The organism is Hymenobacter translucens (assembly GCF_020685205.1).
Classification (GTDB): domain Bacteria; phylum Bacteroidota; class Bacteroidia; order Cytophagales; family Hymenobacteraceae; genus Hymenobacter; species Hymenobacter translucens.
The window spans coordinates 57135-111083 of record NZ_JAJERB010000009.1 but is presented as its reverse complement, the minus strand read 5'-3'; the positions used below and the strand labels follow the sequence as shown (position 1 = coordinate 111083).

The following is a 53949-nucleotide window of genomic DNA, read 5'->3' as shown; positions in this document are numbered from 1 at the left end:
AGGACGCCATCATGCGCACCGTCGACACCCTGGAGGAGCTGACCAGCCCGTTTGCCGAGCGCGTCATGAACATCTCCATCAAGCAGGCCATGCAGGGCAAGCGGATCGAGTAACCTACGCTCCGGCTGACTGTACGGCCAGCTGTCCAACCGCCTTCCCAGACTGCAATTTCCCTGATCATACCCGCGTCCACCGTGAATTCCAGCCTCACCCGCCTCTTCAGCATTGCGCAGAAGCCCGCCCGGCGGATTGTGGGGCTGATGTCGGGGACGTCGCTCGACGGCCTGGATGTGGCTTTGTGCCGGCTCGAAGGCCACGGGGCCGCCACGCGGGTGCAGATCGAGCAGTTCGCCACCTTCCCCTATTCCGACGAGCAGCGCCAGCAGATCCGCCGGGTGTTTGCCCGGGAGCAGGTGGAGCTGCAGCACCTGACCCTGCTCCACGCCTGGCTGGGCACCCTGCACGGCACGATGGTGCTCGACTGCCTGGACCGGTGGCAGGTGAAGCCGGCGGAAGTAGATGCCATTGCCAGCCACGGGCAGACGGTTTTTCACGCGCCCCGCCACCAGCACAACCTGCCCGACTGGCCGAACGCCACCCTACAGCTTGGCGACGCCGACCACCTGGCCGTGAAGACCGGCATCATCACGCTCAGTGACTTCCGGCAGAAGCACGTGGCTGCCGGCGGTGAAGGAGCCCCGCTGGCTGTGTATGGCGACTTTCTGATTTTCTCGGAGCCCGGCCAGGACCGCGTGCTGCTGAACCTGGGCGGCATTGCCAACTTCACCTTTCTGCCCGGCTCCCTCGACCCTGCTGCTGTCTTCAGCACCGACGCCGGCCCGGCCAATACCCTGCTCGATGCCTGCGTACGGGCGCATTACCCCGGCCGGAGCTACGATGAGGGCGGCCTGCTCGCCAGTCAGGGCCGGGTTTCGGATGCTCTGCTCACGGAGCTGCTGCGGCATCCGTTTTTCGCGGCACCGCTGCCGAAGACCACCGGCCCCGAGCTGTTCAGCCCGGAGTACCTGCAGCGGGCGCAGCAGCAAAGCAACACGACCGGCCTTTCAGCCCCCGACCTGCTGGCTACCCTGACCCGGCTCAGTGCCCGGGGCGTGGCCGATGCTTTAAAGCAGCACGCCGGTCCGCAGCCGTACCTGGCCGTGTATGTAAGCGGGGGCGGCCTGCACAACGCGCTGCTGATGCGGGAGCTCCAGGCGGAGCTGCCCGGCTGTCGGTTCGGTACCACGGATGATTTGGGCATCCTGCCCGACGCTAAAGAAGCCCTGCTGTTTGCGGTGCTGGCTAATGAGACGCTGGCGGGCACCCCCTTCGCCATCGGCCGGGGCCGGCAGGCGGTGCCGGCGGTGGCGCTGGGCAAGATTTCCTTCCCGCAGTAGCGTCGGGGCGCCTATTTCCGGGGCTTGCTTTGCGGGGCGGGTATCATCCCAAAGCTCAGGATGCGGGTAGCCACGGAGTCGCGGAAGCTGACGTCAAGCTGAACCTGGGGCTTGCTTTTGAGCGTGTCGGCCCGGAAGGTAAACGAGTAGAAATAGCGGGGCCGGCCGCTGCCGTTGCTGCGCAGTCCCAGCTTATAGAGGGCAATGGTGCTACCGAACCGTTGACCCTGGGCGTGAAGCGGGCGGGCCGAGGCCTGAAACCGGGTCAGGGGCACGTTGGCGCTGAATTCCGGGGCCATCAGGGCGTAGGCGTGGCGGTACTCGGCGCGCAGGATGTAAAGCAGAAACTGCCGGGCCAATTGGGCCTGGGTGAGGGTGGGCGAAGCCGGTACCGGGGTGAGTGGCGCCAGCACCATCAGCGCCAGCAGCAGCGCCCGCAGCGCTAGGACCGGTAAGCGCCTCACTCGGCTTCCTGCTGGGGCACCAGGATGAACACGTCCTCGCTCGGACGCTTCATGATGTACTTCTCCCGGGCAAACTTCTCCAGCAGCTCCGGGGAGCTGAGCAACTCGGCCCGGTCCTTCTTCACCTTGTCGATTTCGCCCAGATAGTGTTCTTTGTCGCCTTCCAGTTCCCGCCACTGGTCGTACATCTCGTACTGCTTCACGAAGTCGTTGGCGTCGAACACGAACATCCAGATCAGAAAGCCCAGGCCGGCCAGAAAGTAGAAGCTGCGCAGAAAGCGGGGCACGTAGGCGAAAAGGTCGGATGGGCGCATCATCGGGTTATGGGTTGTTCGTTGTTAGTTGTCCGTTGTTAGGCGTCAGTCACTAGGGTAGCTCTGACAACTAACAACTGATAACGGACAACTTATAAGGCTCGAGCTCGAAACTGGCTGCCTTGCCGCAGCCTCTGACAAATATCAGCATTTCAGGCCAACCGGCCACCAACGAAAAACGGTACCGCCGCCCGAAGGCAACGGTACCGTTAGCGTATCGGAAATGCCGCCGGCTACATTTTGCGGCCGGGGAAGTAGGCAATTTCGCCCAGCTCCTCCTCGATGCGCAGCAGCTGGTTGTACTTGGCCATCCGGTCGGAGCGCGAAGCCGAGCCGGTCTTGATCTGGCCGGTGTTCAGGGCCACGGCCAGGTCGGCAATGGTGTTGTCCTCCGTTTCGCCCGAGCGGTGGCTCATGATGCTCTTGTAGCCGTTGCGGCGGCCCAGGTTGATGGCGTCGATGGTTTCGGTAAGCGTGCCGATCTGGTTTACCTTGATCAGGATGGAGTTGGCAATCTTCTCGTCGATGCCGCGCTGCAGACGGTTCACGTTGGTCACGAACAGGTCGTCGCCTACCAGCTGGGTGGTGCTGCCCAGGCTTTCGGTGAGCTGCTTCCAACCGGCCCAGTCGTCCTCATCCATGCCGTCCTCAATGCTGATGATGGGGTACTTCTTGGCCCAATCAGCCCAGAAGCTTACCATCTCCGACGAGGTGAGCTTGTCACCGGTGCTTTTCTTGAAGTGGTACTGCCCGTTCTCGTAGAACTCCGACGTAGCGGCGTCCATGGCAATCAACACGTCTTCGCCCGGGCGGTAGCCGGCCGTCTCAATAGCCTGCAGCACTACCTTGATAGCCTCCTCGTTCGACTTGATGTTGGGGGCAAAGCCGCCTTCGTCGCCGACGTTGGTGCTCAGGCCCTGCTTTTTCAGCACATTCTTGAGGTGGTGGAAAATCTCGGTACCCCAGCGCAGGGCTTCCGAGAAGGAAGCGGCGCCCACCGGCATGATCATGAACTCCTGGAAGTCGATGGAGTTGTCGGCGTGGGAGCCGCCGTTCAGGATGTTCATCATCGGCACGGGCAGGGTAGTAGCACCCACGCCGCCCACATAGCGGTACAGCGGCATGCCGGCTTCCTGGGCCGCGGCCCGGGCCACGGCAAGCGAAACGCCCAGGATGGCGTTGGCACCCAGGTTCGCCTTGTTGGGCGTGCCATCCAGCTCCAGCATGATCTTGTCGAGCAGGCCCTGTTCGTACACCGAGAAGCCGATCAGCTCTTCGGCGATGGTGCTGTTCACGTTTTCCACGGCCTTCAGCACGCCCTTACCCATGTACATGGACTTGTCGTCGTCGCGCAGCTCCACGGCTTCGTGCTTGCCGGTGCTGGCGCCCGAGGGCACCGCCGCGCGGCCTACGACGCCGGTATCGGTCGTCACGTCGACTTCTACGGTCGGGTTACCCCGGGAATCAAAAATCTGGCGGGCGTGAATGGAGGCAATGATGCTCATAGTGGAAAGAATGAGGTTGGTTGAAAAGGGAAGTGTTGAGAAGCTCCGGCCGGGGCGCGAAGGCGGCGCAAGGTAAAAAAATTAGCTCCGACCTCACCCCTTTAAGTAAACTCCCCCGGATAGGCCTTGCGAAGGCAAAAAAAAAGGGAGGCACCTTGCGGTACCTCCCTTTTCTATAAAAGCAGAGCTTCGAATTACGAAGCAGCTTCTTCGCTCTTGGCTTCGTCGCGGCTTTCGCCCTCGGCTACCGTGGTAGTCGGGGTGTCTTCCGGAGCCGAAGCTTCTACTACGGCAGCAGGAGCTACAGCCTCGCCACCAACGGCGGGAGCAGCTTTCTTCTTGCCGCGCGAACGACGGGTCGTAGCCTTGGCTTCGCCGGCGGCTTTCGTCTCGAGCAGGGTTTCGTTGTAATCCACCAGCTCAATGATGCACAGCTCGGCGTTGTCGCCCAGACGATTCTCGCTCAGCTTCAGGATGCGGGTGTAGCCACCGGGACGGTTGGCAATGCGGCCTGCCACTTCACCGAACAGCTCCTTGATTGACTCCTTGTCCTGCAGGGTCGAGAAGACCATACGGCGGGAGTGGGTCGTGTCGCTCTTGGCTTTGGTGAGCAGGGGCTCAACGAACTTGCGCAGGGCCTTGGCCTTGGCTACCGTCGTCGAGATGCGCTTGTGCATGATCAGCGACGAAGCCATATTGGACAGCATCGCGTTGCGGTGGGCGGCGGTACGGCCCAGGTGGTTGATTTTTTTACCGTGTCTCATCGGACAAAGAAGTTAAAGTGATGTGCTTGCGGACGGGAACCACGGCGGGCAAAAGCCTCATTTGAACCCCCGCCCCGAGGGCGCATCTGTGAAAAAATGTAAAAAAGAAATGTGCTGACCCGAACGCGTGCGGCTTGCACATCATTCCGGTCAGCACATTAAAAAAGCTAATCTTCTTCGAGGCGGTACTTGCCGAGGTCCATGCCAAAGGTCAGGCCCTTCTCCTCTACCAGGTTCTCCAGCTCGGTCAGCGACTTCTTACCGAAGTTGCGGAACTTCATCATGTCGCTCATGTCCAGCTGCACCAGGTCACCGAGGGTTTTGATATCGGCTGCCTTGAGGCAGTTGTAGGCGCGCACACTCAGGTCCATGTCGGCCAGCGGGGTCTTGAGGACCTTGCGCATGTGCAGGGTCTCCTCGTCCACGGTCTCCTCTTCCTCAGCCTTGGCCGTCTCGAAGGTCATCGTGTTGTCGGAGAACAGCATGAAGTGCTGAATCAGAATGTTGGCGGCACCCTTCAGCGCGTCCTCGGGGTGAATCGAGCCGTCGGTCTGAATTTCGATGAGCAGCTTCTCGTAGTCGGTCTTCTGCTCGACGCGGGTGTTCTCGATGCTGTACTTCACGTTCTTGATGGGCGTGAAGATGGCGTCGATGGCAATCTGACCAAATACCTGGTCGGCGGGCTTGTTTTCCTCGGCCGGTACGTAGCCACGGCCTTTCTGCACGGTAAACTCGAACTCCAGCTCAACGCTGGGGTCCACGTTGCAGATCACCAGATCCGAATTCAGAACCTGGAAGCCGTTGGTGAATTTGTTGATGTCGCCGGCCGTGAAGGTCTCCTGGCCTTTGATGCGGACGGTGATCTTGTCCTCAATGGCGTCGCTGATCTTCTTGAAGCGCACCATCTTCAGGTTCAGGATGATTTCGGACATGTCCTCGATCACACCCTCGATGGTGGTGAACTCGTGCAGCACGCTGGGCGTGCGGACCGACGTGATGGCATAGCCCTCCAGCGACGACAGCAGGATACGGCGCAATGCGTTGCCGATCGTGACGCCGTAGCCTTTCTCCAGCGGTTTAAATTCAAATGTTCCGTAGAAGTCATCGGATTTCTCCATCACAACCTTCTCCGGCATTTGAAAAGCTAAGATTGACATAAGTGGGGCGTTAGAAACAAACAAAAAAAGAAATTCGAAGAAACGTCCCGGCCAGAAAGCCGGGACGCCAATTACTTCGAGTAAAGCTCGACGATGAGCTGCTCCGTGATTTTCTCCGGAATCAGGTCACGCGAGGGGGCGTTCAGGAACTTGCCCACCAATTCTTTGCTGTCCCACTCCAGCCAGGCGAAAGCGCGGGCATTGCGGGCGCTCAGGCTAGTGGTAATAGCTTCCAGCGACTTGGACTTCTCGCGAACCCCAACCACGTCGCCAGCGCGAAGCTTGTAGGAAGCGATGTTTACTACTTCGCCGTTCACGGTGATGTGCTTGTGCAGAACGAGCTGACGAGCAGCACGGCGGGTCGGGGCTACCCCCAGACGGTACACCGTGTTGTCGAGACGCGACTCGAGCAGGGCCAGCAGGTTGTCGCCGGTGATGCCGGGCAGGGCAGCAGCCTTGTGGAAAAGGTTTTCGAATTGCTTTTCCAGGATGCCGTACATGTACTTCACCTTCTGCTTCTCCATCAGCTGCACAGCGTATTCCGACTGCTTTTTGCGGCGGCCGCGACCGTGCTGGCCGGGAGGATAATTCTTTTTGTTGAGCGCCTTGCTCGGACCGAAGATCGGCTCAGCAAAACGACGAGCAATCTTGGTTTTAGGACCGGTATAACGTGCCATTTCGGGGATGTTGAGTTTTGCAGGGGTTGAACCACGCGTGTCGGGCCTCTCGGATGGACCTTGCCAGGGGCAAGAGCCGCATCAGAAACCCGACACCAGGGGCAGGCAACAAGGCCCACCAGTTCAGTATATCAGACGCGACGACGCTTAGGTGGGCGGCAGCCGTTGTGCGGCAGCGGCGTTACGTCGCGGATGGTTGTTACCTCAATACCCACGTTTTGGAGGGTACGGATGGCTGACTCACGGCCAGCGCCCGGTCCTTTCACGAATACTTCGGCTTTGCGCATACCCAGGTCGTGGGCAACTTTGGCGCAGTCCGTAGCAGCCATCTGGGCTGCGTAAGGCGTGTTTTTCTTTGAACCCTTGAAGCCCATCTTACCAGCCGAAGCCCAGGAGATTACCTGGCCGTTCATGTTGGTGACGGAGATGATGATATTGTTGAAGGAGGCGCGGATGTGAACCTGCCCAACCTGCTCAACAACGACAATGCGCTTCTTGGCTTTGTCTTTTCTTTTTTGTGCCATCTGGTTATCGCAAAAAATGCGGAAGGTGTTGACACCCGCCCGGAGCTTCCGGCAGGGTGTCGATTTCCGCTACTGTTTATTTAGTAGCCTTCTTCTTGTTGGCTACCGTCTTCCGCTTGCCCTTGCGGGTACGGGAGTTGTTCTTGGTGCGCTGACCGCGAACCGGCAGACCTTTGCGGTGACGCAGACCACGGTACGAACCAATGTCCATCAGACGCTTGATGTTTAGCTGAACCTCGGAGCGCAGAACGCCTTCGGTCTTATGCTGCGCCGCGATGATGGCACGGATTTCACCGGCTTCTGCTTCCGTCCAGTCCTTCACCTTCTTGCTCAGGTCGATGCCGGCCTGGAGAAGGATCTTCTGGGCCGAAGAGCGGCCGATACCAAAAATGTACGTCAGGGCGATTTCGCCGCGCTTGTTGTCCGGGATATCTACCCCTGCAATACGAGCCATGTGTTTAGAAAAAAGTCTGATTAACCCTGACGCTGCTTGTAGCGGGGGTTCTTCTTGTTGATGACGTACAGCTTGCCGTTGCGGCGAACCAGCTTACAGTCAACGCTGCGCTTTTTGACCGATGTTTTGACTTTCATGTCGTCGGGTTATTTGTAACGGTAAACAATTCTGCCCTTTGACAAGTCGTAGGGCGACATTTCCAGCTTCACCTTATCCCCAGGCAGAATCTTGATGTAGTGCATGCGCATCTTTCCGGAGATGTGCGCAATAACCTGGTGTCCGTTTTCCAGCTCCACGCGAAACATGGCGTTGGACAGGGCTTCCAGAATCGTTCCATCCTGCTCAATCGAGGACTGTTTGGCCATAAGGCTACTGTAAGGCTTTTTCTATGTATTCAAACGAGGTCAGAATTTCTGCCTTGTCTTTTCTGATCACCACGGTGTGCTCGAAGTGCGCCGACGGCTTGAGGTCCTTGGTTCGGATAGTCCAGCCATCCTTCTCCTGAACCACATGCTTGGTACCCAGGTTCACCATCGGCTCGATGGCGAGCACCAGACCCGTCTGCAGCTTTAGCCCCGCCCCACGCTTACCGTAGTTCGGAACCTCCGGCCGCTCGTGGAGGCTTTTACCGATGCCGTGTCCCACCAATTCCCGGACGACGCCATACCCCTGCTTTTCAACCGAGGTCTGGATGGCATAGCCAATGTCGCCCATCCGGTTGCCGGCTACTGCCTGCTCGATGCCCAGGTAAAGGGACCGTTTGGTGAAGTCCAGCAAGCTGAGCACTTCGGGAGCCACCTCCCCGACCGGGTAAGTGTAGGCACTGTCACTGTGGTACCCGTTCAGCTTTACCCCGCAGTCTACTGAGATGATATCGCCGCTTTTCAGCGTGTAGTCACTCGGAAAACCGTGCACCACGACCGAGTTGGGCGAGATGCAGAGGCTGAACGGAAAATCGTTATACCCTTTGAAGGAAGGCTGCCCGCCATGATCCTTGATGAACTCCTCGGCGCGGCGGTCCAGCTCACGCGTTGTAACTCCTTCTTTGATCAGGCCCGCAACTTCTCCGTGGGCTTGAGCCAGCACTTTCGCGCTGGCCCGGATGAGCTCTATTTCTTCTTCGGTCTTGTACAGAATCATGGCTAAGAGGCCATGGCAATGTTTTGCGTCCGACCTTTTACTTTGCCCGACTTCATCATGCCGTCGTAGTGACGCATCAGCAGGTAGCTTTCCACCTGGTTGAGCGTATCCAGCACGACCCCTACCATGATGATGAGGGAGGTGCCGCCGTAGAAAGCCGAGAAGGGACGCGTAACGCCGGCCAGCAAAGCAAGTGCGGGGAAGATGGCAATCAGCGCCAGGGCAACCGCCCCGGGCAGGGTAATGCGCGTCAGCACCTCATCCATGTGCTCGGAGGTGTCGCGGCCCGGCTTTACGCCCGGCACGAAGCCCCCACTGCGCTTCAGGTCGTCCGCAATCTGGTTGGGGTTGACGCTGATGGCCGTGTAGAAGTACGTGAAGATGATGATGAGCAGCGCGAATACCAGGTTGTACTGCCACGAAGTGTAGTCCGAGAACTTCACCCCGATGTAGCTGGCCGTGTCGCTTTCGTTCTGCCACATGGAAGCCACAATAGCGGGCAGGAACATCAGCGACTGCGCGAAGATGATGGGCATTACCCCGGCAGCATTCACTTTCAGCGGGATAAACTGGCGCTGGGCGTTGAGCTGAGCCGTACCGCCCACCTGCTTAGCGTACTGAACCGGAATCCGGCGTACAGCCTGCGTGAGCACGATAACGGCCATTACAACCAGGAACAGCACCACCAGCTCGATCAGGAAGATCAGGGAGCCCCGCATGCCTTTGGCTGCGGCTTCCCCGATGATGGCACCGGGCAGGCGTGATACAATCCCGATCATGATGATCATGGAAATACCGTTACCAATACCTTTATCCGTGATTTTCTCACCCAGCCACATGCAGAAGAGCGTACCGGCCGTGATGATGATCATCGTAGTTACCGTGAAGAAGGTACCCGGATCGATGATTGCCTCGGCGTTGATGGTAGCGATGAAGCCAACCGACTGCGCCAGAACAATAGGAATCGTGAGGATTCGCGTGTACTGGTTGATTTTCTTCCGGCCCGACTCACCTTCCTTCTGCAGCTTCTGGAAGTACGGCACTGCGATGGTCAGCAGCTGCAGCACGATAGAAGCGGAGATGTAAGGCATGATGCCCAGCGCGAAGATGGAGGCGTTGCTGAACGCCCCGCCAAGCAGGGTATCCAGAATGCCAAACACCCCTCCGGCCGCACCTTTCAGGCGGGTAGCATCTACGCCGGGCAGCACCACGAAAGAACCCAGCCGGTAGATGGCAATGAAGAAAAGCGTATTGAGAATCCGCGTACGCAGATCCTCAATCGCAAAAATGTTCTTTATCGTGGTGATGAACTTGTTCATTGCCAGTATGGCTTACAGCGTCACAGCCTTACCACCTGCTTTCTCGATGGCTTCAACAGCCGACTTCGAGAATGCATGGGCATGTACTTCCAGCGCCTGGGTGATTTCACCGCGGCCCAGAACTTTGATCTTTGCGTTTTTCGAAACGAGACCGTTGCCTACGAAGTAAGCAATGTCCATCACGGTCGCGCTGTTCTTCTCGGAGAGGTCCTGCAGAACATCAATGTTGATGCCTTTGTACTCTACCCGATTGATGTTCGTGAAGCCGAACTTCGGAACGCGGCGCTGCAGGGGCATCTGGCCACCTTCGAAGCCCGATTTTTTGGAATAACCCGAGCGGGACTTGGCACCTTTGTGACCGCGGGTAGACGTGCCGCCACGGCCGGAACCCGTACCACGGCCAATACGCTTTTCATTGCGTACGGCACCATCGGCGGGCTTTAGATTGCTGAGATTCATGTCGAGATAATCCTCTAGAGTTCGGTTACTTCTACCAGGTGCTTAACTGCAGCCACCATGCCGGCAATCTGGGGATTGTTTTCCTTCTCCGAGATGCTGCCGATTTTACCCAGGCCCAGGGCCTGAATCGTGCGCTTTTGCCGCTCCGGGCGGTCAATCACGCTTTTTACCAGTTTGATTTGAATCTGTGCCATTACTGCTTAGCCGTTAAATACGCGGGAAAGGGTAATGCCACGAGCCTGAGCAATCTGCATGGGGTCACGCATTTTCAGGAGAGCGTCAAACGTAGCCTTTACCACGTTGTGGGGGTTGGACGAGCCTTTCGACTTTGCCAGTACATCTTTGATGCCGGCGCTTTCGAACACGGCGCGCATTGCACCACCGGCAATTACACCGGTACCGGCCGCAGCCGGCTGCACGAGCACGAAGCCACCCGAGTACTTGCCTTCCATCACGTGAGGAACAGTGTGCTTGTACAGCGGCACCTTCACCAGGTTCTTCTTGGCGTCGTCAATGCCTTTGGCAATGGCGTCGGTTACTTCGTTGGCTTTGCCGAGGCCGTAGCCAACGGTGCCGTTGCCGTCACCTACTACCACGATGGCCGAGAAGCTGAAGCGACGACCGCCCTTTACTACCTTGGCTACGCGGTTGATAGCAACTACCTTTTCTTTCAGGTCCGACTCACCGGCGCGGGGCGCCTGGTCACGGTTACCACCCCGGTCGTTGCCACCACCCCGACGGTCATTGCCGCCCCGGTCGTTGCCACCGCCACCACGGTTGTTGTTGTTGAATTCTGCCATGATGCTTTAGAAATTGAGGCCGCCTTCGCGGGCTCCTTCTGCCAATGATTTAACCCGGCCGTGGTACAGATAACCGGAACGGTCAAATACCACTTTCGAAATGCCCTTTTCCTGGGCGCGCGACGCCAGCTCTTTGCCAACGGCGGTGGCGGAGGCTACCTTGGTAGCTTCGTCGCCCACCGACACGTGCTTCGACGAAACCGATACCAGCGTCTTGCCGATGGTGTCGTCGATGATCTGGGCGTAGATGCCTTTGTTGCTGCGGAAAACCGACAGACGCGGGCGCTCGGACGTGCCAGACACCCGCGTGCGGATGATCTTCTGGATCCGGGCTCTTCTTTTTGCTTTATCGAAAGCCATGGTTTTATTTATTTCGAAGCTGTCTTACCAGCCTTACGACGAATCTGCTCACCCACGAAGCGTACACCCTTGCCTTTGTAAGGCTCGACTTTACGCAACGAACGAATTTTAGCGGCAACCTGACCCAGCAGCTGCTTGTCGATGCTGGTCAGGGTTACGATGGGGTTCTTACCCTTTTCGGTAACGGCCGTAGCAGTTACTTCTTTGGGCAGCGCCAGGAAGATGTTGTGGGAGAAACCCAGCGACAATTCCAGCGTAGTACCAGCCATAGCAGCCTTGTAGCCTACACCCACCAGCTCGAGCTGCTGCGTGAAGCCATTGCTGACGCCGTTTACCATGTTGCTGATCAGCGAGCGGTACAGACCGTGCATCGCCTTGTGGCGCTTCTGCTCGGTCGGACGCTCAACTACCAGCTGGCCGTCGGCGTTAGTCAGGATAATGTCGCGGTCAACGGGAGTCGTGAGCGTACCCTTGGGGCCCTTCACGGTGATTTCGTTTTCCTTGCTGATTTCGATCTGCACGTTAGCGGGCAGCTCGATCGGCAGTTTACCAATGCGTGACATAGTTTCTTTTCTCCTCGATTAGTAAACGTAGCACAGTACTTCGCCACCTACGTTCTCAGCTTTGGCTTCCTTCTCCGTCATCACGCCCTTCGACGTCGACAGGATGGCAATGCCAAGGCCGCTCAGTACGCGGGGCATGTTTTCTACGTGCGCATATTTGCGCAGACCAGGCGAGCTAACGCGCTCCAGCTTGGTGATGGCGGGCTGCTTCGTGGCCGGGTTGTACTTCAAGGCAATCTTGATCGTACCCTGTACCGACGTGTCGTCAAAACGGTAGCTCTGAATGTAGCCCTTGTGGTAGAGCACCTTCGTGATTTCCTTTTTGATGTTGCTGGCCGGGATTTCCACTACCCGATGGTTTGCCTTGATGGCATTCCGAACCCGGGTCAGGTAATCAGCAATTGGATCTGTATTCATTGTGTTTTAGACGACTGCCCATTTTTAGGGAGCCGCAAAGATAAGAAAATTTCGCCGCAGCAAAAACGCGACGGCGAAATTTTCGGGTTTAGACTACTTGGCTCGGCTGTCGGGGCGCGGCCAATGGTTTCTTTGGTAAGAAAAACCGGGTAGCTCTTCAAAGAAAAGTACCCGGCTTTTGATTTACCAGCTCGACTTCGTAACACCGGGGATTTTCCCGGCCAGAGCCATCTCGCGGAACGTAACACGGCTGATGCCGAACTTACGCATGTAACCACGGGGACGACCGTTGATCTTGTCGCGGTTGTGGATGCGGACCGGCGACGCGTTGCGCGGCAGCTTGTCCAGACCCTCGTAATCACCGGCGGCTTTCAGCGCAGCGCGCTTCTCAGCGTAACGGGCAACGGTAGCGATACGCTTCCGCTCTCTTGCTTTGACGGATTCCTTAGCCATTGTTCTGTTTCTTGGCGTTAGTGAACGGCATTCCGAAAGCTTTGAGGAGCTCGTAGCTCTGCTCATCGTTCTCAGCGGTCGTCACGAAGGTGATGTCCATACCGGAGATAGACTTGATCTTGTCGATCGAGATTTCCGGGAAAATGATTTGCTCTTTCACGCCCAGGGTGTAGTTACCCCGGCCGTCGAAGCCTTTGTCATTGATGCCTTTGAAGTCACGCACCCGGGGGAGCGCAATCGTCAGCAGGCGGTCCATGAACTCGTACATCCGCTCGCCGCGCAGGGTAACCTTCGCACCGATAGGCATGCCTTCGCGGAGCTTGAAATTAGATACGGAGCGCTTGGCGATGGTAGGAACTGCTTTCTGACCGGTGATGGTCGTCAGCTCTTCCACACCGTTATCAACCAGCTTCTTGTCAGCTACTGCTGCGCCGATGCCGCGGTTGATGCAGATCTTGGTGATCCGGGGTACCTGCATGATGCTCTTGAACTGGAATTTCTCCTGGAGCGCGGGTACTACCTCTTTGTTGTATTTGTCTTTGAGTCGAGCCATTGTCGTCGTACCGGATTAGGCGTTTTTCGAGTCAATCGCCTGCACGTTGCTGACGTGGATGCCGGCTTCGATCTTGGTGATTCCCCCCTGCGGGTTTTTAGCACTGGGCTTGTTGTGCTTGGTCACCAAGTTCAGGCCTTCCACGATCACGCGCTGCGTCGAACGGTTTACCGACTTGATAACGCCGGTCTTGCCACGCTCGTCTCCGGCAATCACCTTCACGGTATCGCCGGTCTTAACGTGCAGTTTCACGGGCTGTGCTTTTGTTTTCGTTGCCATGGCTTAGAGAACTTCGGGAGCTAGTGAAACAATTTTCATGAATTGACGCTCGCGCAGTTCGCGGGCCACCGGCCCGAAGATGCGCGTGCCGCGGGGCTCGTCGTTGTTGTTGAGCAACACGGCGGCGTTGTCGTCGAAGCGGATGTACGAACCGTCTTTGCGGCGTACTTCCTTCTTGGTGCGAACAACCACTGCCTTCGAGACAGTTCCCTTCTTGGCGTTGCCGGAGGGGATAGCCGACTTGATCGAAACCACGATCTTGTCGCCTACGCTGGCGTATTTCTTGCCCGTGCCACCGAGGACACGGATGCAGAGAACTTCTTTGGCGCCGCTGTTATCAGCGACGGTCAGACGGGATTCTTGCTGTATCATCTTACTTGGCGCGTTCTACGATTTCTACCAGTCTCCAGCGCTTGTTCTTGCTCAGCGGACGGGTCGACATGATGCGGACCGTATCGCCTTCGCCACACTCGTTATTCTCGTCGTGGGCCATAAACTTGGTCGACTTGGTAACGAACTTGCCGTAGATCGGGTGTTTCATTTTGCTTTCCACCATCACCGTGATCGACTTGTCCATTTTGGAGCTAGTCACCCGGCCGATGATTTCTTTGCGCAGGTTCCGCTCTTCCGTAGCGGCCGTTGCCTTCTGTTCTTCGTTGGTTGCCATCGTTATTTAGCAGTTTGGTTAGCCTGCTCGTTTTCGCGACGGGACAGCTCAGTCTTCAGACGGGCTATGTTCTTGCGGCTTTGCTTCAGGCGAATCGGGTTCTCCAGGGGCGAAATGGCGTGCGCGAAGCGCAGCGACTGGCCGCTGGTTTGTTCGGTTTGGATCTGGCTCTTCAGCTCCTCGAGCGAAAGACCCTTGAGGTCGGCTTTTTTCATCTTACTTGCTCTCTACGTAGTCGCGGCGAACAACAAATTTAGTCCGTACGGGCAGCTTCTGCGCGGCAAGACGAAGCGACTCCTGGGCTACTTCCAGCGGAACACCGTCCGACTCGAACATAATGGTACCCGGGTGCACGGTGGCTACCCAATACTCGGGCGAGCCTTTGCCTTTACCCATACGTACCTCGGCGGGCTTCTTCGTGATGGGCTTATCGGGGAAAATGCGGATCCACACTTGACCTTCACGCTTCATAGCGCGGGTCATGGCGATACGGGCTGCTTCAATTTGGCGGGCCGTAATCCAGGCGGTTTCCAGCGACTTGATGGCGAATGAACCGAAGTCAATGGAGCTGCCGCGATAGGCCAGGCCAGTCACGCGACCCTTTTGCATCTTCCGATACTTGGTCCTTTTCGGTTGTAACATGATTTATCGAAAAAAGAGATTCGAGAAGAGAAAAAGGCTAGCGACGGGGAGCTCCACCGCCACGGTTTGCGCCACCGGCACCAGGGCCGCCAGCGTTGCGACGGGGAGCGCCACCGCCGGCGTTGCCGCCACGGTCGCCACCTGCACCGCCACCACGGTTATCACCGCCACGGTCGTTGCGCGGGCCACGGGGGCCACGGTCACCGCCACGATCGTTGCGGTCGCCACGCGGGCCACGGTCGTTGCCGGCACCACGGGTATCGGTACCCTGGTTGGCAGGCTGCTGGTTGGGCGAGAGGTCGGGCTTGCCGAACACCTCACCACGCATGATCCACACCTTGATGCCGATCTTGCCATACACCGTCTGAGCTTCCGACAGGGCGTAGTCGATATCGGCGCGCAGCGTGTGCAGCGGCGTACGACCTTCCTTGTACTGCTCGGAGCGGGCAATCTCAGCACCGCCGAGGCGGCCGCCGCACTGCACCTTGATGCCTTCGGCACCTACGCGCATCGCAGCCTGGATGGCCTGCTTCATGGCGCGACGGAACGAGATACGAGCCTGCAGCTGCTGAGCAATGCTCTCACCTACCAGCTTGGCGTCGAGTTCCGGACGCTTGATTTCGAAGATGTTGATCTGAACGTCCTTGCTGGTGATCTGCTTCAGCTCGTCCTTGATCTTGTCAACCTCGGCACCGCCTTTACCGATAACCACGCCCGGACGGGCCGTGTTGATGGTGATGGTGATACGCTTGAGGGTACGCTCGATCACGATGCGGCTGATGCCACCCTTCGGGATACGAGCCATGATGTATTTGCGGATCTTTTCGTCCTCCACCAGCTTGTCGGCAAAGTCCTTGCCGCCGTACCAGTTCGAGTCCCACCCTTTGATGACGCCCAGACGGAAGCCAACCGGATTTACTTTCTGTCCCATAGTGCTTATGCGGTGGCTTCAGCCTGAGTTGTGGATTTCTTCGAAGCGCTGCGACGGGTAGCTTTTACCGGGGCCTCAGCTGCGGCCGGCAGGGTTTCGGCAGCCTGCTTTGCAGCAGCCTTGCTTCCCAGGGGCTCAACTTTGGTGTCGATCGTCAGCGTGACGTGGTTGCTGCGCTTGCGGATGCGGTGGCCACGACCCTGGGGGGCGGGGCGCAGACGCTTCAGCTGACGGCCTTCATCCACGAAGATTTCTTTGATGTAGAGGTTGGCATCCTCGATGCGCTCGTCCTCGTTCTTCTGCTGCCAGTTGGCCAGGGCCGACAGGAGCAGCTTCTCGATACGCTCAGCACCGGAGTTGGCCTCGAACTTCAGCAAGCCCAGGGCGCGCGTCACCTTCTGGCCGCGGACCAGGTTGGCCACCATGCGCATCTTGCGAGGCGAGGTGGGCACGTTACGGAGTTTAGCGGTAGCTTCCATTCTTAGCGCTTGCCTTTATCTTTCTTGGCGACGTGACCACGGAAGTTGCGGGTGGGGGCAAACTCACCGAGCTTGTGACCAACCATGTTTTCCGTGACGTACACCGGGATGAACTTATTGCCGTTGTGAACAGCGAAGGTGTGGCCTACGAAGTCCGGGGAAATCATCGAGCGGCGCGACCAGGTCTTCACCACCGACTTTTTGCCGGATTCTTCCATTGCCGTTACTTTCTTCTCGAGCCGGAAGTCAATGTACGGCCCTTTTTTTAGCGAACGTGCCATTGCTTACTTCTTGCCTTTACGGTTAACGATGAGCTGCTCAGAGTACTTGTTCTTGTTGCGGGTCTTCTGACCCTTGGCGAAGATGCCGTTACGGCTGCGCGGGTGACCACCCGACGACTTACCTTCACCACCACCCATCGGGTGATCGACAGGGTTCATAGCAACACCACGAACGCGGGGACGACGGCCCAACCAACGGTTACGACCGGCTTTGCCGAGACGCACGTTCATGTGGTCGCCATTCGAAACGGTACCAACCGTAGCCATGCAGGTAACGAGTACCATGCGCATCTCACCGGAGGGCAGTTTCAACGTTGCGTATTTGTCTTCGCGGGCTACCAGCTGGGCGTAGGTGCCAGCCGAGCGAGCCATGGCAGCACCGCCGCCGGGCATCAGCTCAATGTTGTGAACGATGGTACCGAGCGGCATTTCGCGCAGGGCCAGAGCGTTTCCAACTTCGGGAGCTACGCCGGGACCCGATACGACCACCGTGCCGACCGCCAGACCAGCGGGAGCAATGATGTAGCGCTTCTCGCCGTCGGCGTACTGCAGCAGGGCGATACGGGCCGTGCGGTTGGGATCGTATTCGATCGTCTTCACCGTGGCCGGAACACCAGCTTTGTCACGCTTGAAGTCGATCACACGATACTTCTGCTTGTGACCACCGCCGATGTAGCGGTTGGTCATCTTACCCGCGTTGTTGCGGCCACCGGATTTTTCCATGGGTGCCAACAGCGACTTCTCCGGGGTCGACGTCGTAATCTCGTCGAAGCCCGGTGCGATGCGGAAGCGCTGACCCGGTGATGTTGGTCTTAGTTTTTTAAGTGCCATTTTGCTTTAAAATGCGCGTTACGGGTTTCCCCGGTTAGATACCGTTATAGAAGTCGATTACGTCGCCTTCCTTCACGGTTACAATAGCCTTTTTCCCGTGGGGGCGACGGCCGCTAACGGATCCGCCCTTGGTGAACTTCGACTTCAGCTTGCCGTTGGTGCGGATCGTGCTAATGCCCGTTACCGTCACGCCATACAGCTGCTCGATTTCCTTTTTGATCTGAACCTTGTTGGCGGTGCGCTCAACTTCGAAAGCGTACTGACCTTTCTCGTTCAGGGCCGTGGCCTTCTCGGTCACGATGGGTTTCTTCAGCGTGCTCATTACTCAGCAGTGGTGTAGAGTTGTTCCAGCGACTTCAACCCGTCTTCCGACAGCAGCAGGGTGTCCGTGTTCAGCAGGTCGTGGGTGTTCAGCGCCACGGGCGTCGAAACGGTCACTTTCTGGATGTTGCGGGCCGAGAGCAGCACGTTCTTGTCGGCTTCGCCGGTCACGAGCAAGGTTTTCTTGCCGTTGTTCAGCTTCAGACCCGACAGGATCGAGAGGAAATCTTTCGTTTTAGGAGCGCTCAGGCTGATGTTCTCAACCAGGGCAACCTTGCCATCCTGGGCCAGTACCGACAGAGCGGACAGACGGGCCAGGCGCTTGGTCTTTTTGTTCAGCTTGAAGCCGTAGTCACGGGGCTGGGGACCGAATACACGGCCACCACCGATGAACACCGGCGACTTCATGCTACCGGCGCGGGCACCGCCCGTACCTTTCTGCTTCTTGAGCTTCTTCGTGGTGCCGTGCACCTCGTTGCGCTGCTTCGACTTGTGCGTGCCCTGGCGCTGGTTGGCCAGGTACTGCTTCACGTCGAGGTACATCACGTGCTCGTTGGGTTCGATGCCGAAAACAGCATCCGACAGCGTCACCTTGCGGCCGGTGTCTTCTCCCTTGATGTTATATACTGACAGTTCCATCTTGCGTTATTTTTCCAGGACCACGTAAGAGTTCTTGGCACCGGGAATCGAGCCGCTAACCAGAATCAGGTTCTTGTCGGCTACAATGCGCATCACCTTCAGGTTCTGCACTTTTACCCGGTCACCGCCCATGCGGCCGGCCATGCGCATTCCTTTGAATACGCGCGAGGGCCAGGAGCAGGCACCGATAGAACCGGGGTGACGCAGACGGTTGTGCTGACCGTGGGTCTGCCCGCCTACACCAGCAAAGTTGTAGCGCTTTACTACGCCCTGGAAGCCTTTACCTTTCGAGGTGCCTACAACGTCAACAAACTCACCTTCTTCGAAGAGAGTAGCGTCGATGGTGGAACCTGCTGCGAACGTCGATTCCGCGTTAAGGCGGAATTCAACGAGCTTTTTCTTGGGAGTGGTACCGGCTTTAGCGAAGTGACCGACCAGCGCTTTGGTCGTGTTCTTTGCTTTTTTCTCGCCGTAGCCGATCTGAATGGCGGTGTAACCGTCATTGGCCAGCGTTTTCACCTGCGTCACTACGCACGGACCCGCCTCGATGAGCGTGCAGGGAATGTTCTTCCCGTCCGGAGTGAAGAGGCTTGTCATACCGATTTTTTTACCGATGATGCCAGGCATTCGTTTTAGATTTAATAAAAAGACACAGAAGAAAACGCCCGAATAGCGTTTTCGGAATGGGAGTGCAAAGCTAGAAAATATTTACGACGTTTCGCAACCCTGTTCTGAAATATTTTCAGGGAGTTACAGGCCGGCCCGGCAGAGCGTAGTGGTTCTCTTTCAGTGGCTTCCAACTGTACTGCCGAGCTGCCAAGTGTGGCTGCTCTTCCCCTGCTGCCGGGTTTGGCACGTCCGGACTATCCGGATGAGTTGCTATACTGCAAAACTGGCCCTCTGATTGCGGGTCTCAGGCGAGGCGACCTGCTGGCTCAGCCTCGTCATCGGCTATGAGTGCCGAAAGGGCCAGCAGCAGAAAGAAGAGTGCATACGTCAGACCAATCTGGGTTTCGAGGGTGTACTCCACTAAGAAGGACAAACTCACAATGCAGTACTGGGCTACCAGCAGCGGCGCGTGCCGGGGCCAGGCCCACCAGGCGGGATAGTAGAAGCAAAGCAGGAAGAGCAGCAGCCCCAGCCCACCGTAGGCGACTAGGTTATATAGAAACTGGTTGTGGGGCTTGATATAGTTGGTGATGCTGGGAAAGTGCTGATTGTAGCGCGTCTGCATTTCCGGCTCCATATCGGCCTTGCCCACGCCCACTATCGGATTATCCCGGATAATCATACCAGCCACCTTATAGGAGTACACCCGCCCCACCAGAGAGTAATTGTTGGCCGACTTACTGGTATCTACTTTACTCAGGTCTTCCTGGGTGTTGTGAAACTTGTTGCGAAAGGTCGGGAACAGCGCAAAGCTCAGCAGCGGCAGCACAACCATACCCAGGGCCAGCTGACCGGCCAGCTTGTAGCGGGCTTTGCGCAGCACCAGCCAGGCAATAGTCAGCCCACCCAGCGCATAGAAGGTCGCCAGTCCGCTGCGCACGGCCAGTAAGTGCTGATACAGCATCAAAAAGATAACAGCCCCTACTACCAGCCTTCGCCACCCAGCCAGGTTTCCTTCCCGGGCGAGCATAACCACCCCGGCAGCAATGGCCAGGGTTATCATTAAACTGAAGCGAATATGGTCGGGCTCCGTGGGCATCACCCGCGACTCGAGGTACAGCTGGTTGATGACGGCCGCGTGGAACAGGTAGTAGATGGTACTTCCCAGGGCAGCCAGCACGGTAAGCGCGATAAACAAAAGCCATAGTGCCCGCAGGCTCCGGGCTGGCAGCACAGGCAACAGGCAAAACGCCAGTGGGAGCAGCAGGAAGGGCGACTGCAGCACCACGTCCTGCCCGTACTCGCTCATTTTCTCGGCCGAGGTGTTCAGCCCGCTGAGCAGGTGCAGCACAAATACCCCGGTAAAGGCCGCGTACACGTGCCAGTAGCGCCGGTGCTCAATCCGCCGATGCGATACCGCGTAGCCAAGTGCCGTCAGCGTAAGCCCGATGATGCCGATGCTGGGCAGGATGCGGAAGAAGCTGGCGACAAACAGCCCGATAACTATGCACGCGGAAAAGAAGGTGGTGGCGTACTGCACCCGCTTCATCGAAAACACACTGCCGGTAAGCTGATCCATAGTAAGAAGTAAGAAGCCGGGCCAACGTCCCGTTCCGCCAAAGCAAAATCAGCCGAAAGCTAGATAAAAAAAGCACCCCACGGTACGGGACCGTGGGGTGCTTTTACAAAACGAAGGCAGGTTGAATCAAACTTTGATTTCAACGTCAACACCGCTGGGCAGCTCGAGCTTCATCAGAGCATCTACCGTCTTGGACGACGTGGAGTAGATGTCGACGAGGCGCTTGTAGGTGCACAGCTGGAACTGCTCACGCGACTTCTTGTTCACGTGGGGCGAACGAAGAACGGTGAACTTCTCCTTGTTGGTGGGCAGCGGGATAGGACCGCTGACGATGGCGCCCGTAGCTTTAACCGCTTTCACGATCTTCTCGGACGATTTGTCTACGAGGTTATGATCGTAGGACTTGAGTTTGATGCGAATTTTCTGATTCATGTCTTAAGTCTGAAAGCGAATTAGCGAACAGCGTTGCCTTTGGTCTTGGCTACAATGCCATCAGCAAGGTTTTGCGGAACCTGCTCGTAGTGCGAGAAGGTCAGCGAGGCCGAAGCACGACCCGAGGACAGCGTGCGCAGGTCAGTTACGTAGCCGAACAGCTCCGACAGGGGCACGTCAGCTTTGATAACCTGAGCACCACCGCGGGTATCCATGCCTTTCATCAGGCCACGACGACGGTTCAGGTCGCCGGTTACCGGGCCCGTGTACTCGTCGGGGCACAGAACCTCAACGGACATGATGGGCTCGAGCAGCTTCGGACCAGCCTTGCGGGCTGCTTCGCGGAAACCGCCACGGGCGGCCAGTTCGAACGACAGCGCATCCGAGTCCACGTCGTGGTACGAGCCGTGGAACAGACGCACCTTCATGCCCTCAACCGGGAAGCCGGCCAGCGGGCCATTCTTCATAGCCTCTTCGAAGCCTTTCTGGATCGGAGCAATGAATTCGCGGGGAATAACACCACCGACAATAGCGTTGTCGAACTCGAAGCCGGGCTTCTCGGGCTCGGTCTCTTTCGGGCCGAGTTCGAATACGATGTCACCGAACTTACCACGGCCACCGGTCTGCTTCTTGTAGGTTTCGCGGTGCTCAACCTTCTTGGTCAGGACTTCCTTGTAGGCCACCTGGGGAGCACCCTGGTTGATTTCTACCTTGAACTCCCGACGCATCCGGTCGATGATGATTTCCAGGTGAAGCTCGCCCATGCCGCGCAGTACGGTCTGGCCGGTTTCCTCATCCGTGTTCACCCGCAGCGTGGGGTCTTCCTCGATAAGCTTGGCAATAGCCATACCCATCTTGTCAACGTCTGCCTGCGTCTTGGGCTCGATGGCGTAGCCGATTACCGGCTCAGGGAAGCTCATGCTTTCCAGTACCACCGGGTTTTTCTCGTCCGACAGCGTATCGCCCGTCTTGATGTCCTTGAAGCCAACACCGGCAGCAATGTCGCCGGCCTGGATCTTGTCGATCGGGTTCTGCTTGTTGGAGTGCATCTGCATCAGACGCGAGATGCGCTCCTTCTTGCCCGTGCGGTTGTTGAGCACGTACGAGCCGCCCTCGAGCTGGCCCGAGTAGCAACGGAAGAAGCACAGACGGCCCACGTAGGGGTCGGTAGCAATTTTGAACGCCAGCGCGGTGAAGGGCTCCGAGTTGTCGGGATGACGCTCGATTTCCTCGCCGTTCTCGGGGTTGGTGCCGATGATGGCGGGCATGTCGAGGGGCGAAGGCAGATACGCCATTACCGCGTCGAGCATGGTCTGCACACCCTTGTTCTTGAAGGCCGAGCCGCACAGTACAGGCGAGAACTTCATGTCGATAACCGCCTTGCGGATTACCACCATCATTTCCTCACGGGTGATGCTGTCCGGATCGTCGAAGAACTTCTCCATCAGCGTGTCGTCGTACTCAGCTACGCTTTCGACGAGCTTTTCGCGCCACTCCTGTACGGTGTCTACCAGATCCTCGGGAACGGGAACCTCGTCGTACGACTTACCTTCGGTTTTGTCGTCCCATACGATAGCCTTACCCGTGAGCAGGTCTACTACGCCTTTGAACGTGTCCTCAGCGCCGATCGGGATCTGCAGGGGCACGGGGTTAGCGCCGAGCTTGTCCTTGATTTCGGCTACGGCCTTGAAGAAGTCAGCACCGGCACGGTCCATCTTGTTGACGAAGCAGATGCGGGGCACCTTGTACTTGTCAGCCTGACGCCATACGGTCTCCGACTGGGGCTCTACGCCGGATACGGCGCAGAACAGGGCCACAGCGCCGTCGAGCACGCGCAGCGAGCGTTCAACTTCTACCGTGAAGTCAACGTGGCCGGGGGTGTCGATGAGGTTGATCTTGTACTGCTTGGTTTCGCCGGTCGGGTTACCCCGCTGGTCGGTCGGGTAGTTCCAGAACGTGGTCGTGGCAGCCGAGGTAATCGTGATGCCACGCTCCTGCTCCTGCTCCATCCAGTCCATCGTGGCCGCACCATCGTGCACCTCCCCGATCTTGTGGGTTTTGCCGGTGTAGTACAGAATGCGCTCCGAGGTCGTCGTCTTACCCGCATCAATGTGGGCCATGATGCCGATGTTGCGCAGGTACTCTAGTTGTTGATTAACAGCCATGTTTTTATGAGGGGCTTAGGGTCTTAGGTTCCCGGGGCTTGGTTGTTCAACGCGCGTGCAAGAGAACAAAAACCAAGGTCCAGGACCCCAAGACCCTAATAACTGTTTAGAATCGGAAGTGCGAGAAGGCCTTGTTGGCTTCGGCCATACGGTGCGTGTCGTCCTTCTTCTTAACGGAAGCACCTTCACCTTTGGCAGCGGCAATGATTTCGCCAGCCAGCTTGTCCTTCATGGTCTTTTCACCACGGCGACGAGCATACTGAATCATCCACTTGGCACCTACCGAGATCCGGCGGTCGGGGCGAACTTCGATCGGCACCTGGAAGGTAGCACCACCTACGCGGCGGCTCTTTACTTCTACGGTCGGCATCACGTTGTTCAGGGCCTTGCGCCACATCTCCAGGCCGTTTTCCTTGGTGCGCTGCTCAACAAGCTCGCAGGCATCGTAGAAAATGGTGTAGGCCAGGTTTTTCTTTCCGTCATACATCATGTAGTTGACGAAACGGGTTACCAGCGTCTCCTTGTACTTGGGGTCGGGCAGGAGGATGCGCTTTTTCGGTTTTGACTTTCTCATGGGTTCAGATGTGAGTTATGAACGGCTGGGCGTGGGCTAAGAACCATGTGCTAGCCAACACGCGCTACCGCTTTACTCGTATCAATTACTTTTTCTTGCCGGGTGCGGGTTTGCCGCCTTTGCCGGTGGCAGCCACCTGGCCGGGCTTCGGACGCTTGGCGCCGTACTTCGAGCGGCGCTGGAGACGGCCGCTTACGCCAGCCGTATCGAGAGCACCACGGATGATGTGGTAGCGAACACCGGGAAGGTCTTTCACACGGCCGCCGCGAATCAGCACGATGGAGTGCTCCTGCAGGTTGTGGCCTTCACCCGGGATGTAGGCGTTGACTTCCTTACCGTTGGTGAGGCGCACACGGGCAACTTTACGCATAGCCGAGTTCGGCTTCTTGGGCGTAGTGGTGTACACGCGGGTGCATACGCCACGGCGCTGCGGGCACGAGTCCAGGGCCGGCGACTTCGACTTCGTCGTCAGCTTCTCGCGGCCTTTTCGTACTAACTGGTTAATAGTAGGCATTTATGGAATGGTTTGTCAAGGAGGGTTCTCTCCCAAAAAATTAGGCTTGCAAAGGTATAGAAGTTGCCGGCAAATAGCAAACAGGTTGAAATAGTTTGTTTTAGGTGCCCGAAAAAAGTTACGCCTTTCCGTCTCTTTACCCCTTAGCTCAACCGGGGCACTGCCATGTTGGGCAAAAGAAAAGGCTTCACCGGGAAGTGAAGCCTTTCTGGAAGGTCATTACAGGTGCAAGGCTCCTATGCCTCCCCCATCGTGCCCCCGAAGTTCATCGGGAAGCTGGGCATGTCGGCCTGAGGCTTGATGGGGCCGAAGCTCTGCTCAAACCGGTCGATGTTCTCGGCCAGCGCCGCGACCAGCCGCTTGGCGTGCTCGGGCGTGACCACGATGCGGGCTTTCACCTTGGCTTTGGGTACGCCGGGCATCAGCCGGATAAAGTCGATGACAAATTCGCTGCTGCTGTGCGCAATCATGGCCAGGTTGGCGTACTCGCCTTCGGCAATGGCCTCGGGCAGCTCGATGTTAATGGCGTTCGGGTCCTGGGTGGGGTCTATGGGTGCTTGCTGAGCCATGGGGCGGGAAAGTCAGAGGAAAGTAAAACAGAAGGCTAAAGCTACTAAAAAGAAAAAGCCGGCCAGATTGCTCTGACCGGCTTTGCCTTACTTGTCTAACGCAGGACTACTCCTGGTTTGAGGTTTCGCGCTTGCCAACCCGGGAAGGACGCTTCGTTTCCTCGGCCGCTTTCGGGGCCGGGACTTCCACATCGTCCACGGAGCCGACAACCTGACGCGTGTACTCGCGCAGACCGGTACCGGCCGGGATGAGGTGACCTACGATTACGTTCTCCTTCAGGCCCAGCAGCTCGTCGGCCTTGCCACGGATGGCAGCTTCCGACAGCACCTTGGTCGTCTCCTGGAAGGAAGCGGCCGAGATAAACGACTGGGTGCCCAGGGAGGCCTGGGTGATACCCTGCAGCGTGGGACGCGACACCGAAGGCTGGGCTTCGCGCACCTGCACCAGAGCAAGGTCACGACGCTTCAGGCTGGAGTTCTCGTCGCGCAGGCGGCGGGCACTCACAATCTGACCCGGCTTCAGGTTCGGGGAGTCCCCGGCGTCCGTTACCACCTTCATGTCGATGATGGTATCGTTTTCCTCCATGAAGATAATCTTGTCGATTACCTGGTTTTCGAGGAAGGTCGTGTCGCCGGCGTCAAGGATAACCACTTTCTGCATCATCTGGCGAACGACCACCTCGATGTGCTTGTCGTTAATCTTCACACCCTGCAGACGGTACACTTCCTGAATCTCATTCACGAGGTACTCCTGCACGGCGCCCGGACCCTGGATGCTCAGGATGTCGGAAGGCGTGATGGCCCCATCCGACAGCGGCATGCCGGCGCGAATGAAGTCATTGTCCTGCACGAGGATGTGCTTGGACAGCGGCACCATGTACTTCTTCTTGACCCCGTCCTTGGACTCCACGAAGATTTCGCGGTTACCACGCTTCACGGTACCGTAGGTTACCACACCGTCGATTTCCGACACAACGGCCGGGTTCGAGGGGTTACGGGCTTCGAAGAGCTCCGTAACGCGGGGCAGACCACCGGTGATGTCGCGGGTTTTGCCAATGGCACGCGGAATCTTGGCCAGGATGTGACCAGCCTTGATCCGGTCGCCGTTCTCCACGTTGAGGTGGGAGCCAACCGGGATGCTGTAGCCCTTCTGCCCTTCTGCTTCGGCCTTTTTGCTGGCCTTCACAATGATGGAGGGGTTCTGGGTCTTGTCCTTGGATTCGATAATCACCTTTTCGCGGTGACCCGTCTGCTCGTCCGACTCCTCCCGGTAGGTAATACCTTCCGTGATGGCGTCGTACTGCACGGTACCGTCGAACTCGGCCAGGATGACGGCGTTGTAGGGGTCCCAGTTGCAAAGCTCCTGGCCCTTCTCCACTACCTGTCCTTCGTCCACCATCAGGAACGAGCCGTAGGGCACGTGGTTCGAGATGAACACCTTGCCCGTGTTGGGCTCCACGATGCGGACTTCGCCCGAGCGGCCCATTACCACTTTACCTTTCACGCCTTCGGCGGTTTCGGTATCCACGGTACGAACGTCTTCGAACTCCACCGTACCGGCGAACTTGGCGCGGATGCTGGCTTCAACGGCAATGTTGGAGGCCGTACCACCTACGTGGAAGGTACGCAGCGTCAGCTGGGTACCCGGCTCACCGATGGACTGCGCGGCAATTACACCTACTGCTTCACCTTTCTGGACCATACGGCCCGACGACAGGTTACGGCCATAGCACTTGGCGCAGATACCCCGCTTCGACTCACAGGTCAGTACCGAGCGGATTTCCACCGTTTCGATAGCCGTGTTGTCAATCTGACGGGTTACTTCCTCGGTGATTTCCGAACCTGCCGATACGATAACCTGATCCGAGAGAGGATCCAGTACGTCGTGTACTGCTACCCGACCCAGGATACGCTCAGCCAGCGACTCTACGATATCCTCGTTGTCCTTCAAGGCCGAAACCTCCAGACCCCGCAGCGTACCGCAGTCCACTTCGTTTACGATTACGTCCTGCGAAACGTCTACCAGACGACGAGTCAGATAGCCGGCGTCAGCCGTCTTCAGAGCCGTGTCGGCCAGACCTTTCCGGGCGCCGTGGGTCGAGATGAAGTACTCGATAACGTCCAGGCCTTCTTTGAAGTTGGACAGGATCGGGTTTTCGATAATCTCACCAACCGAACCCTGCAGCGACTTCTGGGGCTTGGCCATCAGACCACGCATACCGCCGAGCTGACGAATCTGCTCCCGCGAGCCGCGGGCACCGGAGTGCATCATCATGTAGATCGAGTTGAAGCCCTGGTTCTCCTTTTCGAGGCGACCCATGAGGGTTTCAGTGATCTGGTTGTTGATGCGGGTCCAGATGTCGATAACCTGGTTGTAACGCTCGTTGTCGGTAATCAGACCCATCTGGTAGTTCTGAGTAACGGCCTTCACGTCGTTCTGCGCCTGCAGCACCAGGGCATCCTTCTCCTTGGGAATCTGGATGTCGCCCAGACCCATCGACAGACCACCTTTGTAAGCCGACTGGAAGCCCAGCGTCTTAATGTCGTCGAGGAACTGTGCGGTGCGGGCCATGCCAGTCCGCTTGAACACCATCGAAATGATCTGCTGGAGCTTCTTCTTGGTCAGCAGCTCGTCTACGAAACCTACTTCGGTGGGCACAAGCTGGTTGAACAGCACGCGGCCGGCTACGGTCTCGATGATCTTGGTAACCAAGTCGTCATTTTCGTCCCGAACCTGGGTGCGCACCTTGATGTAGGCGTGCTTGGAGAGCTGGCCTTCGTTGATGGCAATCACAACTTCCTCGTCGGAGTAGAAGATGCGGCCTTCGCCCTGGATCTTCTCTTCGTCGGTGCTGCGCTTGCCTTTGGTTACGTAGTACAAGCCCAGAACCATGTCCTGCGACGGTACCGCGATGGGCGCGCCGTTGGCCGGGTTCAGGATGTTGTGCGACGCCAGCATGAGCATCGAGGCTTCCAGAATAGCGGCCGGTCCCAGCGGAACGTGCACAGCCATCTGGTCACCGTCAAAGTCAGCGTTGAAGGCCGTACAAACGAGCGGGTGCAGCTGGATAGCCTTGCCCTCGATAAGGCGGGGCTGAAACGCCTGAATGCCCAGACGGTGCAGGGTTGGAGCACGGTTCAGCAGGACCGGGTGGCCCTTCAGCACGTTCTCCAGGATGTCCCACACCACGGCGTCCTTGCGGTCCACGATCTTCTTGGCCGACTTCACCGTCTTCACGATGCCGCGCTCGATGAGCTTGCGGATGATGAAGGGCTTGAACAGTTCGGCTGCCATGTTCTTGGGCAGACCGCACTCGTGCAGCTTCAGCTCCGGACCCACGACGATTACCGAACGACCGGAGTAGTCGACACGCTTACCGAGCAGGTTCTGACGGAAGCGGCCCTGCTTGCCTTTCAGCATATCGGACAGCGACTTCAGAGCACGGTTGCCTTCGGCGCGCACGGCATTCACCTTACGCGAGTTGTCGAACAGCGAGTCAACGGCTTCCTGCAGCATGCGCTTCTCGTTCCGCAGAATCACCTCCGGCGCCTTGATTTCGATCAGGCGCTTGAGGCGGTTGTTGCGGATGATAACGCGACGGTACAGGTCGTTCAGGTCAGAGGTAGCGAAACGGCCGCCGTCGAGCGGCACCAGGGGGCGCAGCTCCGGGGGAATCACGGGCACCATGCGGATAACCATCCACTCGGGCTTGTTCTCGATGCGGGTAGCCGCGTCGCGGAAGGCTTCTACTACGCGCAGACGCTTCAGGGCTTCCGCCTTCCGCTGCTGCGAGGTCTCGTGCGCGGCCGAGTCGCGGAGGCTATAGGAAAGCTCGTCGAGGTTGGTGCGCTCCAGCAGCAGTTGCAGGGCATCCGCCCCCATCCGGGCAATGAATTTGTTGGGGTCCTCATTGGGCAGCATCTGGTTCTCGCGGGGGAGCTTGTCGATGATGTCGAGGTACTCGTCTTCGGTCAGGAAGTCCAGCTGCTGTACGCCTTCTTCGGCCAGTACACCGGGCTGAACCACTACGTACCGCTCGTAGTAGATAATCTGGTCGAGCTTCTTGGTGGGCAGGCCCAGCAGGTAGCCGATTTTGTTGGGCAGGGACTTGAAGTACCAGATGTGCGCAACGGGCACCACCAGTTCGATGTGGCCCATCCGCTCCCGGCGTACTTTCTTCTCGGTCACCTCCACGCCGCAACGGTCGCAGATGATGCCTTTGTAGCGAATCCGCTTGTACTTGCCGCAGTGGCATTCCCAGTCCTTTACCGGACCGAAAATCCGCTCGCAGAACAGGCCGCCCATCTCGGGCTTGTACGTCCGGTAGTTAATGGTCTCGGGCTTCACCACTTCCCCGTTCGACCGCTCCAGGATGGATTCGGGCGAGGCCAGGGAGATCGTGACTTTCGAGAAGTCCTGTACCAGTTTCTTGTTTTTTGCAAACGCCATGTAGTAGAGCTGTTAGCTGTTGGCTTTGTGGCTGCCGTGGATGATCGTCTCTTCTTAAGAAAAGTCCGAAAAACCAGAACAGTTTGACTCTGATAAAAGTGCTCTGCCGGTCGGATAGGTACGCCAAGCAGCAGGTTCGATCAGGTCTGATGGGTACTAGCGCAGGCTTTGGCAAACCTGAGCTTGGAGCGGCTAACCAGCTCCCGCTGTTGATGCCGTTCTGACCATATCTCGGAACGACGCCGGGAGCGGCTATTCTCGGTTTCCCGAACCGCGGTACTCTTTATAGTATAAAGCCCGAAATAGGAGTTGCCGGTACCGGGGCACCAACAACTCCTAAATCAATAATCGGCTTTAGTCAAGCGTGATTTCCAGGGCCAGACCGCGCAGCTCGTGGATGAGTACGTTGAAGGACTCGGGGATATTCGGCTTGGGCAATACGTCGCCTTTTACAATGGCTTCGTAGGCCTTGGCCCGTCCGATAACGTCGTCCGACTTTACCGTCAGGATTTCCTGCAGCACGTTCGACGCACCGAAGGCTTCCAGGGCCCACACTTCCATTTCACCGAAGCGCTGACCACCGAACTGGGCCTTACCACCCAGCGGCTGCTGCGTGATGAGGGAGTACGGTCCGATGGAGCGGGCGTGCATCTTGTCGTCAACCAGGTGACCCAGCTTCAGCATGTAGATCACACCGACCGTTACCGGCTGGTCGAACTGCTGACCGGTCAGACCGTCGTGCAGGTACGAGCGGCCGAAGGTGGGCAGCCCGGCTTCCGTCAGCTCGCGCGATACTTCCTCTTCGGTAGCACCGTCGAAAATCGGGGTAGCGTAGGTGCGGCCCAGCTTGAGGCCGGCCCAGCCCAGTACGGTTTCGTAGATCTGACCGATGTTCATGCGGCTCGGTACACCCAGCGGGTTGAGCACGATGTCCATCGGGGTGCCGTCGGCCAGGAAAGGCATGTCCTCATCGCGCACGATGCGGGCTACCACACCCTTGTTACCGTGACGGCCGGCCATTTTATCACCCACCTTCAGCTTGCGCTTCTTGGCGATGTATACTTTGGCCAGCTGCACGATGCCGGCGGGCAGCTCATCCCCTACTTCCAGGGTAAACCGGTCCCGCTTGAAACGAGCGGTGATGGTGTTGCGGCGCTTGGCGTAGTTTTTCACCAGCTGCAGCACCATGCCATTCACTTTCTCGTCGGCGGTCCAGTTCTCCAGGATCAGGTCCTTGAACATGTTCACCTCTTCCGGCACGGCGTAGTTGCTCTCGTCCTTGTAAGGGTTCTTCTCGGGGAAGAGCGCATCGGCAATGTTCTTCTTGCCGAACTTCACACCCTTGGTCAGGATTTCGTCGCCAAACTTGTGCTTCACGCCCTGGGAGGTTTTGCCTTCCAGCAGCTGCACCAGCTTCTCGACCATCACGGCTTTCACCGCGCGGAGCTCCTTGGCATAGGCGTCTTTCAGCTCTTCCACTTCCTTCTTCGACTTGGCCCGGAGGTTTTTGTCTTTCTTCGGACGGGAGAACAGCTTGGTGCCGATAACCACACCCTGCAGGGAAGGCGGCGCCTTAAGGGAAGCATCCTTCACGTCGCCGGCCTTGTCGCCGAAGATGGCGCGGAGCAGCTTCTCTTCGGGGGTCGGGTCGGTTTCGCCCTTGGGCGTAATCTTACCGATCAGGATGTCGCCTTCCTTCACCTCGGCGCCGAGGCGGATGATACCGTTGTCGTCGAGGTTGCGGACGGCTTCTTCGCTTACGTTCGGAATTTCCGAGGTCAGCTCTTCTTCGCCACGCTTGGTTTCACGCACTTCCAACTCAAACTCCTCGATGTGGATCGAGGTGAAGATGTCGTCGCGAACTACGCGCTCCGAGATGACGATGGCATCCTCGAAGTTGTAGCCCTGCCACGGCATGAATGCCACCTGCATGTTGCGGCCCAGGGCCAGCTCACCGTTGTTCGTGCCGTAGCCTTCGCACAGGGGCTGTCCTTTGTACACGCGCTGACCACGCTTTACGATCGGGGTCAGGTTAATGCAGGTATCCTGGTTAGTCCGGCGGAACTTGATCAGATCATAGGAGATCTTCTCAGCGTCGAAGCTTACCAGGATGTCTTCGGCCGTCAGATCGTACTTCACTACGATCCGGTTAGCGTCGACGTAGTCAATGACACCGTCGCCCTCGGCTACCACCAGGGTGCGCGAGTCGATGGCGGTGCGGCCTTCCAGACCCGTGCCCACGATGGGAGCCTGGGGACGGAGCAGGGGCACTGCCTGACGCTGCATGTTCGAGCCCATCAGGGCGCGGTTAGCATCGTCGTGCTCCAGGAAGGGAATCAGCGAAGCAGCCACCGATACAATCTGGTTCGGGGCCACGTCCATGTAGCTGTACTCCTGGGGAGCCACTACGGGGAAGTCACCTTCGAAACGACCTTTCACGAGGTCGTTGATGAAGTTACCCTTGTCATCGATGCGGGCGTTGGCTTGGGCGATGTGGTGAGTGTCTTCCTCTTCGGCGGTCAGGTACTTCACTTCGTGGCTCACGTCCACCTTACCTTCCTTTACAGCGCGGTAAGGCGTTTCGATAAAGCCCATGCCGTTTACCCGGGCGTGCACGCACAGCGACGAGATCAGACCGATGTTCGGTCCTTCCGGCGTTTCGATGGTGCACAGGCGGCCGTAGTGGGTGTAGTGAACGTCACGTACCTCGAAACCGGCCCGCTCCCGCGACAGACCTCCTGGTCCCAGGGCCGATACGCGACGCTTGTGCGTCACCTCGGCCAGGGGGTTGGTCTGGTCCATGAACTGCGACAGCTGGTTGGTGCCGAAGAACGAGTTGATAACCGATGACAGCGTGCGGGCGTTGATCAGGTCAACGGGCTTGAAGTCTTCGTTGTCACGCACGTTCATGCGCTCCTTGATGGTCCGGGCCATACGGGCCAGGCCCACGCCGAACTGCGCGTAGAGCTGCTCACCCACGGTGCGTACCCGACGGTTCGACAGGTGGTCAATGTCGTCGACTACGGCCTTGGAGTTGATCAGGCCGATCAGGTACTTCACGATGAGCACGATGTCCTCGTTGGTCAGTACCCGGGCTTCCCAGTTCTTGTCCAGACCCAGCTTCTTATTGATCCGGTAGCGGCCCACGTCACCGAGGTCGTAGCGCTTGTCCGAGAAGAACAGCTTCTGGATGATGTCACGGGCAGTTTCCTCGTCGGGGGCTTCGGTGTTCCGCAGCTGACGGTAGATCTGCTCTACAGCTTCCTTCTCCGAGTTGGAGTTGTCTTTCTGCAGCGTGTTGTAGATGATGGCGAAGTCGGCGATGTTCACATTCTCCTTGTGCAGGATAATGGACTTGGGCGCCGCGTTCAGGATGGTATCGATGTCCTCTTCCTGGATGGTCGAGTCACGCTCCAGCAGAACCTCGTTCCGGTCGATGGATACCACTTCACCGGTATCCTCGTCCACGAAGTCCTCGGTCCAGGTGCGCAGCACCCGGGCAGCCAGCTTGCGGCCGACAGCCTTCTTCAGGGCCTTCTTGTCGGCCTTTACTTCCTCCGACAGCCCGAACAGGTCGAGAATGTCTTTGTCGGTGCCGTAGCCGATGGCGCGCAGCAGGGTGGTAACCGGGAATTTCTTCTTCCGGTCGATGTAGGCGTACATCACGTTGTTCACGTCCGTGGCGAATTCAATCCACGAGCCTTTGAACGGAATGATACGGGCCGAATACAGCTTGGTACCGTTGGTGTGCTTGCTTTGGGCAAAGAACACGCCGGGCGAGCGGTGCAGCTGTGACACAATAACCCGCTCGGCACCGTTGATGACGAACGAGCCTTTCTCGGTCATGTAGGGGATATTCCCAAGGAACACTTCCTGCTCGATAGTTTCGAAGTCCTCGTTGTCCGAGTCGTTGCAGACCAGGCGCAGCTTGGCTTTCAGCGGCACGGAGTACGTCAGGCCCCGGTCGATGCACTCGTCAACCGAGTACTTGGGCGGGTCTACGTGGTAGTCCATGAAGGTCAGCACGAAGTTTTCGCGCGAGTCGGAAATCGGGAAGTTTTCGGCAAATACCTTGAACAGGCCCTCATCCGTCCGGCTTTCGGCGGCCGTTTCCAGCTGGAAGAAATCCTGGAACGACTGCAGCTGCACGTCCAGGAAATCCGGGTACTCAATAACTTTCTTAATCTTGGCGAAATTGATTCGCTCAACGGCTTTCTGCAAAGCCTGTGCTTTCGGTGTAGCCAATGCGTTGGGGTGTTAAGAAATGGACACTGAAGCGTAATCACACGCGGCAAACCTTGCCGCCACCTCCGCCGTACCCGTAGGCACAAAAAGCCGCAATGCGGCGCGTGAGGGCAATATGGCTATGGTTATAGCCTACAAACAGGAAAAGACCTGGCTTAGTTGCCAGGCCTTATCCAATTTGGGAATGGTGAAGAGGGAGGCAGAATTACTTAACCTCTACTTCAGCACCAGCTTCTTCCAGCTGCTTCTTCAGGCCTTCGGCCTCGTCCTTAGCAACACCTTCTTTCAGGGGCTTGGGAGCACCGTCAACCAATTCTTTGGCTTCTTTCAGGCCCAGACCGGTCAGGTCTTTCACCAGCTTAACTACTGCCAGTTTGCTAGCGCCAGCCGACTTCAGGATTACGTCGAAAGCCGTCTTCTCCTCGGGAGCCTCAGCAGCAGCGCCACCGCCGCCACCGGCCATCATTACGGGAGCAGCAGCAGCGGGCTCGATGCCGTACTCGTCCTTCAGGATGGTAGCCAGTTCGTTTACTTCTTTCACCGTCAGGCTAACAAGCTGCTCAGCGAATGCTTTCAAATCTGCCATTTCTGTAGATCGTTAAAAAAAAGGGTTGTTGAATTGAAAATGGAAATGAAAAAGATGAGCAGCGGTTAGCCTGCAACCTCTTCTTTTTCGGAAAGAGTTTTGAGGATGCCAGCCAGCTTGCTGCCTCCGCTCGAAAGAGCCGAGATAACATTCTTGGCGGGCGACTGGAGCAGACCGATAACTTCACCGATAAGCTCGTTTTTGCCTTTCAGCGTGCTGAGCGTTTCAAGCTGGTTGGCTCCTACGTAGATGCTGGCATCCACATAAGCACCTTTCAGCGCGGGCTTGGGCTCTACGTTCTTGCCGTATGCCTGGGCCTTATAGAAATCCTTCAGCAGCTTGGCCGGTGCATTGCCGGACTCTTTCGAGAACAGCACACCCGACTGGCCTTTCAGCGCAGCGTCCATATCAGCCGTGTCGCCACCGAGGGTGTCGAGGGCTTTGCGGATCAGGGTGTTCTTGTACACCTTGTACTCCATTCCACGGTTGAAGCACAACCGGCGGAATTCGTTGATTTTCGCCACGGACATCGTAGAGGCGTCCGTGATGTAGAACGAGTTGTGCGATGAGAACTTCTCGCTCAGCTCGTCGACGAGGGCTTGTTTTTCTTGCCGGGTCATAATCGTCGTGAGTTAGTTAAACGGAAGTTACCGTCGTTTCTACCGGAACGGCCGGGCTCATCGTGCTCGAAAGCGTGATGCTCTTGATGTAGGTGCCTTTAGCCGACGAAGGCTTCAGACGCTGCAGAGTCTGGATTACCTCCAGGGCGTTCTCCGCCAGCTTCTGGTCGTCGAACGACACTTTGCCTACGCTGCAGTGGATGATGCCGGTCTTGTCGACTTTGAAGTCGATCTTACCAGCTTTCACTTCCTGAACGGCTTTGGCTACGTCGGTGGTAACGGTGCCCGACTTGGGGTTCGGCATCAGGCCACGGGGACCCAGTACACGGCCCAGACGGCCTACCTTGGCCATTACCGACGGCATCGTGATGATAACGTCGATGTCGGTCCAGCCTTTCTCGATCTTGGCGATATAATCGTCCAGACCTACGAAGTCGGCACCGGCGGCAGTGGCTTCGGCTTCCTTATCGGGAGTCACGAGAGCGAGTACACGAACGGTTTTACCGGTACCGTGGGGCAGCGTGGCAACGCCACGTACCATCTGGTCGGCTTTGCGGGGGTCTACGCCCAGACGCACGTCGATATCAACGGAAGAGTCAAACTTGGTATAGGTGATGTCCTTTACCACTTTGGCAGCTTCTACGAGCGAGCGAACCTGCGTCAGGTCGTGCTTGGCAAGGGCTTCCTTGCGCTTTTTGCTAACTTTTGCCATGAGTTTTTCTTGGATTAAAAGTTAGAAAGGAGCGTCACCTTTGATGGTGATACCCATGCTGCGGGCCGTACCAGCTACCAGCTTCATGGCCGACTCAATCTTGAAAGCGTTGAGGTCGGGCATTTTCACTTCAGCAATCTGGCGCACCTGATCCCAGGTAACCGAGCCTACCTTGTTCCGGTTGGGCTCTTTCGAGCCGCTCTGCAGCTTTGCAGCTTCCAAGAGCATTACCGGGGCGGGCGGGGTTTTCACCACGAAGTCAAACGACTTGTCGGTGTACATGGTGATCAGAACGGGACATACTTGGCCGGCCTTATCCTGGGTGCGAGCATTGAACTGCTTGCAGAACTCCATGATGTTAAGGCCTTTGCTACCAAGTGCAGGTCCAACCGGCGGCGAAGGGTTCGCAGCGCCTCCCTTTATCTGCAGACGCAGATAACCTCTAATTTCTTTGGCCATTAGGTTTGAAAGGCTTCGGGCAGGATGGTCGTAACACCAGCTGCCCTCAGTTTAAATAAACAGCTCCTGGTGGAAGCACCGTCGGCCCGGAGCGGACAACCGACGACGTGTATCTTGTTAGCAGCGAAAAGCTGGTGCAAAGCGTACCGTGACGCTCAACATCAGCTTCTGCCGTTACTTAGGACTCTTTTTCGACCTGGGTGTAGCTCAGCTCCATCGGCGTGCTGCGGCCGAAGATCTTGACGATTACGTTGAGCTTCTTGCGCTCTTCGAAAACCTCGCTTACCGTACCCGAGAAGCCGCTGAAGGCGCCGTCGACCACCTTTACCAGCTCGCCGGTAATGAAGGGCGTCTCGAGCGAGGCCGTTTCCTCCTCAGTCTCATCCACGATGCCGAGGATGCGGTTTACTTCGGCCAGACGCAGGGGCACGGGCTTGGTATTGGTGGTTTTGCCTTCCTTATCGCTCAGGAAGCCCAGAACCCCGGGCGTGCTGGTGATAATGTGGTCAACTTCGCCGTGCGACAGATCCGCGTGGATCAGAATGTAGCCGGGGAAGAAGTTACGCTCGCGCACCCGCTTCTTGCCGTTGCGCATCTCGTAGACCTTCTCGGCCGGAATCAGCACCTGCGGTACCAGTTCCGTGAGGCCATGGCGGCCAATCTCGGTTTCAAGGTACTGCTTGGCCTTCTTCTCCTGCCCGCTCACGGAACGGACAACGTACCACTTCAACTCTCCCATTAGATCAGCCGATTAACGGAATGAATTGTAAAATGCTTCGAGGCCGGTTTTGAAGACCAGGTCCATCAAACCAACAACGACGGCAAACACCAGGGAGCCAATCAGCACCAGGCCAGCGCTCTTCTGCAGTTCTTCGAAAGAAGGCCACGTTACCTTGTAACGCATCTCCTCAGTAGTGTCGCGGAAATACTTCGTCAGCTTGTCCATGGTGTTACTGCCTGTTGGCTGCTATAATCGTGACCGACAACCGGTCTTTTGGCACGAGTGGAGAGATTCGAACTCCCATCAAAGGTTTTGGAGACCTCTATTCTACCCTTGAACTACACTCGTAAGGAATAACCCCACTTCCGAAATTGTGGTTATGGGAGTGCAAAGGTAAAAAGAACAAATGAAAAGGGAAGTATATCACCCTAACCTTTTTAAGAAAAAGAGTGATCCTGCCGAGCAGGCCACGTAAATATTCCCCATTCCGTCGGCGCTAACCAGCTTTGTGCGGCTTGAAGTTAACTGCGTTACTTGCCAGGCAGTAGATACCCCGTTCAGAAACGTCTCAACCAGGGTTTTACTAAAAAGGTACTGCCAGGTACCGGGCCGACGTGGCCGGAGCCAGATGCGGCTTCGTCGGCAAATTCATAACGGCCACTAGGCTCAAGGCCGCAGGTGTTATCGATGCGACAAGTCGGGAGCGTTCAAGGCAACTACACTGGTGCCCAAAGGCGGCAGCTACTGATATAAGCAAAGTAATGCTCTCTATCCGTCGGCTATGGGTACTAAGCAGTTCCGTCCGGGTGGCTCCGGGTCTACTTTTAGGCAGACTGTCAGCAGCAGTGGGGCGAAGAGTACCGTCGTAGCTTTTTAGACAATCTGCGGTAATAGCTTGGCAACAGAAGCCACGAGGCCTGATATGGGCATAAAAAAAGCCTCTGATTTCTCAGAGGCTTTTTTTATTTAGCGCTTACGCGGCAAACTAGTCGAGGATTTCGGTTACCTGACCGGCACCTACCGTACGGCCACCTTCGCGGATAGCGAAGCGCAGGCCTTTCTCCATCGCCACCTTGTTGATCAGCTCAACGGTGATGGTGATGTTGTCACCAGGCATTACCATTTCAACACCTTCGGGCAGGGTGATGATACCCGTAACATCGGTGGTGCGCAGGTAGAACTGGGGACGGTAGTTGTTGAAGAAGGGCGTGTGACGGCCACCTTCCTCTTTCGAGAGAACGTAAACCTCAGCCTTGAACTTCATGTGGGGAGTTACCGAGCCGGGCTTGCAGATAACCATGCCACGACGGATAGCCTCTTTTTCAATGCCACGGAGCAGCAGACCTACGTTGTCGCCCGCTTCGCCGCGGTCGAGGATCTTGCGGAACATCTCAACACCGGTTACAGTCGACTTCAGACCTTCGGCACCCATGCCGAGGATATCAACCTGCTCACCCGAGTTGATGATACCACGCTCGATACGGCCGGTAGCAACCGTACCACGACCCGTGATCGAGAACACGTCCTCAACGGGCATCAGGAAGGGCAGGTCGGTCAGACGAGCGGGAATCGGAATGAAGGAGTCAACAGCGTCCATCAGCTCCTCGATCTTGGGAACCCAGGTAGCGTCGCCGTTCAGGCCGCCCAGAGCGGAACCCTGAATTACGGGGATGTTGTCGCCGTCGAAGTCGTAGAACGAAAGCAGCTCACGGATTTCCATCTCCACCAGCTCGAGGAGCTCGGGGTCGTCCACCATGTCAACTTTGTTCATGAATACCACCAGCTGGGGTACACCTACCTGGCGAGCCAGCAGGATGTGCTCACGGGTCTGGGGCATGGGGCCGTCGGTGGCAGCTACCACGAGGATAGCACCGTCCATCTGGGCAGCACCCGTTACCATGTTCTTCACGTAGTCAGCGTGACCGGGGCAGTCAACGTGAGCGTAGTGACGGTTTACCGTCGAGTACTCAACGTGTGCCGTGTTGATCGTGATACCACGCTCTTTTTCTTCGGGAGCGTTGTCGATCGACGAGAAGTCACGCTTAGCGGCCAGACCTTTGTTCGCCAGTACCGTGGTGATAGCAGCGGTCAGGGTCGTTTTGCCGTGGTCCACGTGCCCGATGGTACCGATGTTCACGTGCGGTTTGGAACGATCAAAATTTTCTTTAGCCATTGTAAAGAGATTAAAAGAGATGTGGGGTGATGAGGAAACGCGACTGAACTATACCGCAAGAAAGCGAAATGCAACTCCAATGAAGGCTTGTGCATGTCGCTTTTCCTGTCTGACAGATCCAAACGGTGCAGTCGCGCTGCTCCGTCGGTACTCGTATTCAGAGCCATTTATGGGATTTGAACCCATGACCTCTTCCTTACCAAGGAAGTGCTCTACCACTGAGCTAAAACGGCTTATTCTTTATTCTGATTACCGTCGGCCAGAAGCCGGTAGCAATCAAGTGAGCGGGAGACGAGGTTCGAACTCGCGACCTACAGCTTGGAAGGCTGTCGCTCTACCAACTGAGCTACTCCCGCAGGGAGTGATGAAGTGAGCTGTAAACAAGAAAGCGGTGTGCGCTGGCCACTTCGCTTGTTTACTGACTTACTGTGTGGGGGTAACAGGACTCGAACCTATGAACCCGAAGGAGGTGAGTTACAGTCACCCGCAATTGCCGCTATGCGATACCCCCAGCTTTGTTTTTTCAGGGCCGTCTGCCCCAACTTTTCCCTTCAATCATTCCCCCTTATAAGTGGGAGGGTGGCGAAAGGAGTTGCAAAATTAGCGGCTTTCTGATGCAAGTCAAGCCGAAGGGCAAAAAGCTTGTAATTATTTTTTGCACCAAAGTCTCTGTACGTTGTGCACGAGACCTTTATACTTTGCCGCCTCCCTGAAATAGTTGGTGCGCCGGCGCCGGCTACATCAGGCTGTAGAAGGTCTTGAGCCGCTCATCCTTTTCCTTATTGCGAATATCGTCGAGCACGGCTTTCAGATTGGGGCTGCTTTGCACCAGGGAGCTGAGGGCCCGGTAAGCCCCGAGCCGCACGTAGTACTGCGGATGGGTACGGGCATAGGTTTCAAGGCGCTTAACGCCCTTTTCCCGCTCAATCACGGGCATGCGCTGCATAAAGGTGCCGAAGTTCTGCAGGTAAGCGTACAGGTCTTCTTCGTTTACATCGTCAAGCCGGCGCAGGTACCACTGGTACTGGTCGATGGACCCGTTGCTGGCATAGTAGCTGGAAAGGGCCGTAAGCAGGCTGGCGCTGGGCGTTTCCTGAAGCGTGGCTATCCGGTCCCGGGCGGCTACGTTTGGCGCCTTGGCCAGCGCCTCGATAGCCGAGCCCACCACGAGGTAGGAACTGTCGTTGAGGGCAGCCAGGTAGGTGGCTCCAAAGTCTTCGTTCGGGAACGAGGAAAGCACGGCGAGGGCAGCCGCCCGCACCTGGCTTTTCGGATCGGAAGCGGCTACCCGCTGGATTTCCTTGCGTACGGCATTGCCTTCCGCACCCTTGTACTTTCGCAGCGACTCCAGCGACGCCTGCCGTACGGCCCAGAAGGGGTCGTTGAGGGCGTTGCGCAGCATGGCGCTGACCGTCAGGTCGTCCTTCTTGTTGCGCAGCTGCTCGATGGCTTCGTACTTCTGCAGGTAGTTGCGGGCGTGGTAGTACTGGTAGAGCAGCTCTTCCTGGGTGCGCTCCTCCTCAATCTGGGCCAGCAGCTGCCCTTCGGCATCAAACTTCACCAGGCTGGGGCGCTGCGAAACCGGCAGCTGGAAGGTCTGCACCATCTTGCTGACGACGATGCGGTGGTCAGTGGGCTGGTTGTTCACCCAGGTGGTAACCGTGACGGGCAGGCGGTAAATTGGCGTAAACGTGGAATCCTGCCGCTGCTCGACCTTCAGGCTGACCTGCCCGTTGTTGTAGCTGTGGGTAACCTTGAGTTCCGGGTGACCGCGCTTCATAAACCACTGGTCGAAAAACCACATCAGGTCTTCCCCGGTCACTTCTTCGAAAGCCAGGCGCAGGTCCGCAATTTCGGCAGTGCCCAGCTTGTGCTCGTTCAGGTAGCGGTTCAGGGCCAGGAAGAAGGCATCGTCGCCCACGTACTTGCGCAGCATGTGCAGCACCCGACCGCCCTTCTGGTAGCTGTGGCCGTCGAGCATATCCTCGCGGTTGGCATACTGGTACCGGATGATAGGCTCCCGCTTGCTCTGAGCTTCCTGCAGGTAGATATCGAGCTTCTGCTGCTGAATAAGGGCGGCCTGGTCGGCTCCGTACTTATACTCCGACCACAGGAACTCGGAGTAGTCGGCAAACGACTCGTTCAATGCCAGATTTGACCAGGACTCGCAGGTAACGTAGTCACCAAACCAGTGGTGAAACAGCTCGTGGGCAATGACGTCGTCGGCGTTGCGGTCCAGCAGCTCCCGGCGGGTCAGCTGGGTGTCTTCCTGACGAAACGTGACGGCGGAAGCATTTTCCATGGCTCCCGACACGAAGTCGTAAACGGCAATCTGCGCGTACTTTTCCCAGGGAAAGTCAATGCCCAGCCGCTTGGAGAAGAAGTCCATCATGGCCGGCGTATTGCCGAACACCGCCTTGGCCGTATTCTGAAACTTCGGCTGCACGTAATAGTCCACGGCCTTGCCCCGCCAGGTATCGTTCACCACGGCAAAGTCGCCCACGGCAATCATCGTCAGGTAAGGCGCAGCCGGTACGCTCTGCTTCCAGACGTCGGTACGGGTACCATCGGCGTTTTTCTTAGAGGAAATCAGCAGGCCATTCGACAGGGTTTTAAACGCGCCGTCCACCGTCAGGGAAATTTCCTGAGTCATGCGCTGGTTGGGCTTGTCGATAGTGGGAAACCAGGCCGAGTTGGCCTCCGTCTCGCCCTGGGTCCAGAGCTGCTTCGGCTTTTTCTTATCGGTGCCGAGCGGGTTGATGAAGTACAGGCCTTTGTCGGAACGGATGGCCTCACTGCCCCCGGCGGCCAGGGCATTGGGGTTAGCGATGTAGTTGATGCTGACCTGGTAGGGCTCGGTGCGGGTGTACTGCCGGTCGAGGTTGACAACGAGCTTGCGCTTGTCGTAGCTGTACGTCAGCGCTTTTTCCTTGCCGTTGGACAGCAGCCGGATATTCTTGATTTCAAAGCCCTTGGCGTCGAGCACCAGCTGTTTCTGGGGGTAGAAGTGCGGGCGCACCGTCAGCACGGCGGTGCCATAGACGTACTGTTTGGCCCAGTCGAAGCGCAGGTCGAGGCGGGTATGGAGCAGGTCGGTGACAATAGTAGCGGCCGGCTGCACCGGGTTAGCGGGCGGCAGCCAGTTGGGAACGATAATAGTGGACTCGCTGACGGGCGGCTCAGCCACGGTCAGGGTCTTCTTGCGGGTAGCGGTTTTATTCGTGGCCGGTTTCGTATTCTTACCGGACTGTGCGGAAACGGAGAGGTAGGAGGCGAGGACCAGGCAGATAGCGCCGAGGACCGAGTATTTCATGCGGGGCGGACAATAGGAAACGTGGCCTCAAGTTCCGAAATTATTTCAGATTTGGCCTATCTTTAAGCCCTTTTCCGCCCACCCGCTTTTCCCGCTCTATGCTACAGGTACGTACCGGACCCGACACCACTTGGGAAGTTGACTACCAGCCCAACGGCACCATTATCGTCAACAACGAACCCTTTGCCTGGGATCTGGTACGGCTCGGACCAAACCGCTTCCACCTTTTGCACGAAGGCCGCTCCTACACGGCCGAGCTGGTGGAGGCCGACTACCAGAGCAAAACCATTCAGCTCAAGCTCAACGGCCGACTCCTGCAGGTGCAGGCCAAGGACCGGTTTGATTTGCTGCTCGAAAAGCTGGGAATGTCGGATGCCGCTGCCAACAAGGTGAATGAGCTGAAGGCTCCGATGCCGGGCCTCATTGTGGATATCCGCGTAGAGGTAGGTCAGGCGGTCCAGAAAGGCGACCCGCTGCTCGTGCTCGAGGCCATGAAAATGGAAAACATCCTCAAAGCTCCCGCCGATGCCACCGTCAGCAGCATCAAAGTCGGCCAGCGCGACAACGTCAACAAGGGGCAGGTTCTGATTCAGTTCAGCTAGGCTCCTCCCCTGCCCTCCCGGCAGGCCCTAATACTCGCATTTCACGCTAACACCCTTTTTAACTTGAAGTACAACCGAATTCTGCTGAAGCTAAGCGGGGAAGCCCTGATGGGCCAGCAACAGTACGGCATCGACGCCAACCGGCTGATGCAGTACGCCGAAGAAATCAAAGCCGTAGCCGCTACTGGCGTGCAGGTCGCCGTTGTAATTGGCGGGGGCAACATCTTCCGCGGCGTACAGGCCGAAGCCTTCGGGCTCGACCGCGTACAGGGCGACTACATGGGCATGCTGGCGACGGTTATCAACTCGATGGCCCTGCAGAGCGCGCTGGAAAAGCTGCAGGTGAACACGCGGCTGCTCTCGGGCGTCACGATCCAGCGGGTGTGCGAGCCTTACATCCGGCGCCGGGCCCTGCGCCACCTCGAAAAAGGTCGGGTGGTCATTTTCGGAGCGGGCATCGGCTCCCCTTATTTCACGACCGACTCGGCCGCTTCGCTGCGGGCCATTGAGATTGAAGCCGACGTGGTGCTGAAGGGCACCCGCGTGGACGGCATCTACACCGCCGACCCGGAGAAAGACCCCAACGCCATCCGCTACGAGGAAATTACCTTCGACGAGGTGCTGGAGAAAAACCTCAACGTGATGGACATGACGGCTTTTACCCTGTGCAAGGAAAACAACCTGCCCATCATCGTATTCGATATCAACAAAACGGGTAACCTACAGCGTCTGCTCGCCGGCGAAAGCGTCGGCACCCGGGTCAGCATGACCAACAGCAGCAGTCAGGCCGGTCTTGCCGCTCCCCAGGCAATGGCTTCTGACGTGGAAGCTTCGGCTGGCCAGGTTTAGAGCCGGCGCAGGTCTGGCTTCCCGCTGCCTCCTATCCAACACTCCGCATTCAACCTTCAACTTTAAAAACACATGGACGAAGAAATTCAGTTTTATCTGAGCGAAGCCGAAGAATCGATGGGCAAAGCGCTGCAGCACACGGGTCTGGAGCTAAGCCGCATTCGGGCGGGCAAAGCTTCCCCGGCGATGCTTGAGAGCCTGCGCGTCGATTACTACGGCACGCCTACGCCCATCGCGCAGATTGCCAACGTGAACACTCCCGACGCCCGCACGCTGTTCATCAAGCCCTGGGAGAAAAATATGATTGCGGAGGTAGCCAAGGCTATCAAGAACAGCGACCTGGGCCTGAACCCCCAGTCCGATGCCGAAGGCGTACGCCTGAACATTCCGCCCATGACCGAGGAGCGCCGCCGCGACCTGGTAAAGCAGGCCAAGACTGAATCGGAGGCCGGCAAGGTGCGGATTCGCGCTATCCGCAAAGATGTGAACGAGTCGCTACGCAAGCTCCTCAAGGAGGGCGCGGCCGAAGACTCCATCAAGGATGCCGAAGCCAAAGTGCAGAAAGCTACCGACAGCTACATCAGCAAGATTGATGACCTGACGAGCAAGAAGGAAAGTGAAATCATGACTATCTGATTCAACCTTTCGAGGAATAAAAAAGCCCCGCCGGATAACCGGTGGGGCTTTTTCGTTTTAACTGCATCTACTTCCAGTAGCCCTGCCGGATAATCTGCTCTTCTACGGCCTCGGGCACCAGGTAGCGAATCGACTTGCCGGTACGGACGCAGTCCCGGATAAAGGTGGCGGATATGTCCAGCAGCGGCGCATCTACCACGCGTACGCCGGGATGGGCATTTACAGCTGTGGCATCCACGCCGGGCCGGGGATACACGTACACTTCGTGCTCGGCCAGAATGCGGTCGGCCTGCTTCCAACGGGGCAAGCCGGGCAGGTTGTCCTCACCCATCAGCAGCACAAAGCGGTGGTCGGGGTATTGCTGGCGCAGCTCGTCGAGCGTATCGATGGTGTAGCTGGGCTTGGGCATGCTGAACTCCACGTCGAGGGCGCGGAGCCGGTCGTTGTGGCGTATGGCGAGGTTAACCAGTTCCAAGCGCTGCTCCCCCGGCAGCAGCTCCTGCTGCTCCATCTTGAACGGGCTCTGGGGCGACACTACCAGCCACACGGCATCCAGATCGGTATGCGTGGCCATGAAGTGGGCCAGGATGAGATGCCCGGTGTGCAGGGGGTTGAAGGAGCCAAAGAGCAGCCCCACTTTGACGGCAGAAGCTGAACTCACAGAATGGCAGGCTCGGCGATAATGAAGTCCCGCACCAGCTTTTCAGCCTGGGCCGAGGCTTCATCAAGGTCGTCGTTGACGATAGTAGAGTCGAAGCGGTCTTCGAAGGTAAGCTCGAAGTTGGCTTTGTACAGGCGGGACGAGATGCTGGCGGCGGAGTCGGTAGCCCGGGTCCGCAGGCGGGCCTCGAGCACCTCAAGCGAAGGCGGCTTTACAAACAAAGCCAGGGCCCGGTCTTTGTAAAATTCCTTGATGCTGAGGCCGCCCTTTACATCGACATCCAGGATGGCGTGCTTGCCGCTTTCCCAGATGCGCTCAATCTCGGATTTCAACGTGCCATAGAAGGCTCCCTCGTACACCTCTTCCCATTCCACGAAAGCATCCTGGCGGATGTGTTCCTGAAATTCCTGCACGGACATGAAATAGTAGTCCTTGCCGTTGGCCTCGGTGCGCCCGCGACGGTCGCGGGTACAGGCCGAGATGGAGAAGCTCAGCTCTGGAATCCGATCCAGCAGCCGGTGTACGATAGTAGTCTTGCCGGCTCCGGAGGGAGCCGAAAACACGATGATTTTACCCTGCATAGGGCAAACTTAGGCCATTTCGGCCTGAACTCTCGCCAGGATGGTCTGAGAAAGGCTGGTGGGCACCCCTTTGCGGCCCACATGCTCGGTCAGGAAACCGACGAAAATGCGCTGCTTATCAATGCTATCGAAGCAGGGAGAGCAGTCGTCAGCGTGGCTGATGATATAATCCTCATCTTCCGCGCTGGGGGCAGTGCCCACAATAAGCTGATCAAGAATAGTATTCACGCGTTCACAGTCGGCGCCGTTGGCAGGGGCTTCCGATTCGTTGGTTTTGGTAGTAGAGGTAGCTTCCATAGGTGGAACCAGGTTTGGTTAGTCGTTATCTAAAGTGTCAAGGTCTTCTTCGTTGCCATACCCCATGGACTTGGCGTATTTCTCCAGCTTCTCCTTCAGGAAGTTGCGGGCCCGGTGCAAGCGGGAGCGAACCGTTCCGATCGGGATATCCAGCACTTTGGCCATTTCCTCGTAGGTGAACCCTTCCAGGTCGCAGAGGATAATGACGGTGCGAAAATCCACGGGCAGTGAGTTGAGTGCGCTGGCCACTTCGTCGCCGATGAGGTCGCGCACAGACTGCTGCCGCATATCAGAGGAGGTGCTGCCGGCGTCACCGTCGGCCTCAACATCTTCCGTGTTGTAATACCCTTCAATTTCGCTGTAGTCGACTTTGGCGGGTTGTTTACTCTTCTTGCGAAAGTCGTTAATAAACGAGTTTTTCAGGATGCGAAACAGCCACGCTTTGGCGTTTGTTCCCTGCTCGAAGTACTCAAAGAAGCGATACGCTTTTAAATAAGTTTCCTGTACTAAGTCATTTGCATCGTCTTCGTCGAGCGTAAGGCGATAGGCAAAGTTGTAAAGTGGGTCCAGCACCGGCATCAGTTCAGCCTGAAACCGGCGGTCCTTTTCTTCTTTGCTTAGTTTGGGTACCCGTTCGGGAGAGTCGCTCATGGACGGAAAAGTTACGACTGAAGGCAATTGAATACCAGCAGCCTACCGACAAATGTAAAAAATATACCTGCTTGCACTGCCAGCGTCGGGAAGGAACACCAGGTAGTACTACGCTGCCATTACGGAAAATCTATAGATAAAACCGAATACCCAGAAAGGAAGGTGGGTCTCCGGTCCGATATTTTCCGGCCTGGCCGGGGCAATACGGGGGCAGGAAATGTATCACCTACGGATTTTGCTGCTCCGCAGGTTGCACTCGCAAACCGGCAGGCCCGGGCACGGATAGCTGCACAGGGCCATCGACTGCTGACCAACCGGGTCAGCTTTTCGAGTCCGGCGGCGGTAAAACCTGCCACTCCTGAATATGAGCCAGGACCTGCAAAGACGCAATAGCCCGGATACAGGTACAGGCGGCCGGCTGCTTGCGACAGTCGCTACAGTCAGGCCGGTCGAACACCAGGTAGTGCGCATGCGCACCCAGCGGGGCCCAGCGGCCGGGGTGCATGGGCCGGATAGGCGGATATAGCCCGAGCGCATACCGGCCCAGAGCCGCCGCCAGGTGCACAGGACCCGTGCTGCCCGCCACCAGCCCGTCGGCGCCCGCAATAAAGGCCAGCAGCTGCGGCAGGGACAGGCGGCCGGTGAGGTTGCCGGCCAGTACCGGCCCGTGTTCCTGCAGCCAGGATGCCAGTTCCTCCCCCTCAGCCGCAGTGCCCGTCACGAACACGCGGTGCCCTGCCTCGTGCAGCAGCCGGGCCAGGGCACCAAAGTGCGCCAGGCCCCATTCGCGGGCACTGCCCCGGGACCGGGGGTGCAGCACTACGTTGAGCTGACCCGGCTGCCGTGCGGCCAGCAGCTGTTGCCACTCCGCAGCCAACGCCTTGCCGGCTTGCAGACGCACCAGCTCGGCTACCTCGCCAAGCGTGAGCGGAAATTTTGGGCGAGCAGCCGGGCCCGCAGGGTTCCAGTCGGCCAGATGCTCCAGAGGTTCCAGGAGCTGCAGGTTAAGCTGAGCCTCGTGCAAGGGGGAATGCCGGCGGCTAAGCGACACCAGCTGGTTACAGGTAAGCCAGTGAAACCACCGGTTGCGCGTGCCGATGCGGGTCGGAATCCCGGCCCGCCGCGCCAGGCGAGCCAGCAGCTTATTGGGGAACACGTGTATTACCACATCGGCCTCTACGTCGCGCAGCATCTGCACCTGCTCCAGGCGGCGCAGGGGCAGCAGCTCATCGTAGTTGAGAAATCCATCCACCCAGGGGCAGGCTTCGGCCACGGCCCGGGTGTAGGTGCGCCCCACCAGCACTACCCGGCAGCCCGGAAACAGCTGGCGGAGGCGGCCGCACACCGGCAGGGTCAGCACCACGTCGCCGATGGCATCGATCCGACTAACGAGAAACGTTTTCATAGGCCGGACCTCGTGCGCAGCTTGGCAAACTTCAGAAAGACGCCCCAGGCTGAAATGACGGCAATGCACAGGCCCGCAAACCCATCGAGGAGGCCCAGGCGGAAGAAGTAGCCATGCACGAACTTCCAGACCGGCTTCAGCACCAGGTGAAACAGAGTTACGCGGGTTTTGCCGCGCAGCGCCAGCTCGTCGGCGGCAATGCTGGTGAAGCGGTTTAGCTGCTGCACGTGCTGCTCCACCGAATGGTAGGAATAGTGCAGCAGGTCGCCGGGCAGCACGCCCACCGGCTGCCCGGCCCGGGGCTCGTACCGTTCGTGCAGCAGCAGGCCCTCCCAGCGCCCCAGGCGCCGGTCATAGAGCCGAAGCTTGCGGTCGGGGTACCAGCCCCCATGCCGCACCCAGCTGCCACAGTAGTTGGTAAGCCGGGCCAGCTGGTAGCCGGCACCCTGCCAGCGCTGCTTGGCTTCCCGGATGCTCTGGCGCAGCTCGTCGGTGAGCACCTCATCCGCGTCGAGCTGGAGCACATAGTCGTACCGGGCCCGGGCGGTAGCGTAGTTTTTCTGCTCCACATAGCCTTCGAAGGCGTGCTGCTCGACCCGGGCACCGTGTGACTGACAGATAGCAACCGTCTGGTCGGTGGAAAAAGAGTCCACCACCAGCACCTCGTCGGCCACGTCGCCCAGGGCCTGCAGGCAGCGGCCGATATTGCGCTCTTCGTTGTAGGTGATGATGACGACCGAGAGGAGAATGGGCATAGGCAGGCCAAATATCCGGATTTGCGGGCAGCTTGTTACTGTTGCCCGACGACAAATCCGGCGGTGCTACCAGGGCAGCCTCTCCGCCCCAAACCTGCCGCCCTAGTGCCCTAGCTCGTCAGTGCCGCCTGATTCGGCCTTTTGCTTTGCCATAAATTCTTATAATTACGCTCCACTCAGCTACTCTCCCCAATGGCTACGATGAATTTCCCCCGCATTTATCAGTATCGGTTCCAGAATACGAATACGGCCAAAAAGCAAATCGTCTGGCATGAGCTGGCTCACTGGCTGTACAAGGGGTACCTCAACCGGCCCCAGCGGATCCTCGACCCGGCCGGGGGCCTGTGCGAGTTTATCAATGCCGTGCCGGCTGCCGAGAAGTGGACCATTGACCTGGAAGAAGACTTTATCCGCAAGCACGCCAATCCCGAGGTTACCATCCGCGTCGGCAGCAACCTGGAAGTCGACCTGCCGCAAAACCACTTCGATGCAGTATTCATCTCCAACTTTCTGGAGCACCTCGAAACGCAGGAGCAGGTAGCAACCATGCTGCAGCGTATGCACGGCGCCATGCGCAAAGGCGGGCGCATCGTTATCATGGGGCCCAACTTCAAGTGCACCTACAAGGAATACTTCGACTTTGCCGACCACACCGTTATCCTGACCGAGCTGGGCGTGGCCGAACACCTCTACGGGGCCGGCTTCACCATCGTGAAGACGATTGACCGATTCTTTCCCCTTTCCTTCCGAAGCGGCGGCTACCTGCCGGTTACGCCCCTTACAGTCAAATCTTATCTGAACATGCCCCTGGCCTGGAAGGTAATGGGCAAGCAGTTTCTGGTTGTAGCGGAGAAATAGAAACCGCCTCTAAACAAAAACCCCGCTCAGGCTGCCTGAGCGGGGTTTTTGTTTGATCTGACTTTTGAGCCTAGTAGCGGTACAGGTCCGACTTGAAAGGCCCCTGGGGCTCCACGCCGATGTACTGGGCCTGCTTGGGCTTCAGCTCGTCCAGCTCCACACCGATTTTGGCGAGGTGCAGGTAGGCAACCTTCTCATCGAGGTGCTTGGGCAGGGTATACACTTTGTTCTCGTAGGCGGCCGCGTTCTGCCACAGCTCCAGCTGAGCCAGCGTCTGGTTGGTGAACGAGTTCGACATCACAAACGAGGGGTGACCGGTGGCGCAGCCCAGGTTTACCAGACGGCCTTCGGCCAGGATGATGACTTCTTTGCCGTCGATGTTGTACAGGTCAACCTGGGGCTTCACCGTGTCCTTGGTGTGGCCGTAGTTGCTGTTCAGCCAGGCCATGTCGATTTCATCGTCGAAGTGGCCGATGTTGCAGACAATGGCTTTGTCCTTGAGGGCGCGGAAGTGCTCTTCGGTGATGATGTCGCAGTTGCCGGTAGCCGTCACCACGATGTCGGCCTCCTTGATGGCATTGCTCATCTTTTTCACCGCGTAGCCGTCCATGGCCGCCTGCAGGGCGCAGATGGGGTCAATTTCGGTTACGATAACGCGGGCTCCGGCACCACGCAGCGAAGCGGCAGTGCCTTTCCCTACGTCGCCGTAGCCGGCTACCACGGCAATCTTGCCGGCCATCATCACGTCGGTAGCGCGCCGGATAGCGTCTACTGCCGACTCCTTGCAGCCGTACTTGTTGTCGAACTTCGATTTGGTAACCGAGTCATTGATGTTGAAGGCAGGCATGGGCAGGGTGCCGGCTTTCACGCGGTCCATCAGGCGCAGTACGCCGGTGGTGGTTTCCTCGGAAATGCCTTTCACACCGGCGGCCAGCTCGGGGAACTGGTTCAAGACCATGTTGGTGAGGTCACCACCGTCGTCCAGAATCATGTTCAGGGGCTGGCGGTCTTCGCCGAAGAACAGCGTCTGCTCGATGCACCAGTTGAACTCCTCTTCGTTCATGCCTTTCCAAGCATACACCGGGATGCCGGCAGCGGCAATGGCAGCGGCGGCGTGGTCCTGCGTCGAGAAGATGTTGCACGACGACCAGGTAACCTCGGCTCCCAGCGCAATCAGGGTCTCGATGAGCACCGCGGTCTGAATCGTCATGTGCAGGCAGCCGGCAATGCGGGCACCGGCCAGGGGCTTGGCGTTGCCAAACTCCTCACGCAGGGACATCAAGCCCGGCATTTCGGCTTCAGCCAGACGGATTTCCTTACGGCCCCATTCGGCCAGACTCATGTCCTTTACTTTGTACGGAACGTACGTTTTCGTCGTGGTTTCCACCATGATGGAGTTTGATTTGTGTTGCTAGTCAACTACAAAGTTACTCAATTTGTTCTCGCCGCAAACGGGAAAAGCCCGAACATAGCGTCCGGGCTTTCCTTGACCACGAGGGCGGGCCGGTTAGTTGTTTTCGATGATAACCGCTTTGGGCTGCAGGTTTACATCCACGTTGGAGATGCCACGCACCAGCACAGTGTAGATTTTGCCGGCTACGTAGTTTTTGGAGCCGGTGCCGCTGCCGGTACCGTCGCCCACGGTAAGCACCGTGATGCTGGGGTTGCCGGCGGCAATGGCCAGGTTGTAGGTACCGGCATTAATGGAGAGGTAGCTCGAAGCCGTTCCGAAAGCTATGTTGGTAATCAGGTCGGTGGAGCCGACGGCGTTTACCTGGGTTAGCTTAACGGGCGACGGCGCGCTTTGCGCCAGGTGTACCACCCGGATCTTCGCCATGTTGGCGGCCGGGGCCGTCAGGTCGTCGTTTACCAGAAGGCCGTTTACAATGCTGCCGGTGCCGGGGGCGTAGGCATACAGGGAATAGCTCTTGTCTTTTTCGATGGTGCTTGTGACGGTAGCCGTGTTCGAGCCCGAGGCAGCAACGTTTACCTTAAACACCCGGCTGCCGGTCTGCACGTTCTGATAGGCGCTGTTCTGGCCATAGGTCAGCTGGGCTTTTTCCGCGTCATCAACCAGGAATTTCAGGCCTACGTTGGCATTCGCTGCGGCGTGGACCATCATCACCCGGCCCTGGTCGGGCACTACGGGAGTGGGCTCGGGCTCATCGTCACCGCAGCTGACGAGGGCGAGGCCGAGGGGAAGAACAGCTGCCAGCCAATGCCGGCGAATGGTATTCATGGAAAGGTTCATGAGGGAAAGATTTAAGAGGAGTGGATGCAAATTGCACTTGCCACAGAACGTAACCTGACCTGCTTTTGTTGGGCCCGGAGTCTGGTGCTGCTGCCGTCCATCAAACTGGTAATCTTTTTATGAAGGATATACCTATAGCAGTATGTATCTAACCGGTCACGGTTTATCTTTGTCATCTGCTTTTCCTTATATAGCCCGACGATGCTCCTGAATTCGCACCGCCTCCTGATTATCCTGACCGCCCTGCTGATCTGTTTCGGCTTTAAGGCAACCGCTCAAACGGCTCCTGCGGCCACGACGACTATCAGCCTGAGCCCGGAAGACCAGGAGCGGGGCCTGAACGGCGTGCAGCGCAACTTCTTTTTCCGCACCAGCTCCGAGGGTGAGTACCAGAACGCCGGCTATTTCGGCCAGCGCCTGCGTCCCTACCTGGCCGGTGACGAGGACGCGCTGAACAACCTGAACAACTACCGCCGCCAGAAGTGGCTGCACCTCGGCGAGCGGGTCGTCTTTATCAGCTCGGTGCTCGTGTACAGCCAGCAGGTGCTGGCCAAGGATGAGCAGCAGTACTTCAACAGTGTGCAAAAAGTGGCCGTTGGCGTTGCCGTGACCAGTCTGCTGAGCAACGTCTTCATTACCCGGAATACCAACAACCACATGATCCGGGCCGTAGAAGCCCACAATGGCAGCCTGCCCGCTGCCCGCAGGGTTTTCCAGCGCCTGGCTCCTACCGGAGTCGGCCTGGCCGTAGCGCCCACTGGCCAGCCCCAGCTGGCGCTCCGCTGGAGCCTGCGCTAGTTTTCCTCCTTTGCAGGACTAAATGCTAGAGTTTCCGCTGCCCGAAGCAGCTCGTCAGTACGTGGCCCAGCACCTGCACGATGACCCAGCCAAGCTGGCGTTGCAGGCCCGGCGCTACCCTACCCTGCCCGTTCCCGATCTGGTCCGTCAGATTCAGGCCCGTCAGAAAGCCCGCACCAAGCTGCCGGCCTGGGCGGCCAACCCGGACCTGGTGTTTCCCTCTTCTCTTTCGGTCGAGCAGTCGTCCTCGGCCCGCACGGCCGCTTTTAAGGCTGGTCTCGTAGGCGGTCGAAGCCTGGCCGACCTTACGGGCGGCTTCGGCGTGGACACCGCGCACTTCGCCGCGCAGGTCGGCTCGGTTCATTACGTCGAGCGGGACCCCTCGCTTGTAGCCGTGGTGCAGTACAACCTGCAGCAGCTGGGCATCGGCAACGTACAGTTTCATGCCGACGAGGCCCTGGCCTTCCTGAAGGCCACCGACGAGACGTTTGACTGGATTTACCTGGACCCGGCCCGGCGCGATACCGCTGACCGCAAAATCTACCGGCTGCAGGACTGTGAGCCCGACGTGCTGCGTCTGCTGCCTTTGCTGCTGCACAAGAGCCCGCGCATCCTGCTCAAAACCTCGCCCATGCTGGACATTGACCAGGCCGTGGAGCAGCTGGCCCATGTGCGCCGGCTCTGGGTAGTGGCCGTCGATAATGAGTGCAAGGAAGTGCTGTATGAGCTGGGCGCCGAGCCGGCCGTGGACCCGGAACGGTTTACCGTGAACCTGCTGCGCGACGGTACCCAGCAGGAGTTCCGGCTGAACCGGGCCCGGGAAGCCCGGGCTATTGCCCGCTACGCTGAGCCCCTGCCCCAGGGCTACCTGTACGAGCCCAACGTGGCTGTCCTTAAGGCAAGCGGCTTCCGCAGTGTGGGCACGGCCTTCGAGCTGCTCAAGCTGCATCAGCACAGCCACCTGTACATGTCCGATATGCTGCGCCCGGACTTCCCGGGCCGGATTTTTCGGATCCGGGCCGCTGAGAAGTACGACCGGAAGGCCTTGCGAGCCCACCTTGGCCCCGAAGCCCGAGCCCACGTCACGACCCGCAACTTTCCGGACAGCGTCGCCGATTTTCGTCACCACACCGGCATCCGGGAAGGTGGCGACACCTACCTGTTTGCCACCACTGACCTGCGCGGCCGCCTGATCGTGCTGGTTTGTGAAAAGGTTAGCCTGCAGGAGCAGACAAGCTGAGCAGCCATTCGCTTTGAAAAGCAGAAAGCCCCGACCAATACCTGCGTCGGGGCTTTCTGCTTTTGCTTTTATCCGGGTGGAAACCGTCCCGACAACCTCACTACTTCATCTCGCCGGGCTCACCCAGGGGCTGCCTTTCACCCGAAACCGCCAGGGTAATGCGGCATCGGATCCTGCGTAATCGATGCCGACGCGGGGACTTGCTGTTACCAGCTCGGGCGGCAGCGTTTCGTTGCGGTCTTCCAGCCAGATCA

65 protein-coding genes and 4 tRNA genes (2 of these 69 running past the window's edge) are annotated in these 53949 nt (G+C 57.9%); 8 read left to right on the top strand and 61 right to left on the bottom strand.

What is annotated here, in order from left to right; genetic code table 11:
• Nucleotides 1-113, top strand: the end of a protein-coding gene (gene hscA / locus LJY25_RS18015; RefSeq protein WP_227609869.1) for a Fe-S protein assembly chaperone HscA. It extends 1837 nt beyond the left edge of the window; only the last 113 of its 1950 coding nucleotides appear in the window; its start codon lies off the left edge, out of view; the stop codon is at nt 111-113.
• An 81-nt stretch (nt 114-194) separates the two neighbouring features.
• Entirely contained in the window at nt 195-1397 is a 1203-nt protein-coding gene (locus LJY25_RS18010; protein ID WP_227609868.1) for an anhydro-N-acetylmuramic acid kinase, read from the top strand.
• Nucleotides 1398-1408: 11 nt separating this feature from the next.
• Here LJY25_RS18010 and LJY25_RS18005 read toward each other — a convergent pair whose 3' ends face one another.
• The 52 genes from LJY25_RS18005 to LJY25_RS17750 form a co-directional block, all read right to left on the bottom strand.
• The gene (locus LJY25_RS18005; protein WP_227609867.1) at nt 1409-1861 is read right to left on the bottom strand and encodes a hypothetical protein; all 453 of its coding nucleotides are present in this window, start codon (nt 1859-1861) and stop codon (nt 1409-1411) included.
• Complete coding sequence (locus LJY25_RS18000; RefSeq protein WP_227609866.1) at nt 1858-2178, bottom strand: FtsB family cell division protein; 321 nt, start codon at nt 2176-2178, stop codon at nt 1858-1860. The genes LJY25_RS18005 and LJY25_RS18000 overlap by 4 nt, the downstream gene beginning before the upstream one ends.
• Nucleotides 2179-2408: 230 nt before the next feature.
• Nucleotides 2409-3680 carry a phosphopyruvate hydratase gene (eno, locus tag LJY25_RS17995; RefSeq protein WP_227609865.1) on the bottom strand — a complete coding sequence of 424 codons (1272 nt, stop codon included), beginning with the start codon at nt 3678-3680 and terminating at the stop codon, nt 2409-2411.
• Nucleotides 3681-3874: 194 nt separating this feature from the next.
• Nucleotides 3875-4444, bottom strand: a complete 570-nt coding sequence (gene rplQ / locus LJY25_RS17990; RefSeq protein ID WP_227609864.1) for a 50S ribosomal protein L17 — start codon at nt 4442-4444, stop codon at nt 3875-3877.
• 167 nt (nt 4445-4611) lie between these two features.
• Nucleotides 4612-5601, bottom strand: coding sequence for a DNA-directed RNA polymerase subunit alpha (locus tag LJY25_RS17985; RefSeq protein WP_227609863.1), 990 nt, complete (start codon nt 5599-5601; stop codon nt 4612-4614).
• Nucleotides 5602-5672: 71 nt separating this feature from the next.
• Nucleotides 5673-6278 (bottom strand): 30S ribosomal protein S4, encoded by a 606-nt coding sequence (gene rpsD / locus LJY25_RS17980; RefSeq protein WP_227609862.1) that lies wholly within the window; start codon nt 6276-6278, stop codon nt 5673-5675.
• A 131-nt stretch (nt 6279-6409) separates the two neighbouring features.
• A complete protein-coding gene (gene rpsK, locus LJY25_RS17975) occupies nt 6410-6802 on the bottom strand; it encodes a 30S ribosomal protein S11 (RefSeq protein WP_227609861.1) in 393 nt (130 codons plus the stop codon).
• Nucleotides 6803-6878: 76 nt separating this feature from the next.
• Nucleotides 6879-7256, bottom strand: coding sequence for a 30S ribosomal protein S13 (rpsM, locus tag LJY25_RS17970; protein ID WP_227609860.1), 378 nt, complete (start codon nt 7254-7256; stop codon nt 6879-6881).
• A 20-nt stretch (nt 7257-7276) separates the two neighbouring features.
• Nucleotides 7277-7393 carry a 50S ribosomal protein L36 gene (gene rpmJ / locus LJY25_RS17965; protein ID WP_044016053.1) on the bottom strand — a complete coding sequence of 39 codons (117 nt, stop codon included), beginning with the start codon at nt 7391-7393 and terminating at the stop codon, nt 7277-7279.
• A 9-nt stretch (nt 7394-7402) separates the two neighbouring features.
• On the bottom strand, nt 7403-7621 hold the full coding sequence (infA, locus tag LJY25_RS17960) for a translation initiation factor IF-1 (RefSeq protein ID WP_059072189.1): 219 nt from the start codon (nt 7619-7621) through the stop codon (nt 7403-7405).
• Nucleotides 7622-7625: 4 nt separating this feature from the next.
• Nucleotides 7626-8396, bottom strand: a complete 771-nt coding sequence (gene map / locus LJY25_RS17955) for a type I methionyl aminopeptidase (RefSeq protein WP_227609859.1) — start codon at nt 8394-8396, stop codon at nt 7626-7628.
• A gap of 2 nt (nt 8397-8398) precedes the next feature.
• On the bottom strand, nt 8399-9715 hold the full coding sequence (secY, locus tag LJY25_RS17950) for a preprotein translocase subunit SecY (RefSeq protein ID WP_227609858.1): 1317 nt from the start codon (nt 9713-9715) through the stop codon (nt 8399-8401).
• 12 nt (nt 9716-9727) lie between these two features.
• Nucleotides 9728-10174 (bottom strand): 50S ribosomal protein L15, encoded by a 447-nt coding sequence (rplO, locus tag LJY25_RS17945; protein ID WP_227609857.1) that lies wholly within the window; start codon nt 10172-10174, stop codon nt 9728-9730.
• Between the two features lie 14 nt (nt 10175-10188).
• Nucleotides 10189-10368 carry a 50S ribosomal protein L30 gene (rpmD, locus tag LJY25_RS17940; protein ID WP_227609856.1) on the bottom strand — a complete coding sequence of 60 codons (180 nt, stop codon included), beginning with the start codon at nt 10366-10368 and terminating at the stop codon, nt 10189-10191.
• A 6-nt stretch (nt 10369-10374) separates the two neighbouring features.
• Nucleotides 10375-10974 (bottom strand): 30S ribosomal protein S5, encoded by a 600-nt coding sequence (gene rpsE / locus LJY25_RS17935; RefSeq protein ID WP_227609855.1) that lies wholly within the window; start codon nt 10972-10974, stop codon nt 10375-10377.
• Nucleotides 10975-10980: 6 nt separating this feature from the next.
• The gene (rplR, locus tag LJY25_RS17930; RefSeq protein ID WP_227609854.1) at nt 10981-11334 is read right to left on the bottom strand and encodes a 50S ribosomal protein L18; all 354 of its coding nucleotides are present in this window, start codon (nt 11332-11334) and stop codon (nt 10981-10983) included.
• A gap of 8 nt (nt 11335-11342) precedes the next feature.
• Nucleotides 11343-11897, bottom strand: a complete 555-nt coding sequence (gene rplF, locus LJY25_RS17925; protein WP_227609853.1) for a 50S ribosomal protein L6 — start codon at nt 11895-11897, stop codon at nt 11343-11345.
• 18 nt (nt 11898-11915) lie between these two features.
• On the bottom strand, nt 11916-12314 hold the full coding sequence (rpsH, locus tag LJY25_RS17920; RefSeq protein WP_227609852.1) for a 30S ribosomal protein S8: 399 nt from the start codon (nt 12312-12314) through the stop codon (nt 11916-11918).
• Nucleotides 12315-12497: 183 nt separating this feature from the next.
• A complete protein-coding gene (gene rpsN, locus LJY25_RS17915; protein ID WP_227609851.1) occupies nt 12498-12767 on the bottom strand; it encodes a 30S ribosomal protein S14 in 270 nt (89 codons plus the stop codon).
• Nucleotides 12760-13320 (bottom strand): 50S ribosomal protein L5, encoded by a 561-nt coding sequence (gene rplE / locus LJY25_RS17910; RefSeq protein WP_227609850.1) that lies wholly within the window; start codon nt 13318-13320, stop codon nt 12760-12762. The genes rpsN and rplE overlap by 8 nt, the downstream gene beginning before the upstream one ends.
• 15 nt (nt 13321-13335) lie before the next feature.
• A complete protein-coding gene (gene rplX / locus LJY25_RS17905; protein ID WP_227609849.1) occupies nt 13336-13572 on the bottom strand; it encodes a 50S ribosomal protein L24 in 237 nt (78 codons plus the stop codon).
• 30 nt (nt 13573-13602) lie between these two features.
• Nucleotides 13603-13971, bottom strand: coding sequence for a 50S ribosomal protein L14 (gene rplN / locus LJY25_RS17900; protein WP_073107059.1), 369 nt, complete (start codon nt 13969-13971; stop codon nt 13603-13605).
• Between the two features lies 1 nt (nt 13972).
• Nucleotides 13973-14266, bottom strand: coding sequence for a 30S ribosomal protein S17 (rpsQ, locus tag LJY25_RS17895; protein ID WP_227609848.1), 294 nt, complete (start codon nt 14264-14266; stop codon nt 13973-13975).
• A gap of 2 nt (nt 14267-14268) precedes the next feature.
• Entirely contained in the window at nt 14269-14481 is a 213-nt protein-coding gene (rpmC, locus tag LJY25_RS17890; RefSeq protein ID WP_227609847.1) for a 50S ribosomal protein L29, read from the bottom strand.
• Between the two features lies 1 nt (nt 14482).
• Nucleotides 14483-14908: a 50S ribosomal protein L16 gene (gene rplP / locus LJY25_RS17885; RefSeq protein ID WP_227609846.1), complete on the bottom strand. Its 426-nt coding sequence runs from the start codon at nt 14906-14908 to the stop codon at nt 14483-14485.
• Nucleotides 14909-14945: 37 nt separating this feature from the next.
• Nucleotides 14946-15839 carry a 30S ribosomal protein S3 gene (rpsC, locus tag LJY25_RS17880; protein WP_227609845.1) on the bottom strand — a complete coding sequence of 298 codons (894 nt, stop codon included), beginning with the start codon at nt 15837-15839 and terminating at the stop codon, nt 14946-14948.
• A gap of 5 nt (nt 15840-15844) precedes the next feature.
• Nucleotides 15845-16318 (bottom strand): 50S ribosomal protein L22, encoded by a 474-nt coding sequence (gene rplV, locus LJY25_RS17875; protein ID WP_227609844.1) that lies wholly within the window; start codon nt 16316-16318, stop codon nt 15845-15847.
• A 2-nt stretch (nt 16319-16320) separates the two neighbouring features.
• Entirely contained in the window at nt 16321-16599 is a 279-nt protein-coding gene (rpsS, locus tag LJY25_RS17870) for a 30S ribosomal protein S19 (RefSeq protein ID WP_019946170.1), read from the bottom strand.
• A gap of 3 nt (nt 16600-16602) precedes the next feature.
• Complete coding sequence (rplB, locus tag LJY25_RS17865) at nt 16603-17430, bottom strand: 50S ribosomal protein L2 (RefSeq protein ID WP_227609843.1); 828 nt, start codon at nt 17428-17430, stop codon at nt 16603-16605.
• Between the two features lie 34 nt (nt 17431-17464).
• On the bottom strand, nt 17465-17752 hold the full coding sequence (gene rplW / locus LJY25_RS17860) for a 50S ribosomal protein L23 (protein ID WP_227609842.1): 288 nt from the start codon (nt 17750-17752) through the stop codon (nt 17465-17467).
• Nucleotides 17752-18390 (bottom strand): 50S ribosomal protein L4, encoded by a 639-nt coding sequence (rplD, locus tag LJY25_RS17855; protein WP_227609841.1) that lies wholly within the window; start codon nt 18388-18390, stop codon nt 17752-17754. The genes rplW and rplD overlap by 1 nt, the downstream gene beginning before the upstream one ends.
• A gap of 6 nt (nt 18391-18396) precedes the next feature.
• Nucleotides 18397-19017 carry a 50S ribosomal protein L3 gene (gene rplC / locus LJY25_RS17850; protein WP_227609840.1) on the bottom strand — a complete coding sequence of 207 codons (621 nt, stop codon included), beginning with the start codon at nt 19015-19017 and terminating at the stop codon, nt 18397-18399.
• Nucleotides 19018-19303: 286 nt separating this feature from the next.
• Nucleotides 19304-20578 (bottom strand): O-antigen ligase family protein, encoded by a 1275-nt coding sequence (locus LJY25_RS17845; RefSeq protein ID WP_227609839.1) that lies wholly within the window; start codon nt 20576-20578, stop codon nt 19304-19306.
• Between the two features lie 126 nt (nt 20579-20704).
• The gene (gene rpsJ, locus LJY25_RS17840) at nt 20705-21010 is read right to left on the bottom strand and encodes a 30S ribosomal protein S10 (RefSeq protein ID WP_044515480.1); all 306 of its coding nucleotides are present in this window, start codon (nt 21008-21010) and stop codon (nt 20705-20707) included.
• A gap of 20 nt (nt 21011-21030) precedes the next feature.
• Nucleotides 21031-23175 (bottom strand): elongation factor G, encoded by a 2145-nt coding sequence (gene fusA / locus LJY25_RS17835; protein ID WP_227609838.1) that lies wholly within the window; start codon nt 23173-23175, stop codon nt 21031-21033.
• A 106-nt stretch (nt 23176-23281) separates the two neighbouring features.
• The gene (gene rpsG / locus LJY25_RS17830; RefSeq protein ID WP_100337277.1) at nt 23282-23749 is read right to left on the bottom strand and encodes a 30S ribosomal protein S7; all 468 of its coding nucleotides are present in this window, start codon (nt 23747-23749) and stop codon (nt 23282-23284) included.
• An 85-nt stretch (nt 23750-23834) separates the two neighbouring features.
• Nucleotides 23835-24263, bottom strand: a complete 429-nt coding sequence (rpsL, locus tag LJY25_RS17825; RefSeq protein WP_227609837.1) for a 30S ribosomal protein S12 — start codon at nt 24261-24263, stop codon at nt 23835-23837.
• A 236-nt stretch (nt 24264-24499) separates the two neighbouring features.
• On the bottom strand, nt 24500-24832 hold the full coding sequence (locus tag LJY25_RS17820) for a DUF3467 domain-containing protein (protein WP_227609836.1): 333 nt from the start codon (nt 24830-24832) through the stop codon (nt 24500-24502).
• Between the two features lie 106 nt (nt 24833-24938).
• Nucleotides 24939-29282: a DNA-directed RNA polymerase subunit beta' gene (gene rpoC, locus LJY25_RS17815; RefSeq protein ID WP_227609835.1), complete on the bottom strand. Its 4344-nt coding sequence runs from the start codon at nt 29280-29282 to the stop codon at nt 24939-24941.
• Nucleotides 29283-29636: 354 nt separating this feature from the next.
• Nucleotides 29637-33527 carry a DNA-directed RNA polymerase subunit beta gene (gene rpoB, locus LJY25_RS17810; protein WP_394799980.1) on the bottom strand — a complete coding sequence of 1297 codons (3891 nt, stop codon included), beginning with the start codon at nt 33525-33527 and terminating at the stop codon, nt 29637-29639.
• A gap of 205 nt (nt 33528-33732) precedes the next feature.
• Nucleotides 33733-34113, bottom strand: a complete 381-nt coding sequence (rplL, locus tag LJY25_RS17805) for a 50S ribosomal protein L7/L12 (RefSeq protein ID WP_227609833.1) — start codon at nt 34111-34113, stop codon at nt 33733-33735.
• Nucleotides 34114-34178: 65 nt separating this feature from the next.
• A complete protein-coding gene (gene rplJ / locus LJY25_RS17800; RefSeq protein ID WP_227609832.1) occupies nt 34179-34733 on the bottom strand; it encodes a 50S ribosomal protein L10 in 555 nt (184 codons plus the stop codon).
• A 16-nt stretch (nt 34734-34749) separates the two neighbouring features.
• Nucleotides 34750-35445 (bottom strand): 50S ribosomal protein L1, encoded by a 696-nt coding sequence (gene rplA, locus LJY25_RS17795; RefSeq protein ID WP_227609831.1) that lies wholly within the window; start codon nt 35443-35445, stop codon nt 34750-34752.
• 21 nt (nt 35446-35466) lie between these two features.
• Complete coding sequence (rplK, locus tag LJY25_RS17790) at nt 35467-35904, bottom strand: 50S ribosomal protein L11 (RefSeq protein ID WP_227609830.1); 438 nt, start codon at nt 35902-35904, stop codon at nt 35467-35469.
• A gap of 178 nt (nt 35905-36082) precedes the next feature.
• Complete coding sequence (gene nusG, locus LJY25_RS17785; protein ID WP_227609829.1) at nt 36083-36643, bottom strand: transcription termination/antitermination protein NusG; 561 nt, start codon at nt 36641-36643, stop codon at nt 36083-36085.
• A gap of 12 nt (nt 36644-36655) precedes the next feature.
• Nucleotides 36656-36850: a preprotein translocase subunit SecE gene (gene secE, locus LJY25_RS17780; RefSeq protein ID WP_227609828.1), complete on the bottom strand. Its 195-nt coding sequence runs from the start codon at nt 36848-36850 to the stop codon at nt 36656-36658.
• Nucleotides 36851-36899: 49 nt separating this feature from the next.
• A tRNA-Trp gene (locus LJY25_RS17775) sits at nt 36900-36973 on the bottom strand.
• A 637-nt stretch (nt 36974-37610) separates the two neighbouring features.
• Nucleotides 37611-38798 (bottom strand): elongation factor Tu, encoded by a 1188-nt coding sequence (gene tuf, locus LJY25_RS17770; RefSeq protein ID WP_227609827.1) that lies wholly within the window; start codon nt 38796-38798, stop codon nt 37611-37613.
• A 161-nt stretch (nt 38799-38959) separates the two neighbouring features.
• A tRNA-Thr gene (locus LJY25_RS17765) sits at nt 38960-39031 on the bottom strand.
• A 50-nt stretch (nt 39032-39081) separates the two neighbouring features.
• Nucleotides 39082-39154: transfer RNA gene (locus LJY25_RS17760), tRNA-Gly, on the bottom strand.
• Nucleotides 39155-39229: 75 nt separating this feature from the next.
• Nucleotides 39230-39309, bottom strand: a tRNA-Tyr gene (locus LJY25_RS17755).
• Nucleotides 39310-39534: 225 nt separating this feature from the next.
• Nucleotides 39535-42111, bottom strand: a complete 2577-nt coding sequence (locus tag LJY25_RS17750; RefSeq protein WP_227609826.1) for a M1 family aminopeptidase — start codon at nt 42109-42111, stop codon at nt 39535-39537.
• A gap of 98 nt (nt 42112-42209) precedes the next feature.
• On the opposite strand from LJY25_RS17750, the gene LJY25_RS17745 reads away from it, so the two are divergent.
• From LJY25_RS17745 to frr, 3 genes are all read left to right on the top strand, one after another.
• Nucleotides 42210-42713: a biotin/lipoyl-containing protein gene (locus tag LJY25_RS17745; protein ID WP_227609824.1), complete on the top strand. Its 504-nt coding sequence runs from the start codon at nt 42210-42212 to the stop codon at nt 42711-42713.
• A gap of 63 nt (nt 42714-42776) precedes the next feature.
• Entirely contained in the window at nt 42777-43562 is a 786-nt protein-coding gene (pyrH, locus tag LJY25_RS17740; RefSeq protein WP_227609823.1) for a UMP kinase, read from the top strand.
• 72 nt (nt 43563-43634) lie between these two features.
• On the top strand, nt 43635-44198 hold the full coding sequence (gene frr, locus LJY25_RS17735) for a ribosome recycling factor (RefSeq protein WP_227609822.1): 564 nt from the start codon (nt 43635-43637) through the stop codon (nt 44196-44198).
• A gap of 67 nt (nt 44199-44265) precedes the next feature.
• On the opposite strand, the gene nadD is transcribed toward frr, so the two are convergent.
• From nadD to LJY25_RS17705, 6 genes are all read right to left on the bottom strand, one after another.
• Nucleotides 44266-44859, bottom strand: a complete 594-nt coding sequence (nadD, locus tag LJY25_RS17730; RefSeq protein WP_227609821.1) for a nicotinate (nicotinamide) nucleotide adenylyltransferase — start codon at nt 44857-44859, stop codon at nt 44266-44268.
• Nucleotides 44856-45440, bottom strand: coding sequence for a guanylate kinase (gmk, locus tag LJY25_RS17725; protein WP_227609820.1), 585 nt, complete (start codon nt 45438-45440; stop codon nt 44856-44858). The genes nadD and gmk overlap by 4 nt, the downstream gene beginning before the upstream one ends.
• Before the next feature lie 9 nt (nt 45441-45449).
• Entirely contained in the window at nt 45450-45737 is a 288-nt protein-coding gene (locus tag LJY25_RS17720; protein WP_227609819.1) for a hypothetical protein, read from the bottom strand.
• Between the two features lie 18 nt (nt 45738-45755).
• Nucleotides 45756-46388, bottom strand: coding sequence for a sigma-70 family RNA polymerase sigma factor (locus tag LJY25_RS17715; protein WP_227609818.1), 633 nt, complete (start codon nt 46386-46388; stop codon nt 45756-45758).
• A 319-nt stretch (nt 46389-46707) separates the two neighbouring features.
• Complete coding sequence (locus tag LJY25_RS17710) at nt 46708-47793, bottom strand: glycosyltransferase family 9 protein (protein ID WP_227609817.1); 1086 nt, start codon at nt 47791-47793, stop codon at nt 46708-46710.
• Nucleotides 47790-48548 carry a glycosyltransferase family 2 protein gene (locus LJY25_RS17705; RefSeq protein ID WP_227609816.1) on the bottom strand — a complete coding sequence of 253 codons (759 nt, stop codon included), beginning with the start codon at nt 48546-48548 and terminating at the stop codon, nt 47790-47792. Before LJY25_RS17705 ends, LJY25_RS17710 begins: the two co-directional genes overlap by 4 nt.
• Nucleotides 48549-48740: 192 nt before the next feature.
• Between LJY25_RS17705 and LJY25_RS17700 the strand changes: the two genes are divergently transcribed.
• Nucleotides 48741-49406 (top strand): class I SAM-dependent methyltransferase, encoded by a 666-nt coding sequence (locus LJY25_RS17700; protein WP_227609815.1) that lies wholly within the window; start codon nt 48741-48743, stop codon nt 49404-49406.
• Between the two features lie 70 nt (nt 49407-49476).
• Here LJY25_RS17700 and ahcY read toward each other — a convergent pair whose 3' ends face one another.
• Entirely contained in the window at nt 49477-50796 is a 1320-nt protein-coding gene (gene ahcY, locus LJY25_RS17695) for an adenosylhomocysteinase (protein WP_227609814.1), read from the bottom strand.
• Nucleotides 50797-50913: 117 nt separating this feature from the next.
• The gene (locus tag LJY25_RS17690) at nt 50914-51645 is read right to left on the bottom strand and encodes a DUF4397 domain-containing protein (RefSeq protein ID WP_227609813.1); all 732 of its coding nucleotides are present in this window, start codon (nt 51643-51645) and stop codon (nt 50914-50916) included.
• A 213-nt stretch (nt 51646-51858) separates the two neighbouring features.
• Between LJY25_RS17690 and LJY25_RS17685 the strand changes: the two genes are divergently transcribed.
• Nucleotides 51859-52455, top strand: coding sequence for a hypothetical protein (locus tag LJY25_RS17685; protein WP_227609812.1), 597 nt, complete (start codon nt 51859-51861; stop codon nt 52453-52455).
• 22 nt (nt 52456-52477) lie between these two features.
• Nucleotides 52478-53695: a class I SAM-dependent methyltransferase gene (locus tag LJY25_RS17680; RefSeq protein WP_227609811.1), complete on the top strand. Its 1218-nt coding sequence runs from the start codon at nt 52478-52480 to the stop codon at nt 53693-53695.
• 105 nt (nt 53696-53800) lie between these two features.
• Here LJY25_RS17680 and LJY25_RS17675 read toward each other — a convergent pair whose 3' ends face one another.
• Nucleotides 53801-53949, bottom strand: partial view of a DNA-3-methyladenine glycosylase gene (locus tag LJY25_RS17675; RefSeq protein WP_227609810.1) — the 3' end only. The gene runs 451 nt beyond the window's last position; only the last 149 of its 600 coding nucleotides appear in the window; its start codon lies off the right edge, out of view; its stop codon occupies nt 53801-53803.

What these genes read in the sequence shown, in the direction of transcription:
- secE (WP_227609828.1), bottom strand. Translation starts at nt 36,850, where the DNA reads ATGGACAAGCTGACGAAGTATTTCCGCGACACTACTGAGGAGATGCGT.
- rpmC (WP_227609847.1), bottom strand. Translation starts at nt 14,481, where the DNA reads ATGAAAAAAGCCGACCTCAAGGGTCTTTCGCTCGAGGAGCTGAAGAGC.
- LJY25_RS17685 (WP_227609812.1), top strand. Translation starts at nt 51,859, where the DNA reads ATGCTCCTGAATTCGCACCGCCTCCTGATTATCCTGACCGCCCTGCTG.
- rplN (WP_073107059.1), bottom strand. Translation starts at nt 13,971, where the DNA reads ATGATACAGCAAGAATCCCGTCTGACCGTCGCTGATAACAGCGGCGCC.
- rplF (WP_227609853.1), bottom strand. Translation starts at nt 11,897, where the DNA reads ATGTCACGCATTGGTAAACTGCCGATCGAGCTGCCCGCTAACGTGCAG.
- rpsN (WP_227609851.1), bottom strand. Translation starts at nt 12,767, where the DNA reads ATGGCTAAGGAATCCGTCAAAGCAAGAGAGCGGAAGCGTATCGCTACC.
- frr (WP_227609822.1), top strand. Translation starts at nt 43,635, where the DNA reads ATGGACGAAGAAATTCAGTTTTATCTGAGCGAAGCCGAAGAATCGATG.
- rplK (WP_227609830.1), bottom strand. Translation starts at nt 35,904, where the DNA reads ATGGCCAAAGAAATTAGAGGTTATCTGCGTCTGCAGATAAAGGGAGGC.
- LJY25_RS17985 (WP_227609863.1), bottom strand. Translation starts at nt 5,601, where the DNA reads ATGTCAATCTTAGCTTTTCAAATGCCGGAGAAGGTTGTGATGGAGAAA.
- LJY25_RS18000 (WP_227609866.1), bottom strand. Translation starts at nt 2,178, where the DNA reads ATGATGCGCCCATCCGACCTTTTCGCCTACGTGCCCCGCTTTCTGCGC.
- rpsK (WP_227609861.1), bottom strand. Translation starts at nt 6,802, where the DNA reads ATGGCACAAAAAAGAAAAGACAAAGCCAAGAAGCGCATTGTCGTTGTT.
- rpsM (WP_227609860.1), bottom strand. Translation starts at nt 7,256, where the DNA reads ATGGCTCGTATTGCAGGGGTAGATATCCCGGACAACAAGCGCGGCGAA.
- rpsC (WP_227609845.1), bottom strand. Translation starts at nt 15,839, where the DNA reads ATGGGACAGAAAGTAAATCCGGTTGGCTTCCGTCTGGGCGTCATCAAA.
- eno (WP_227609865.1), bottom strand. Translation starts at nt 3,680, where the DNA reads ATGAGCATCATTGCCTCCATTCACGCCCGCCAGATTTTTGATTCCCGG.
- rplQ (WP_227609864.1), bottom strand. Translation starts at nt 4,444, where the DNA reads ATGAGACACGGTAAAAAAATCAACCACCTGGGCCGTACCGCCGCCCAC.
- rplR (WP_227609854.1), bottom strand. Translation starts at nt 11,334, where the DNA reads ATGGCTTTCGATAAAGCAAAAAGAAGAGCCCGGATCCAGAAGATCATC.
- rpsL (WP_227609837.1), bottom strand. Translation starts at nt 24,263, where the DNA reads ATGCCTACTATTAACCAGTTAGTACGAAAAGGCCGCGAGAAGCTGACG.
- rpoC (WP_227609835.1), bottom strand. Translation starts at nt 29,282, where the DNA reads ATGGCGTTTGCAAAAAACAAGAAACTGGTACAGGACTTCTCGAAAGTC.
- LJY25_RS17680 (WP_227609811.1), top strand. Translation starts at nt 52,478, where the DNA reads ATGCTAGAGTTTCCGCTGCCCGAAGCAGCTCGTCAGTACGTGGCCCAG.
- nusG (WP_227609829.1), bottom strand. Translation starts at nt 36,643, where the DNA reads ATGGGAGAGTTGAAGTGGTACGTTGTCCGTTCCGTGAGCGGGCAGGAG.
- rpsS (WP_019946170.1), bottom strand. Translation starts at nt 16,599, where the DNA reads ATGGCACGTTCGCTAAAAAAAGGGCCGTACATTGACTTCCGGCTCGAG.
- LJY25_RS17705 (WP_227609816.1), bottom strand. Translation starts at nt 48,548, where the DNA reads ATGCCCATTCTCCTCTCGGTCGTCATCATCACCTACAACGAAGAGCGC.
- rplC (WP_227609840.1), bottom strand. Translation starts at nt 19,017, where the DNA reads ATGCCTGGCATCATCGGTAAAAAAATCGGTATGACAAGCCTCTTCACT.
- LJY25_RS17710 (WP_227609817.1), bottom strand. Translation starts at nt 47,793, where the DNA reads ATGAAAACGTTTCTCGTTAGTCGGATCGATGCCATCGGCGACGTGGTG.
- fusA (WP_227609838.1), bottom strand. Translation starts at nt 23,175, where the DNA reads ATGGCTGTTAATCAACAACTAGAGTACCTGCGCAACATCGGCATCATG.
- rpsD (WP_227609862.1), bottom strand. Translation starts at nt 6,278, where the DNA reads ATGGCACGTTATACCGGTCCTAAAACCAAGATTGCTCGTCGTTTTGCT.
- rpsJ (WP_044515480.1), bottom strand. Translation starts at nt 21,010, where the DNA reads ATGAATCAGAAAATTCGCATCAAACTCAAGTCCTACGATCATAACCTC.
- rplW (WP_227609842.1), bottom strand. Translation starts at nt 17,752, where the DNA reads ATGAGCACGCTGAAGAAACCCATCGTGACCGAGAAGGCCACGGCCCTG.
- LJY25_RS17700 (WP_227609815.1), top strand. Translation starts at nt 48,741, where the DNA reads ATGGCTACGATGAATTTCCCCCGCATTTATCAGTATCGGTTCCAGAAT.
- ahcY (WP_227609814.1), bottom strand. Translation starts at nt 50,796, where the DNA reads ATGGTGGAAACCACGACGAAAACGTACGTTCCGTACAAAGTAAAGGAC.
- rpsE (WP_227609855.1), bottom strand. Translation starts at nt 10,974, where the DNA reads ATGGCAGAATTCAACAACAACAACCGTGGTGGCGGTGGCAACGACCGG.
- rplP (WP_227609846.1), bottom strand. Translation starts at nt 14,908, where the DNA reads ATGTTACAACCGAAAAGGACCAAGTATCGGAAGATGCAAAAGGGTCGC.
- LJY25_RS17845 (WP_227609839.1), bottom strand. Translation starts at nt 20,578, where the DNA reads ATGGATCAGCTTACCGGCAGTGTGTTTTCGATGAAGCGGGTGCAGTAC.
- rplJ (WP_227609832.1), bottom strand. Translation starts at nt 34,733, where the DNA reads ATGACCCGGCAAGAAAAACAAGCCCTCGTCGACGAGCTGAGCGAGAAG.
- infA (WP_059072189.1), bottom strand. Translation starts at nt 7,621, where the DNA reads ATGGCCAAACAGTCCTCGATTGAGCAGGATGGAACGATTCTGGAAGCC.
- rpsG (WP_100337277.1), bottom strand. Translation starts at nt 23,749, where the DNA reads ATGAGAAAGTCAAAACCGAAAAAGCGCATCCTCCTGCCCGACCCCAAG.
- LJY25_RS17690 (WP_227609813.1), bottom strand. Translation starts at nt 51,645, where the DNA reads ATGAATACCATTCGCCGGCATTGGCTGGCAGCTGTTCTTCCCCTCGGC.
- rpsH (WP_227609852.1), bottom strand. Translation starts at nt 12,314, where the DNA reads ATGAATACAGATCCAATTGCTGATTACCTGACCCGGGTTCGGAATGCC.
- gmk (WP_227609820.1), bottom strand. Translation starts at nt 45,440, where the DNA reads ATGCAGGGTAAAATCATCGTGTTTTCGGCTCCCTCCGGAGCCGGCAAG.
- LJY25_RS17745 (WP_227609824.1), top strand. Translation starts at nt 42,210, where the DNA reads ATGCTACAGGTACGTACCGGACCCGACACCACTTGGGAAGTTGACTAC.
- LJY25_RS17720 (WP_227609819.1), bottom strand. Translation starts at nt 45,737, where the DNA reads ATGGAAGCTACCTCTACTACCAAAACCAACGAATCGGAAGCCCCTGCC.
- rplL (WP_227609833.1), bottom strand. Translation starts at nt 34,113, where the DNA reads ATGGCAGATTTGAAAGCATTCGCTGAGCAGCTTGTTAGCCTGACGGTG.
- rplE (WP_227609850.1), bottom strand. Translation starts at nt 13,320, where the DNA reads ATGGCTCGACTCAAAGACAAATACAACAAAGAGGTAGTACCCGCGCTC.
- rplB (WP_227609843.1), bottom strand. Translation starts at nt 17,430, where the DNA reads ATGGCACTTAAAAAACTAAGACCAACATCACCGGGTCAGCGCTTCCGC.
- rplO (WP_227609857.1), bottom strand. Translation starts at nt 10,174, where the DNA reads ATGAATCTCAGCAATCTAAAGCCCGCCGATGGTGCCGTACGCAATGAA.
- rpmJ (WP_044016053.1), bottom strand. Translation starts at nt 7,393, where the DNA reads ATGAAAGTCAAAACATCGGTCAAAAAGCGCAGCGTTGACTGTAAGCTG.
- rplA (WP_227609831.1), bottom strand. Translation starts at nt 35,445, where the DNA reads ATGGCAAAAGTTAGCAAAAAGCGCAAGGAAGCCCTTGCCAAGCACGAC.
- secY (WP_227609858.1), bottom strand. Translation starts at nt 9,715, where the DNA reads ATGAACAAGTTCATCACCACGATAAAGAACATTTTTGCGATTGAGGAT.
- LJY25_RS17750 (WP_227609826.1), bottom strand. Translation starts at nt 42,111, where the DNA reads ATGAAATACTCGGTCCTCGGCGCTATCTGCCTGGTCCTCGCCTCCTAC.
- rplV (WP_227609844.1), bottom strand. Translation starts at nt 16,318, where the DNA reads ATGGAAGCTACCGCTAAACTCCGTAACGTGCCCACCTCGCCTCGCAAG.
- tuf (WP_227609827.1), bottom strand. Translation starts at nt 38,798, where the DNA reads ATGGCTAAAGAAAATTTTGATCGTTCCAAACCGCACGTGAACATCGGT.
- LJY25_RS17715 (WP_227609818.1), bottom strand. Translation starts at nt 46,388, where the DNA reads ATGAGCGACTCTCCCGAACGGGTACCCAAACTAAGCAAAGAAGAAAAG.
- rpmD (WP_227609856.1), bottom strand. Translation starts at nt 10,368, where the DNA reads ATGGCACAGATTCAAATCAAACTGGTAAAAAGCGTGATTGACCGCCCG.
- rplD (WP_227609841.1), bottom strand. Translation starts at nt 18,390, where the DNA reads ATGGAACTGTCAGTATATAACATCAAGGGAGAAGACACCGGCCGCAAG.
- LJY25_RS17820 (WP_227609836.1), bottom strand. Translation starts at nt 24,832, where the DNA reads ATGGCTCAGCAAGCACCCATAGACCCCACCCAGGACCCGAACGCCATT.
- rpsQ (WP_227609848.1), bottom strand. Translation starts at nt 14,266, where the DNA reads ATGGCAACCAACGAAGAACAGAAGGCAACGGCCGCTACGGAAGAGCGG.
- map (WP_227609859.1), bottom strand. Translation starts at nt 8,396, where the DNA reads ATGATTCTGTACAAGACCGAAGAAGAAATAGAGCTCATCCGGGCCAGC.